Here is a 41,924-nt window from a genome sequence, read left to right as displayed (position 1 = left end):
CCTCGTTGCACATGCCGGCGGGCGGGGGCCGCGATTGCGCGGACGGTTCCGAGCCTTCATCCGCCTCTGGAGACCCGCTCAATGGGCCACGGCCGCATTCGCCTGACACCGCCGCATCAGCCATCGTGACTTCTTGGACCGGACTCATGTTTATTCGCTCCTGGCGCGGACTTGGCGGCACGGGTGTGTGCGGCGTTCCACACGGCTGCGCGTCCGCAACCGGAGACATCTTCAAGCGTCGCCATAACCGCGGGCCGATGCGGGCTGCCGCGTCTGCGTTGGAGCAGTCGGAAGGTAGGTTCCTTGGCCCTGTCGTTTGCCGCGGCGGCTAGTCGGTGCCCGGCGCCGCGGCCGAGTCCGGGCGCGCGGGCGGTGGCGCGGGGCGAAACGCTTCGATGGGATCGCCGGTCCAGTTCAGCAGCCCGGGCGAGGCGTACCGCATCTCCCCATTCTCGCGCGTGACGAGTGCGTAGCTGATCACGGCACGCCCCGGCGGATAGTGCCGCGCCATGTATCCCGCCAGATCCACCCACACGGTATCCCCTGCCACCCGCGCCAGGTCGCCCAGCGGATTGCTTACGTAGCTGCGGCCCGACGCGTCCGCCGTGATGGCGAACAGCTCCAGACCATCCGGCACGGGCCCGTGCGCGCGGAACGCGATGCGGCCGGCCACGGCGCCGTCCGGCGTAAGCGGCTCCAGCGTGGGACGGTAGTGCCGGCCGGCAAGGACGTACTCGCGAAAGAGCGCGGGCTTCACGCCCGCCATGATCAGCATCCGCGGCAGCAGCGGCGACCGGCCGTCCCAGTAGCCGGGATTCACCGTGTGCAGGTAGCGGTAGCCGCCGGCCAGCGCCTCGGCGATGTAGTCCGTGTAGTGGCCAAAGGGAAAGGCGAAATCGTACTTCGCGGTCGGCTGGGCGCGCTCGCCCAACGTCGTGGGGGAGCGCGCGAGCGATGCGGCCACCTCGGTGCCGGAGCCGGGGAGGCTGCGATGCTGCCATCCGTGCGCCGCCACCCGGTGGCCGGCACGCGCCAGCCGCTCCAGGTCATCCGCGCCAAGAAAGCCGTCGTTGCTGCCCGTGCGGGTAGGGATGACGAAGAAGATGCCGCGGAAGCCGTGGCGCTCCAGAATCTCCGCGGCGCGCATCTGTCCCGCGGTGCCGTCGTCAAAGGTGAGGATCACCTGCCGCGCGCTCGCATCCGCCCCCGCCCGCACCTCCTCCGGAAACGCCGAGCGGAAGCCGTTCTCGCGCAAAAACACGATCATCTCCTCGAACGCGGCGTACGACTCCGTGAGCGAGCCGGGACGGGTGCCGGCCGAGTCCGCGAAGCCGTGCCACGCCAGCACCGGAACGCCGCCCGCCGCGCCGCCGGTAGGCCGCGTGGCGGACGGACCGGCCAGCGCGCAGCCTGCGAGGGCAAGAAGGGGGATGAGGACGAACGCGTGCGATCGGAAGTACTTCAAGAGCATCGTGCAGCGGATTCAGGAGTTCCGTGATCGGCGTGAGGGCCGCTTTCCGCATCCTACCCAATCGTCCCCGCCGTCCGCCAGTCACGCAACGGATTCGCCCGATTCCGACTCCGTAAAACAGCAGGTGTCACGCGGAGACGCGGAGGTTGCGGAGGCGCGGAAACCCTCTCTCCCTGTCTCCGCGCCTCCGCGCTCTCCGCGTCTCCGCGTGAGAGCTGTTCTTTTTCGAATCTGGTTCGAGGCAGCAGATTTGCTTGATGATCACGGAGCCGGATCAACCAGAAACGGAGTGGTGATCGATGTCACGTGCATTCGTGAAGGAGGATTCGGGGTTCGTGCCGCCGGGGCTGTTCGGGCTGCCCGACCGGGACGACCCCAGGTTCGACGCCGCGGCGGCGCGGGCGCTGATCGAGGCGGCGCGCGACGCCAACACCGCCAGCGCCGAGGCCGCCACCGGCTACCGCTGGGGCGAGCCGCGCCTGCACCGCCACGTGCGCAAGCTGCTGCAGGCCGCCGAAGGGCTGCCGGAGGAGGAGCAGGACCGCCGCTACATCCGCGTGGCGAAGCGCTTTCTCGGCACGTAGGACGCCTCTCCGGCGCCCTCCACGTGACATTTTGATTGACAGCGGAGGTCCGCATCTGCTACTGGGGCACGCGCATCTCACCTGCACCATCCCCGCCTCACCTTCACCCACCGCCGGACTGTACCCATCAGCGTGTAAATCCATATCTCGAATCAGGATAGGTGGATTTGCGCGCCATCCCCGCACAGCGGCGCGGGCTATGCCCCGGGGCGGGCCACCCTCTGGAGCGCGGGTCTTCGCGCTTCGCACGTTCCGGCCGCGCCGCGCCCCGCATCCCAGGTACGGACCCCACCCGCGGCGGCGCACCCGTGGCCCCACTCCTCTCCGGGAGATCACGCCACATGTCCAGGACCAAGAGCATTCCCAAGGCAACCACCGCCGGCGCGCAGCAGGTGCAGGTGCAGTCCATCTTTTCCGCGGGCACCGCCGCGGCCGAGGAGCTGGTGACGGGGCTGGGCGGCGCCATCGGCAGCGACTACCGCGCGGCCGGGCACCAGCTGGTGTTCGTGGAGTTCAGCGGCAAGCTGTCGCGGCTCAACCTGATCCCCTCGGCGAGCATCGTTTCGCAGGGCACCATCACCATCCCCGGCACCTGGCTGTTCGACTTTGACACCGGCACCATCACCGACGCCGGCGCGGAGGTGTGGTGGCGGCAGATGACCAGCACCGAACGCGCGCTCACCCCGCAGGGCGGCGCGCAGCTCGCCCGGCTGGGGGCGGTGAACTACAACGCCATCTCGTATCCCGAGCTGCTGGGGCTGGCCTACTCCGCTGCGCCGATCGACGGCGGCGTGGGCGCGGGGAACCAGCTGACCAACGGAACGGTGTTCGCCGTGCGCACCGCGGCCGGCAACGTGGCCAAGGCGCAGGTGCTCAGCTACGGCTACGACCTGCAGATCCGCTGGACCACGTACCAGCTGGCGCCCATGTACCAGGTGCTGGGCACCGGCTACGACCAGCCGGAAGACGTAAAGGTGACGGCCGGCGAAACGCACGCGTACATCACCGAGCGCTCCGGCAGCCTGCTGCGCGTGGCGCTGAACACCCCGGTTGCCCCCAACCGCGCCAACGCCACCGTCGTCTCGTCGGGGATGACGGCGCCGCACCAGCTGGTGCTGGACGAGGCCACCCACCAGGCGTACGTGGTGGAGTACGCGCCGCTGGGCCGCCTGCTGCGCATCGACCTGGCCAGCGGCGCGCAGACGGTGCTTTCGGCCGCGCTGCAGAACGCCATTGGCCTGCTGCTTACGCAGGACCGGCAGTTTGCGTACGTGGCCGAGCAGGCGGGGACGGGCCGTGTGGTGCGCGTGCGGCTGGACAACGGGCACCGCGAGGAGGTGATCGGCGGGCTGACGTCACCGTTCATGATGACGTGGACGGACGCGGGCGAAACGGGGATCCTGATCGCCGAGCGCGACCCGGGCAACCGCGTGACCCGCATCAACCTGGCGAACGCGCCGGCCACGAAGACCGTCATCGCCACCACGCCGTTCCGCCCGTCCAGCGTGGCGGTGGTGTCGCCCACGCGGCTGCTGGTGTGCTGCGACCAGACCATCGCGCAGCTGGACCTTACCTCGTCCATCTACACGCCGGCGGGGACCATGCTGCTGGGGATCGGCCACGTGCCGGCGGACCGCATCAGCCGCTCCACGCCGCTGAATCCGGCCACGGACGGCTACGCCGACACCACGGCGGATCCCGGCTACTTTTTCCAGGTGAAGGACGCGCCCTTTGGCGGCACGCTGCCGGTGATGTTCAACCACGAGCGCGCGTACGCCGAGGGCGCCCGCTACTACAAGCTGGAGGTGGACGGCGTGGAGCCGCGGCAGAGCTTTACGGACTACCGCTGGAGCACGTCCACCAACCGCTTCCAGGCGCAGGCGGTGAACCCCTCGGCGACCGGCTACTACCGGGTGCGCGCGCCCAGCGAGCTGTGGTACAACCACTGGCTGGGCTACCTGCTGAACACCGCCGGGCTGACGAACGGGCTGCACCAGATCACCCTCCGCATCTTCACCGGCACCAGCGAGGCCACGGAGATCGGCGGCGGCGCCGACGCGGGGCGCAGCGTGGTGGTGCAGATCGACAACACGGCGCCGCTGGTGGCGATCGAAAAGATCTTTCACGACGGCGGCGAGGTGGGCACCTGCGGGCTGGTGACCAGCGGCAGCGACCAGTTCACCTTCGGCATTACCGCGCAGGACCCCGAGCAGCACATGGGGAGCTGGAGCCTGATCGCGCTGTGGGGCGACAACAAGTCCAAGCCGGTGGCCAGCGACTCGTACGCGGCGCACGTGTCGCCCACGCGCAAATGGGCGGGCCCGGCCGGGGCGGTGGTGCCATCGCCCGTGTGGGAGGCCACCGTGGCGGGCGACGATTCGTCGCGGCGGTGCGCGCACACGTTCCGGCTGGCGGCCTCGTCGCGCGTCATCGACGGATGGAACGCGCTACACCACCCGGTCGTCTACAAGTCCATCACCCTGCTGCTGCCGCCGCTCCCCTGAGCGCCGCGCCTCCGGCGACCTTCCGGGCCCACCCCGCCGCGCGGGGTGGGCTCCGTCGTTCGCGGGCGTGCCGGGTGGAGGATGGATCATTGTCGCACAGCTTGGAGAGGATGGAGGAAGCCACATAACGAGAGATCCTTCGTCCTACACCAATTTGCCCGAAGGTAGCGTGACCCTATCTTGCGATCCCATACTGCTCCCTGGCAGGCGCCCCGGTCGCTTCGGACGGCCCCGTCCTCCACTGCCCAACGACTTGAAACTGGCTCGAGAATGCATCCTGCAGCCCCAAGCCGGAGAACGTTTCTGTGGTTGGCGCTGGTCCTGACTGCCTGCGACCTGCCGAATCCGGCGGGCTCCGTACACGTGTCCCCGACCGCGGAATCGCGAGCCGAAAGTGCCGTATTGCTGGGCGCTTATGCCGCCCCCAATCGCATGCCGGTGCCGGGAGAGAGCCCAACCAGTGAAGTGCGGCTGGAGCCAACCAGCATCCCGCCGCTGCAGCCGAACAGCTACGTGCTTCTTCGCATCAGCGGCACTCTGGAGGCGGTACGCAATCCGTACCTGGGAGGCAGCGCCGGGCAAGGTCACATCGAAAGGTCGTATTCGCCGGTTGAATCAACGGAGAGCACCGGCCGGGGTGCAACGAATGTATGGCTGCGTCTTTCCCCCTCAAACCTCACCAGGATATCGTACTTCTTCCGTCCGGCGGCGAACGGAAGCGACCTCGTGCTGATGGTGCGCACAGGCGCACAGCCGACCGAGGTGTGGGCCGAGCGCGAGCGGATGCCAGGGGCAGAGGTATTCTACTACTACTGCCGAGCCGGTAAACCGTACTGCACCCCAGATGGACCGGATTGGATCAAGCCAGATACGAGCTACCGTCCGCTGGTGAAGACGTGGCTGGAAGATCACTGGGTCGTGTCGTCGCACGTGGTGACCGCAACGGCCATCGCGGAGCCGCTGATCATGGACGGTCCCACTTCAGTTGCCCTTGGAGAAACAGCGGTCTTCACAGCCCGTCCGTGGGGAGACTTGCGCCTGCGCTACCCCCACGGACAACCTGGGGATGTTCAGTGGATGTGGTACCCAACCGACACGACCGGCACTGCTTCCCCCTTGTCCCGGGCTGAACAAGTCTGCTCCGGCCGACCCGTTTGCGAGTTCGAGCCCAAAGTAAGCGGCCGTCTCCACGTGTCCTCGTACGTCGAAGGTGCACCAGTGGAAACGGACAGGATCGTGCGAGTACAGAAGCACCCCGATCGCGAGTTGAGGCTGGAGTGTAATGGTGCACGGGGCAGCGGCGTCGTGGTTCGGCGGGGAGGGACGATTGCATGTGCCGTGGCGAGTGATCCGCTGGGAGGTAAGATAGAAGTTGAGAAGTGGTGGTTTTCTGGGGTCGACAGCCGGGGCCAACCTTATCAGTTCCCTACGGAGGAAGACAGCCCTGAGATGGGGCTGTCCTGGAGCGGACAACTGGCGATCAGCGGAACGATCCATGTTCTGGCGAGCATCGACGGTGCTCCTGCTGTCGAGCAGTCGGTTTCGGTTCAGGTAGAAGCTCGCGACTGGTCAGATGAGCCCATCAAGTACGAGATCCGGCGGGGAACGCTTCAGGAGTACAATGCCGTCGCATCCGTTGGTGAAATCGTGGGCGCGCAGCCACTGGCAGACCACGATCTCGGCCGGATGGCAGCAGGGGGAAGCGTCTACGTTACGAGCGACGTCGTCGACTACATTGACGATTATGGTCCGAACCATCGGCTCGCATTCTTGAAGGCAGTGCCAATCGAACTCGAACTCCTGGTCATGGTGCACCCGGAGATGGAAAACCGCGGGGCGTTCTACCGGCGGCAAGCAGTAACTCCTCCCGCGTTTGGAGCCCCTTGTCTGCAAAGAGGGTTTTCACGCTATGTAGAACAGATCCTCGCGCACGAAGGTTTCCCGGTGAATCCAAATGCTCATACGGGAGTATACCTGCGAGAGTATCGCTCCCGCGCAGGAAGAGCCGTTGAAGATCTCGTTGCTCCTAATGACGCGCTTCCTGCCCTTGGGCAACTGGCGCTGAGCCGGCTCAACCCTGTTGGAGTGCACGCCGACGCCGTCAGTGATTACGAAGTGGACACGAATCACCCGGTGCGGTTCGGCTGCACGTTCAGGTGGAGATAGAGATGAACAAGATACTGCTTTGCCTTACTGCCGGACTCATCGTGGCGCCGCCTGCCCTCACGGCGCAAGAAGAGCAGCGCGACGTTCACGTCCGGAACGATTGTCGGCTTGCCGCTCAGATCATCCGGACTGGTGAACCTGCCCCACACCGCGAGTGGGCGTACGGTGCGATCAGGGCGTGCGACCAAACAGGCGGCCCCGCGCTGGCTGCAGCATGGACACAAACGCTTCCTTCCGATCGAGACAGGCTCGCGAAGCTTGCCGGCGCAAGCCGGCATTTTCCCACGCGAGAGCTGTTCAACGCCGTTCGCGCCGTGGCGGAGGATCCCGGCGCAGGCACAACCGTTCGCGTGTATGCCCTTGGCCTCCTGGCCAGCTTTGCGCAGCCTGGCATCTACCTGGACATGCGCGATCTCCTGGAGCCGCGTCCGGGCAGACTTGCGCGGACGTGGACGATGTCGGGTGACGCAGCCTTGAACGAGCGTGGCGAACTCGTGAACGTCCTTCCGGAAGTGCGGGCTCTGCTGGACGAGCTACGTTCGGCGGACGACGCCGTCGTAGCGAACGCGGCACGTTCGTTTATCAGCATCCTGCCGTAGGTTCCGACTACAAAGGCGATCGGATCAGTCTCGACGCTGTCCAAAACAACTCCGCTCAGGGAGGAATCGGGCGGCGGAACTACGGTTCTCAACCGGCGCTGGCGGAGCATCTGGTCATCGACCACAGATGCCGAGCAAAGAAATTCTCTGCACCATCAAGTGAACGACATAGAACGCCGCCGGCACCCTTGAACCGTGCCTATCTCGGACGGTTATGGGGAAACGGCAATTTTGTGCCTCATCAGCGTTCCGCGCGGCGCGGCCCGAGTGGTCCGGCGGTTGCGCAGGGGTGGCAGGCTCTGCGGCGAGACGGAGCACGGCGCACGCGCGACACAACGGAGGATGGATGGCGCAGGAACAGGGCGGGATTACCGACAACAAGCAGCAGAGCCGCTACGAGCTGGCGGTGGAAGGCGGCACGGCCGTGCTGCAGTACATGGAGCGCGACGGGGCGCTGTACCTTACCCACACCGAGGTGCCGCCGGAGCTGGAGGGCCAGGGGATCGGCGGGCGCATCGTAAAGCACGCGCTGGACGACGCGAAGGGCCGGGGGATGAAGGTGGCGCCGTGGTGCCCCTTCGTCCGCGCCTACGTCGAGCGGCACCCGGAGTACCAGCCGCTCGTCATCGAAGGCGAGTAGGCGCCCGACGGCCCTCCATCCGCAGGTCTGGGGACAATTCCCGGGGATGGGCGAGGAGTTCATTGACCGATGGAAGGTAGAGGCTTTCTATTCCTCGTCTTCCATCCACTCCCCGCCCGTCCCGAGGCCCCCGATGTCAGACCCGACGCCCGCAGCCGTCCCATCGACCGACCTTCCGTCCGCATCCCCTCCGGTAGCCGCCATCGCGAGCAGCCCCACCGAGGCGCCGTTCGATCCGCTGCGCCCGCTGGGGAATCTGGCGCTCTCGCTGTCCGGCGGCGGGTACCGCGCGGCGGCGTACCACCTGGGCACCCTGCGGCTGATGGACCGCGTGGGCCTGCTTCCCAGCGTGGTGGGCCTGTCCACCGTTTCCGGCGGCACCATCTGCGGGATGGCGTGGGTGGTGAGCCTTATCGAGGGCAGGACGTTCGATCAGTTCTACGACCAGTTTTCCAAGTACCTGATCAGCAACAACGTGATCGCCCAGGCCATGGAAGGGCTCACCGGCAACCGCGACCATTCCAGCCATAGCTGGGCCAGCCTGATTGGCGCGGCGGCGGACGTGTACGCGCGGCCCAACCTGTTCGGAGACCGCAGGTTCGGCGACGTGCTGGGGGCCAGGGGGCTGCAGCTGGAGGAGGCCATCTTCAACTCCACCGAGTTCCACACCGGGCTGGACTTTCGCTTCCGCAAGAGCAACCGGCCGCGGACCATCCTGGGCAACCGCAACTATCCCCTGCCCCGCGCCGTGGCGCAGCACGTCCGCGTGGCCGACATCGTGGCCGCGTCGTCGTGCTTTCCCGGCGGGTTCGAACCGCTGGTGTTTCCGCAGCAGTTCCACTGGCCGGCGCAGTACCCGCTGGACGCGGCGCTCAACGAGCTGGGGCCGGACTTCGACAGCGGGCTGCCGCTGATGGACGGCGGCGTGTACGACAACCAGGGGGTGGAAAGCCTGCTGCTGGCGTTCGGCGAATCCACGGCCACCACGCTGATCATCTCCGACGTGAGCGCGCGCAACACCGAGATGTACTCCGTGCCGGCCAATCCCACACGGCGCGGATGGCTCACGCTGAACGGGGTGTTCTGGATCGGGCGGCTGCTCTTTGTGCTGGCGCTGGCGTCGGCGGTGGTGCTGACGGTGCACGGAATCCGCGCGATCCGCGAGGGCAGATGGGAGGCGGAGAACGTGCTGCTGTACGGCGTGCCGGGGCTGCTGGCGGCGGGCGTCGCGGGCGGGCTGTGGTGGGGGCACCGGCGGCTGAAGGACGTGGACCGGCTGCTGGAGAACACGGTGGAGGTGGAGGCGTGGAAGAGCATGAAGAAGCTCACCACGCCGGAGTTCATTCAGATGATGGTGCTGCGGGTGACGTCGCTGCTGGCGCTTACCTCCAGCATCTTCATGGCGCGCATTCGCCGGCTGGTGTTCGGAAGGGTGTTCGATGACCGGGACTTCGAGGGGCGGCGCATCTCGAACCTCATCTATTCCATGGCGCGCAACCACCCCACGCTCTTCGAGAACCACCCCTGGCTGCGTCCCACCCCCGACCTGGTGACGCTCGCCCAGGCGGCGGAGCGCATGCCGACGACGCTCTGGTTCACGGCGCCCTCGCAGTTCAAGACCGTGTCCCTGGCGGGCGAGGCGACCTGCTGCTTTGTGCTACTGCGCCACCTGGTGGAGGACCACGAGGGCAAGTACGAGAACCCCGGCACGCCGCTGCACGACCTGTACACCAGGCTGCGCGCCGAGTGGGAGGCGTTCAACGGCGCCGCCGCGGCCGTGAACGCCGCGCCGCCAGTGCCGCAGGCGGGGCCGAGCATCTGGGGGGCGACGTGAGGAGGTGAACGGGTGAAGGGGTGAACGGGTGAACGGGTGAAGGGGGCGGCGCGACCCTCGGAGGCCCTCTCCCCCGCCAGGCCTTTCGCTCGTTCCTCGCGACGGCTGGCGACCCCTCCCCCAACTTCGGGGGAGGGGTGGGGCGAGGGGCAGAGGGCAGTGCGTTGCGGCTGGCGCGGCGCGGGACGTGGAAGGGGCCCGCGGACACAGTTCGATGTGTGCCGCGGCGACGGGCCGTTGCCCGATCCTGCTTGCTCCGCCTACCTTTCCTGTGCCTGCCTCATGCCGTTCGTCTGAATCCCCTGCCCTGCCGTGTGGCTTCTTCCGTTCTTTCCGAAGTTCTCCAAGCTCGTCACCACCACGTTCTACCGCCTGGGGATGGCGGGGGGAAAGGTGCCGGCGCGGGGGCCGGTGCTGCTGGTGGCCAACCACCCCAACTCGCTGATGGACCCGGCGCTGGTGGCGGCGGTGGCGGAGCGGCCCGTGCGGTTCCTGGCCAAGGCGCCGCTCTTTACCGACCCCCTGGTCGGCTGGCTGGTGCGCGGGTCGGGCGCCATCCCCGTCTACCGCCGCGCGGACGACGAGGCGGAGGTGGCGAAGAACGAGGACAGCTTTCGCACCGTGTACTCCGTGCTGGCCGAGGGCGCGGCGGTGGCCATCTTTCCCGAGGGGATCAGCCACAGCCAGCCGTCGCTGGCGCCGCTCAAGACGGGAGCGGCGCGCATTGCGCTGGGCGCCTCGGCGCTGCTGGGGCGGCCCATCCCCATCGTCCCCGTGGGGCTCACCTTTCGCCGCAAGGACACCTTTCGCAGCGAGGCGCTGGCGGTGGTGGGCGAGCCGGTGGAGTGGGAGGGGCTGCAGGGGCGCGGGGCCGATGACCACGAGGCCGTCCGCCGGCTGACGGCGCGCATCGACGCGGCGCTGCAGGCGGTGACGGTGAACCTGGAGCGGTGGGAAGATGCGCCGCTGGTGGAGATGGCCGAAGCCGTCTACGCGGCCGAGTTCCCCACGAACCCCTCGCCCGCGGCGCGGGTGGGGCGCACCCGCAACACCACGGCGGCACTGGCCCTCCTGCGCGCCGAGCGCCCCGGCGAATGGGAGGATCTCGCCCGCGCGGTGCACCAGCACGTGCGCACGCTGCGGGTGCTCCGGATGACGCCGGTGGAGGTAAAGGCCTCCGCCAGCGCGGCCGAGGCGGCCAGGTGGACCTTTCGCCAGCTCACGGTGCTGCGGACGCTGCTCCCCATCGCGATGGTGGGGCTGGCGCTGTTCTACATCCCCTACCGCCTCACCGGCTTTCTGGCGGACCGCGCAAAGCCGCCGCGGGACATCCGCGCCACCTACAAGGCGCTCATCGGCATCGTGCTGCACCTGGTGTGGACGGTGCTGCTGGCGGGCGCGGCGTGGTGGAGGTGGGGATGGAAGATCGGCCTTCCCGCGCTGATCCTGCTGCCGATCGTCGCCATCCTGACGGTGATCGTGATCGACATGTGGCGGCGCGCCAGCGGCGAGGCACGGCGCTTCTTCATCCGGGCGCGACGCGGGCAGGCGCTGCTGGAGTTGCGCGAGCGCCAGCGCAGCCTGGCACAGCGCCTGGCGGATACGTGGGAGACGCTGCGGGTGTGAGGGTGTGAGGGTGTGAGGGTGTGAACGGGTGACGGGGTGAACGGGTGAATCGATGACGGACCCGCGGCATCGATGGTCCGCCCCGCCTGCACCACGGGTTGAAACCCGCGGCTATGACGGCCATAAGCCCCGCCCTGGTCTCGCAGAGCTCGCCCGGCGGGGCTTCACCTGCTCGTGATACGAGGTCCCGCGGCGTTGGGGAGGGCTTTGCGCCCGTGGTGAGGCGAGGGTGAGGTAGGAAGCCTGGCCACGATCGGCCGTGCATCATCCCCCGAACAGCATCCGCCGCAGTGAGAAGCGCGGGTATGCGGGGTTGGCGCGGGCGGCTTCGCGGACGGAGTACTCTTCATCCTTTCCCAGACGCTTGAGCGCTTCCGGGGAAAGGTCCGTCCGCCTGGCGACGGCTTCGCGAACGCTCCACTCGGCGTCCGCGGCCAGGCGCTCCAAGACCGGGGGCGCGGTGCGCGGATGCGCGGCGACGGCTTCGCGGACGGAGTCGCCGCCGCTGCCGGCCAGCTCGGCGAGCAGTTCAGCGGGCGCGTTGGGGTGGCGGGCCAGCACCTCGCCGTAGTCGCCCGGATCGTCGCGCCGGGCGTTCAGGCTCCACACCTGCGTCAGAATCTCCGCGGAGGTGGCGGGGTTTTCTGCCAGCCGCTCCAGCACGTCGCCCATGTCGGAATCATCGAAGAAATCCTCGTCGCCCCGCCAGTCGCCGGCGAGGCGCGCGGCCACCTGCTGGACGACGGTGCGCAGCGCGTCGGGCGGAGCGTCGGCCGCGCGCGCGATCCGCTCCAGCAGCCAGGGGCGGCTCCCCGCCGCCAACTCTGGCCACGCCTCGCGCGGAAACGACGGGTTCTCCAGCGCCGCGCCGGCCAGCACGTCGTCGTCGGCCAGGCGGCGCAGGGTGGCGGTGGGCGTGCGGGGGTTGGCGGCAACCGCTTCGCGCACCTCCTGGTCAAGATGGTGCGATAGCTCCTCCAGCCGCTCCGGCTCCGTCGCCGCGTCCTTCGCGACGCGGCGGTGCGCCTTGCGCACCTGCGGCTCGTTGAGCAGGTACCACCGCCGCGTAACCGGCACCGGATGAAAGACGTGCCACAGGCCGTCCGGCAGGTACGCCGAACCCGCGCAGTACCCGCACTTCACCACGCGCGCCGTCCCATCCACCTGCAGCACGCCGCCGCAGGTCGGGCAGTTGAACGCCACCGGAGACGAAGCCCCGATCGGAACTGGCACCGTAGCGCCGGCGGCGGGAAGCTGCAGCGCATCCTCCCCCACCAGCAGCGGAAAGCCGGAGACCACCCACGGCCGCTCGGGAACGCGTACCAGCGCACGCACCCCGCACGCCGGGCAGGCGACGCCGCCCGCGTCCGCGGCGGCCATCACGCTATCGGCGGGGATGCCCGCGCCGCACGCCGCGCACGCGGGGTCGTCGACAAGGTCCGCCTCCAGCGCCACCTCGCGCCCCTGCAGGAGGATCGTCGCGCTGCCCAGGTCCTCGTCGCCCAGCACGTGGGTCCAGAAGTCGCCGCCCAGGTCGTTGGCGGTGCTGCAGGCGGGGCAGGCCAGCCGCGGCGTCATGGCGTTCAGCGGCAGCGGGCTTCCACAGGCGCTGCACGCGGTGCGGATCTGGACGGCGATGGTTCGCATGCGAGTGCGAAAGTGCGGAAGTGCGAGAGTGCGAGGGTGAGGGGAGGACGACGATGGAGGGTACGTGGCGGGGGGCGGCGAGGCAAGGCGGGCTGTCGGCGGAGGTGTGCGTGTTGTAACGTGTGCGGAAGGCGCCGTCGGCTCCGCGCGTTTACTTTCGCACCCTCGCACTTTCGCACTCGCATGCCGCAAGACAGCCCCGACCTGCACGGAAACGCGCCCGACGACTGCCCGGTCGCGCTGCTGGTGATCGACATGATCAACGACCTGGAGTGGCCGGGGGGCGAAAACGTGGTGCAGCCGGCGCAGGCCGCCGCGGAGCGCATCGCGGCGCTCAAAAAGGAGGCGCGGGCGCGCGGCATTCCCGTGATCTACGCCAACGACAACTTTGGCAAGTGGCGCTCGGACTTTCGCGAGGTGGTAAAGCACTGCCTGGAAGACGGCGTGCGCGGCCAGAAGGTGGTGGAGCTGCTGCGGCCGGAGCGCGAAGACTACTTTGTGCTCAAGCCCAAGCACTCGGCGTTCTTTGAAAGCACGCTGGCCACGCTGCTGGAGCACCTGCAGACGCGCCACGTGATCCTGACGGGGCTGACCGCCGACATTTGCGTGATGATGACGGCAAGCGACGCCTACATGCGCGGCTACAAGGTGCACGTCCCCGCCGACTGCGTGGCCTCCATCGAACCGATCGACACCAAGCAGGCACTTCGCTACATGCAGCGCGTGCTCGACGCCGACCTCACGCCCTCCGCCGAGCTGGACCTGGACGCCATGTCCCGCGAGCCGGAAGGCACCGTGGCGCAGTAAAAGGCGATTTTCACGCGGAGACGCGGAGTAAACGACGAGCCGCGGAGATGTGTTCTCCGCGGCTCGTATTTCATTCCTTCGCGGCTCAGCGCGATTCCGTTCGGCTCATCCCGAACATCCTCGACTCATCCGGAAAACCGTCGTCTCATCCGGAAAACCGTCGACTCATCCGGGAAACCACTGTCATCCTGAGGGAGCGCACACCCATAACTCACACAACCACAAAAGCTTGCGCGTGACCGAAGGATCTCTGTCGGAAACGGGCGGGGTCTCGCCCCGAAACCAGCCGTAGCCGACCGGGTGGTGCGCCCATCCGGCAGATTCTTCGGTCGGCACACGGGCTCTGGTGCATGCCGACAGGATCGTGGGCGCGCCTTCCTCCGAATGACAGCGATCCGCCGGGTTTTTGCGTGGTTTTCTGCGGATGGAGTATCAGCGGAGGCGCAGGGTGCAGCCGCCGCTCTCGTGATAGCCCGTGCGCGTAACGGAGACGCGGCACTCCGGGCGGCGCGGATCGCGGCTCCGCTTGATGTGGTGGATGACGGCCACCGTGTCGGCGCCCCACACCACGCGCGCTTGCACCTCGTACGAGGCCACGTTCCAGCGGTTCTCGCGCAGTTCCGGATCGTATCCCGTGACCTCCCATCGCCCCGCAAGCGAATCGGGTGTGCTGGCGTTCACCACCAGCGTTCCTCCCGCCAGGTCGATCGCCATATCGCCGGGCAAGCGGAGGGCCGCGGCGTACTCGTATCGACCGGTGCCGATGGGGCGTTCCTCCGGCGGCACGTGGGATTTGACGCACGCGGAAGCCGCCAGCAGCAACGCGGCGGCGGCGGTGGATGGACGATTCGGCACGATCAGCAGGCGGAGGTGATGGTGGTTCGGGGCGGCGCGGCGCCGGAGGCAATCACGCGCTGCAGCCAGGCGTCCGTACGCGTTTGCGCGCCGGTGAGCGTGTGCGGACGGTGGCCGCCGCCGGGGTAGCGGTTCATCTCCCACAACGGCGCCGGGCGGCCGATGCGCGTAAAGGCATCCATCAACCGCTGGCTGTGGACGATGGGCACCTCGTCGTCGCGGGTGCCGTGGTGGATCTGCGTGGGCGGCAGGCGGTGCGCAAAGTAGACGGGCGAGCGCCGCAGCAGCTCCGACCGCGCGCGCTGTACGGTCGTGCGGCCGTCGCGCAGGGCAAAGAGCACGCTGTCCGCCAGGTAGCCCGCGCCGGGGAGCCTGGGGATGCGGCTGCGCAGCGCGCGGTCGGCAAGGCTGCGCACCTCGGGAAGGTAGAAGTCGGTGGGGCCGAAGAAATCCACCACGCCCTTGACTCGCGGGTCGCGGATGGCCATCAGCAGCGCCACGCCGCCGCCCCGGCTGCGGCCGAGAACGGCGACGCGGGCGCTGTCAGCCTCCGGCACCTGCTGCAGCGTGGTGCTCAGCAGCGCCATCGCGTCGTCCACGTCGCGGTCCCACGGGCTGGGGCGCCCTTCCGACCGGTATCGGCGCAACGGCCGCACCGCCAGCCGCTCCGACCGGTACGACGGCAGCACCTGGATCCACCCCTCCGCGATGGGCCCGCCGCGGACAAAGTTGTAGCCCGACGTTCCCTTGTCGCCGCCGTGCGCGATGACCAGCACGGGCAGCCGCCGCCCCTGGGCGCCCGCCGGGATGCGCACGGCCCCGTACTGCCGCAACCCATCCACGGTGTGCGACAGCACCAGCGTCCGCCCGCGGCGCCCTTCCCCGCTCCACTCCACCCGCGCATCGTACGACCGCGTGTCCCGCCGCGCCCACTCCGCCTCTACCGCGCACATCTCCGCCCGCGTGGGCGGCGCGAACAGCACGTCGCCCAGCGCTCGCGCGTCCGCCGGCGCCAGCCGCGCCGCGCACGCCGAAACCGCCGGCAACAGCACGGCCGCCGCACAGCCGCGCATGACTTTCCAGCGCGAACGCCGAGCGCGCGAAGCCGACTCTCGTGAGGCCGCAGCTGGATGCAGGTCCTGGATCATGCCGAGTTCGCCACGCAGGTCACGCGCCCGCGCGAAAGACGAAGGGCAGGAGCCGCGCGGCCCCTGCCCCGAATCTCATCTGTTCCCCAGAGGCGCACTGTCATCCTGAGGGAAGCGCACACCCAGACCTTTCATAACCACCAAACGTGCGCGCGACCGAAGGATCTCTGTCGGATCGCGCCGAGACCCAGCCACCGGGAGCCGTTCGAGCCCCCATATCAGGCAGACAAGGTCTTCGGTCGGCGCCAACCCCTTACGTGAAAGGAGTCTGTGGTGCGGCGCTCCATCAGGAGGTCAACGCTCTGCTGACGGTTTGGAAACACCTCTCTCAGCCGACCGCCTCGCCCGGAGCGGCAGGCGAGGGTGGATCGGGATCCTCCTTCTCCGGGGTCCCGGGTTCCACCGGGGGAACGACCGTGATGTCCGCATCCACCTCGCCCGTGGAGACGACGGTGATCTCCGTGACGGAGGTCTCGGTTCCCTCACCGGCGGGATCGACTACCGTATCCTCAAGCACCACGTCGGTTACCGGCTTCACCGGCGCCCCACCGCCTCCGCCGTTTCCACCACCGCCGCCGCCCCCTCCTCCACCTCCCACGGGCCCGCCGCCGAGTGCGTCATCGCCGCCGCCCTCTTTCTCGGCGCCGGGGACGGTGACGGCGCGGATCTGGGCGACCAGCTGGCCCCACTGGCCCTGCTCGCGGCGAAACACCTCTTCCACCCGCGGAATGTAGTCGCCGATGGTGCGGATGGCGGCCTCGGGGCAGTTCTCGCACTCCACCGGCGAGTCGGCGAGAACGGCGGCCAGGGAGTTGTCGGCGTCGCGGTACAGGCGCGAGTTCTCCTGGAATCCGTACAGCGAGCGGTAGGCGGCGATCGCGGTGCCCGCAGCCGTCAACACGGCCGCGATGACAGGCCAGTACAGAGTCACGCCTGGCCAGATCGTCGGCCGTTCCCACGCCACGGAGAGAATGGACGCGGCAGAGGAGAGAAACAGAACCAGCGTGGTGAGCGTCACGCTCTGCCGATGCGCGCGCTCGTACGTCTCAAATCGGTTGCGGTACCACTTGCTCTGGGCGCCCCGCCGGTACGTCTCGTAGAACTCCAGAAACTGCTTCTGCTGCGGGGTCAGCTTCTCCGCGCTCATGCGGCACCTCCGCTGCGGATCTCCGCCACGCGGCGCATAAGGTTGCGGTTGCGGCACCCCTCCACGTCGTACGGCTTGGCGCGGCCCAGGTAGAGAAAGTACTCTCCGCGCAGCAGCTCGGCCTTCAGGCGGCTGGTGCGCCACCGCTCCTGCGAGGCCAGGTCGCGGGAGCGCGAGGCCCACGCCGCCAGGGCAGCCGCCGCAAGGGCCGCGACCACGCGCACCGTATCCCCCGATTCGCCCGGCACCGCACCCGGCAGCGCCGCCAGCCCCGTCGCGATCACCCCGCCGATGATGAGGATCACCTGGTCGCGGCGAAACTCGTTCTGGCTGCGCGTGGCCTCGCCGTCTTCATACACGTACTGCGGAAGCAGGTGCTTGCCCAGCACGTCCAGGTCCGCGGTGTAGTCGTGCACCAGGTCGGGCGGAAACGGGGCGTACAGAATGGGATCGAACTTCCGCGGGTCCACCGTGTCCACCGGCTCCGGCTGGGGCCAGCGGAATCTGGGAAAATGGACCAGGAGTGCCGGGCGGCGGGATTTTGCCATGGAACGTTCACCGGAGGGTCGGGATGCGGATCCGTGCCCGGGAGGCGGGGCGGGCGCCGCGGAAGAAATCGTTCGGATCGGCCGCGAGGGGAAGGCGGATATCAGGCGGAAATACTATCGGCCAGCCAGACGGCCGCGTCAAGAATCCTCTGCTTTCGAGTGAATAGATGGGCGCGCCAGCGGGCCTTCGCATCCGCGCGCCGCCGGCCGATGGCGGCTGGATCCGGGCCGATCGCGCGCGTTCAGGCCGGGGCGGGGTCTGGGCCGCGCAGCAGCTCGCGCGTGGCGGGATGCGTGGGGCGATCCAGCACCTCGCGCGACGGGCCGTACTCCACCAGGGCGCCCTGGGCAAGCACGGCCACGCGGTCGGCAACGTCACGGGCGAAATCGACGTCGTGCGTGGCCACCAGCAGCGCGCGGCCTTGGCGGGCCAGGCCGCGCAGCGTGTCGCCCAGCGCCCCGCGGCGCGCGGGATCCAGCGCCGAGGTGGGCTCGTCCATCAGCAGCACCATGGGGCCGGGGGCCAGCGCCCGCGCGATCGCCACGCGCTGCGCCTCGCCGCCGGAAAGCTCGCGCGGATACGCGCCGGCGCGAGCCCCCACCCCCAGCGCCGCCAGCAGCTCCGCAGCCTCCTGCTCCGCCCTGGCCCGCGTCCATCCCAGCGCGTGAACCGGCGCCAGCGTCACGTTCTGCAGCGCCGTAAGGTGCTCGAACAGCGAGTGCGCCTGAAACACCATCCCCACCTTGCTCCGCAGCCCCCGCAGCCGCGACTCGCGCGGAAGCGGACCCGGGCGCAGCTCGAACCCCGCGGCGGCGATGCCGCCCGCGGTGAACGGCTCCAGCGCCGCCACCGCCCGCAGCACCGTCGACTTGCCGGCCCCCGACACGCCCATCAGCGCGCACACCTCGCCCGCCGCCACCTCCAGGTTCACCCCGCGCAGCACGGGCCTGCCGCCGCGTTCCGCGTGCAGGCCGCGGATGGAAAGCGCGCCGCTCATGCGTGGCTCCAGCGCCGCTCCAGCCGGCGGGCAAAGCGGGAAAGCGGCAGCGAGAGCGCCAGATAGAAGAGCGCGCAGACGATGCCCGGCACCAGCCAGCTTCCCACGTTGGTGGCCCAGATCGCCGTCTGCTTGGTCAGCTCCACCACGGTGATCACGGAAACGAGCGACGAATCCTTGAGCAGCGCCACAAAGTCGTTGGTCATGGGTGCCAGTGCCAGCCGCAGCGCCTGCGGGCCGCGCACCAGGCGCAGCACCTGCCCCTCGGACAATCCCAGGGTGCGCGCCGCCTCCAGCTGCGAGCGGGGGATGGCCATCAGCGCGGCGCGGTAGATCTCCGACTCGTACGCCGCGTAGTTCAGCCCCAGCCCGATGACCGCCGCCGCAAAGGCGGGGAGGCGCACAAAGCCGGAAAGCCCGTAGTAGATCACGAACAGCTGCAGCAGCACCGGCGTCCCCCGCACCACCTCTACGTACACGGTCAGGGCGGCGCGGACCACCGGCGGCCCGTACACCCGTCCCGCCGCTACCGCCGCGCCAACGCTCACCGCCAGCGCCATCGCCAGCAGCGAGAGCAGCAGCGTAACCCCGGCGGCGCGCAGCAGCGACGGAAGATACGCGCGAAGCATGCGGTCGCTGGTTGCCGCCTCCGCGTCCGCGGCCGGCGCCTGGGCAAGGACGCGGCGAAAGTACTCCCCCTGCGCGTCGCTCCACACGCCCCAGCGGCGAAAGGTCTGCTCCAGCGACCCGTCCTGCATCCGTGCCCGCAGTACCACGTCCGCCGAGTCGCGCAGCGCGGCGTCGCCGCGGGCAAAGAGCGCCACGTAGTGCCCCGTCGCCACGGGCTGCGGCTGGATGATGAAGCCGCCCGTGCGCCGCAGCGACCGCTCGGCGATGACGTTGTCCAGCAGGACGGCGTCCACGCGCCCCGCGACCAGGTCCTGGTAGGGGTGGATGTCGTCGTCGTACGAGACGGGGACCAGGCCGGTGCGCGCGCGCTCCTTGAGGAGGATGTCGTACGCCATCGTCGCGCCGAGCGTCGCCACCCGCCGGCCGGCCAGATCCGCCAGGGTGCGAAAGCGGTCGCGATCGGCCGGGCGCACGGCCAGGACTTCCTGGAACTCGAAGTACGGGAGCGAGACGGCGTAGCGGGCGCGCAGCGCGGGGCTGTCCTCGATCCCCGACATGCCCACCTCCACGTCGCCCCGCTCCACCGACTGCGGGATGGATCCCCACCCCACCTGCACAAAGCGCGGGTCGCGCCCCAGCCCGCGCGCCATCATCTCCGCGATTTCCACGTCAAAGCCGCTTACCTTCGCGGGGTCCGCCAGGTCTGCCTCCACGAACGGCGCGCCGCCCTCCGCGTCCCCGCCCCAGCGGAACGGCGGCTTCGCGGCGTCCTCCGTCCCGCCCCGCCCGCAGGAGGCAAGAACGAGCGTCGCGGCCAGCGGAGCGGCAACGCGGCGCGCGAAGCCCCGCAGGCGCGTCGTCATCCACCGCACCGCCGCACGAATGTGGCGCGGGAGTGCTGCGGGATGTGGAGGCGGTGGATGCACGGAAGCAGGCAGGGTGGGTCGGATACGATCGGGATGGGCGCGAGCAACCTACGTGGCGCATGCACGCCGCTCAAGGTCGTCGTGATGGCTTAAGCGGCGGACGATCCAGCCACGCACATCTGTCATTTCGAAGGAGCGCCGCGCAGAACGCGGCCGATCCTCCATCCCGGCACGCGACTGAGAAATCTACCATCAGAAATCTCGTGGCCGGTCGTCGCGCTCCGGCCGCGCGGCTACAGTCCACGAAGGTGGACTTTGCGATTTTGCAGCGGCGAATTCATTCGCTCATGCGGGCGGGCGGCACTTACTGGTTAAGACTCTCAATGGGCATCATTCGATGCCGGTGCAGACACGTCGGCCCTGCGACGTACGGCGTCCAGGCGTCGCCGCAGCCTGCATTGTCGGAGAATCTCGATCAACGCCGAGATGGCCAGAAGCACCATCCCCGCCGATCCCGCGGCCAGGCCGGTGAGGAGCGACCGCCGGGTATCCCGCAGCACGCGTCCGCGCCACGGCCGCGACTCCTGCCCCGCAAAGACGCAGAAGCGAAAGAGGGAGTCCGCTCCACGGTCCCAGCCGCGATAGCGGACACCGGCGTGGCGCAGGATGCGCTGAGCCGCCGCGCCATACACCATCACCACGCATCCGCCGAAGAGAATCAGCACGAGGGCGACTACCCGCAGGGCCGTCAGCACGCCGTCTCCGTCCGCATCATCATTACCCGTTCACCCGTTCACCCTCCCTGATCGTCCGCCGGGACAAGGCGCACGGCCGCCTCCGCCTCTCGCGCGGCGCGCTCGCCGGCCACGGGGTCGACGAACAGCAGCAGCGTTCCGCCCACGATGAAGAAGCCGATCACCGACAGGATGCCGTGCCGTCCCGAGCCCGTCTGGCCGATCATGAAGGCGAACAGCAGCGGGCCAAAGATCCCCGCGAACTTGGAAAAGACGCTGTAGAAGCCGAAGAACTCGCCCGACTTGTGGCGCGGGATCATGGTGGAGAACAGCGAGCGGCTGAGCGCCTGCGTGCCGCCCTGCACCGTCCCCACCATCAGCGCCAGGATGATGAACGCCCGCGCCCGCTCACCCTGCGGCAGCGAGCCGATGAAGAACCCGAAGATGCTGATCCCCGCGTACAGCGCGAGCCCCAGCAGGATGGAGCGCTTGGCCCCGATCCGCCCCGCCAGCGCGCCGAACGCGAACGCGAAGGGAATCCCCACGAACTGCACCAGCAGGATGGCGCCGATGGTCACCGCTTGGGGGATGCCCAGCTCCGTCGCGTAGGGAGCGGCCATTTTCTGGATGGTGGCGATCCCGTCGTTGTACAGCAGGAACGCCACGAGAAAGAGAAAGGCGTTCTTGTATCCCCGAAGCTCCCGGAACGTCTCTCCCAGGCGTACGAACGCCATGCGCGCGGGGCTGGCGGTGGCGGTCTCGTCGGCCTCGATTCCCCGCGCGGGCTCGCGCACGCCGCGAAAGAGCGGGATGGAGAAGAGAAGCCACCAGATGGCGACGGAGACAAAGGACAGCCGCGCGGGAAAGGTACCGGCGGGCATGCCGAACAGGTTCGGCTTCTGGATCCAGGCCAGGTTCACCGCCAGCAGCACGCCCCCGCCCACGTAGCCAAAAGCGTAGCCGGCGGTGGAGACGCGGTCCACCTCCTCCTCGCTGGCGATGTGCGGAAGGAGAGACTCGTAGAACACAAAGCTGGCCGACGCCGCGATGGAGGCCACCAGGTACAGCGCCGCCGCCAGCAGCAGGTCGCCCTGGTGGATGAACCACATCCCGGCCACCGCGGCGATGCCGATGCCGGTAAAGACGCCCAGAAACCGCTTCTTTCCCCCCGAATAGTCGGCGATGGCGCCCAGGACGGGCGACATGAGCGCGACGATGGCGATGCTGAGCGAGTTGGCGTACCCCCACCACTGGCTGGCCCCCGCCGCGTCGCCGCTCCCCGCCACGCTGATGAAGTAGATGGGAAACACGGCCACCATGATGGTGGTCTGAAACGCCGAGGCCGCCCAGTCGTACATGGCCCAGGCGCGCAGCTCCGGGCGGTGCAGGCCCAGCGCGTTCAGCATGCCGCGGCGCTTGGGGGCCGCGGCGGGTGCGGGGGATGCCATCAGATCCGGGGTCCTGGGCGGGTGGAGAGACGGGGCGCGGGATGGACTGCGGGATTGCTGGCCGCCAATATGCTCCACGGCCGGGCGTACGGCCAGTGGCGGAAAGAAGAGATCAGGCAACAAGGATCAAGTGCCGGGTACCGGCCCGCCAACGCCGCAGTGGCCAGCACGCACTTTCGTACTTTCGTACTTTCGTACTTTCGTACTTTCGTACTTTCGTACTTTCGTACTCTCGCACTCACGCACTGTCTCATGGCGGACTGGAAGACCTCGCTCCAGAAGTTCGTCCACCGGGTGGAGGAAAAGGTGGACGTGCAGCGGCAGAAGTACGCGCCCGGCAGCGGCAAGGCGCGCATCGACGCCTACCGCGGCTACGGCTGCCCGGACCGCGCGTACCTCAAGGGGCGCGTGCTGCGCGGCAACCCCGTCCCGGCGTCGGACCCGGAGCACGGGGTGCTGATGAACGTCGCCAACATGGTGCAGCGCTTTGAAAGCGACGAGGTGCCCGGGGCGCGCGTGCGCGTCTACGTCCCCGGCGGCCAGCCGGTCACGGTGACGACGGACGGGGAAGGCTTTTTCGAGGCGTGGGTGCATCCTCGCCCGGAGTTCGCCCCCAACGCGCTGTGGCACAGCCTGGTGCTGGAGCTGGAGCACCCCGCCAGCGATCCGCCGCACCGCGTGGAGGCGCAGGTGCTGGTGCCACCTGCGGAAAGCGCGTTCGGCGTGATCAGCGACCTGGACGACACGGTGGTCAAGACGGGGGCGACGTCGCTGCTGCGGATGGCGCGGACCACGTTTCTCTCCAACGCCCGCACCCGCGTCCCTTTCCCCGGCGTGGCGGCGTTCTACCGCGCGCTGCAGAAGGGCGCGGGCGAGTCGCCGTTCAACCCCATCTGGTACGTCAGCAGCAGCCCCTGGAACCTGCACGACCTGCTGACGGAGTTCCTGCAGATCCAGAAGATCCCCCTGGGCCCGCTGATGCTGCGCGACTGGGGGATGAACGCGGGCGAAACGCTGGCCACGCGGCACGCGGGCCACAAGCTGGCGGCCATCAAGCGCATCATGGACCTGTTCCCCTCCCTGCCCTTCATCCTGATCGGCGACAGCGGGCAGGAGGATCCGGAGATCTACCACCGCGTGGTGCACGACTACCCGGACCGCATCCAGGCCGTGTACATCCGCAACGTCACCCCGCGTCCGGACCGGCTGGGATCGATCAAAAAGCTGGCGGACGAGGTAGAAAAGGCGGGGAGCACGCTGCTGCTGACGGACGACACGCTGGCCGCCGCCCGCCACGCCGCCTCCAAGGGGTGGATCACGGAAGCCGCGCTGGCCGAGGTGGCCGCCGACGCGGTGGAGGAGCATCGCCGCACGCCCAGCGGCACGGGCACGGTGAACCGCGAGCTCAGCACCGAAACGCCTCCGCCTGGTGCGAACCCGAAGCCCTGAACGGCATTTCACGCGGAGCCGTGGAGGAAAAGGGAGAGGCGCGGAGAACGGCGGAGCGATCCTGTCCGTCCTCCGCGCCTCACCGTTTCAACTCCGCGGCGCCGCGTTGCAGGCGGCCGGTCCTGTTTTCATCTCGGACAACCTTAGGCATACCTTGTGCACCCGCCCTCCGCCCCGCCGGGTGATTGTCCGGCGGCGGGAGAAATCAACGGAAGGGAAAGCAGTCATGCACGAGGGACAGGATTTTCTGAGGGCGCAGGTGAGCAACTGCGTGATGCAGCACAAGACCCTGATCGAGAGCCTGGAAGACCACGAGAAGCAGGCGGAGGATGCGCAGTTCCGGGCGCTCTGCACGCGCTATCTGCCGGGCGCCCGCGCGCACCAGCAGGCGCTGGAAGAGTACCGCGCCACGCTGGGCGAGGTCTCGGGTGCGGGGTTCAAGGGCGCGCTGGGCTTCGTGCTGGGCAAGGCCAAGGACGCCGCCGACGCCCTTCGCTCGGATGATTTTCTGCGGGTGGTGGAGGACATCGTGATGATCCGCCAGGCGCAGGACACCTTTGCCACCTTCGCCACCGCCGGCGAGCGCATTGGTGAGCCGCGCCTGGCCGAGCTGGGCCGCCAGGGCCAGGAGGCGGCCGACACCATGCAGCGCGACTTCAACGCGCTGGTCGCCGAGATGTTCGTGCGGCAGGCGTCCAGCCGGTAAGGGCTGGATCGGGCGATCAGGATGCCGGGACCGCTGCGCATCCTGATCGCCCCCCGCCGCCGCGCCCTCTCTGGCACCACACCCCCGTCACGCTAGATTGTCCCTCCGCCGGCCGCGCCGCTTCCATCCCATTCCACCGCCTGATGCCCGACAGCACCGATCCCGCCGGACGGCCCCGTCGCTCGCGCGCCGCGGAGCGCATTCTTCGCGAGGCCATGCGGCTGTTCGCGGAGCGCGGCTACGAGCGCACCAGCATCGCCGACATCCAGGCGGCGGCGGGGCTGGCACCGGGCTCAGGGGCGCTGTACAAGCACTTTCGGAGCAAGGAGGCGGTGCTGGCGGCGGGAATGGAGGATTTCGTGGCGGGCGCGGAGCGGGCGCGCGAACTCATCCGCACCGTTCCCGGGCCGGCGGAGGACGCGCTGGGCGTGCTGGCGCGCGCCGCGATGCAGATGCTGCAGGATGATCAGGACGTGATGCGGATCGTCTGGCGGGAGCTGGAGCAGTTTCCGGAGCTGCTGGCGCGCGTCCGCGAGCGGCGGATGCAGACGACGTACGCCGCGCTCGCCGACTGGCTGCGCGACCGGGCGGACCGCGGCGAACTGCGCGTGGAGGATCCCGAGGCGACCGCCGCCGTGCTGCTGGGCGGCCTGACCTCGTTCAAGGTCTTTCACACGCTCCTGGGCGAGCCCCCCGCCCGCCTGGACGACGATCGCTTCGTGCAGGCCTGGCTTCGGGTGATGCTGCGCGGCCTGCTTCCGGATACTCGTCCAGGCTCGTAACCGATTGGGCCTCACGCAGAGTTACCAGAGTAACCAGAGTTTTCTCGTGCCGTTTCCTCGCGCATTCGTGCGGGGAACACCACGTAGAACTCTGCTAACTCTGGTCACTCTGCGTGAGGCCAATCTTTTTCTGTTCAGCCGCGCATCTCGGCCAGCAGCGCGGGCCAGCCTTCGCGCACGCTGCGGTAGCGGGGAGCCCAGCCGCTGGCCTCGCGGAACTTGCGGTTGGACATCCGCAGCGAGCGCGACAGAAGCTCGCCCAGCGAGCCCATCATCCGCCCCATCCACACGGGCTGCGGGCGCGGCGCCGGGACGCCCAGGCCGGCCGCGATCACCGCAAAGAAGTCGCGGCGCCGCAGCGGCTCGTCATCCGACACGTTGTAGATCCCGCCGTCCACCCCCAGCGCCGCCACCGCCGCCGACGCCGCGTCGTCGTGCGAGATGGACGAGAAGTAGGCCTCCGGCTTGCCGGGCAGCGCCATCATCCCGCGCTTGGTAAAGCGGATCAGGTCGGGGATGTGCGACGCGTCGGGGCCGTAGAACCCGGCGTACCGAAGCACCACCGCCGTGCCTCCCGCGTGCCCGAAGCGCGCGGCCGAGCGCTCCGCGTCCAGCGTGCTGCGGTTGTAGCGCGCGGGGTTGGGCGGCACGTCCTCGTCGATCCACTCGTCGCGCATGTCCGGGTACATGGGCGCGAACGACTCCTGCACAAAGCGCGTGGCGCCCGCCGCCAGCGCCGCATCCACCAGCACCGCGGAGCCTTCGCGGCGGATGCGGTCGTTTTCGCGCCAGGCCCACGGCAGCATCATCGCCGTGGTGGAGTGGGGGATGTGCGTGGCCAGGTTCACCACCGCTTCGTGCCCCGCCACCGCGCGCCGCACCCCGTCCGCATCGAACAGGTCCACGCGCACCGCCCGCGCGCCGGACCGCTCCATCGCCGCCGCCTTATCCGGCGTCCGCGCCACCGCCGTCACCTCGTGCCCCGCCTGCACCATCAGCGGCACCGCCCGCCGCCCCACCACCCCCGTAGCCCCCGTCACGAAGATCTTCATGACCACACCTCCAGGTCAGTGGATGCACCGACATCAACCACACAGGTGAGAGAGTAATCACTTACTGACGCCGCTGCAACCGTCGCCCTCATCCTATCCTCCAACTTCCCGTACTCCCGTACTCCCGTACTCCCGTACTCCCGTACTCTCGTACTCTCGTACTCTCGCACTTTCGCACTCTCGCACTACATTACCGCGTCCGCATCCACACAAACCCGATCCGAAAGCCGACGCATGGCCAACATGCTTTACTACGCCCACTCCGGGCTGCGCTTCCTGGTGCTGCTGTCCGCGGTGATCGCCATCGCGGTGCTGTTGTGGGGGTGGAGTTCGCGCCGCGAGTTCGGCGGGCAGTCGCGTGCCGTCACGGCGGTGTTCAACGGCGCCCTGGGGCTGCAGTTTCTGCTGGGCATCGGCACCGTTCTCACCCGCCCCTGGTACGGCGCGCTGATCGGCCACCTGATCATGATGGTGGCGGCGATCGGCGCGGCGCACGGCATCACCGGCTACGCCAAGAAGCAGCCGGACCCGCGCCGGGCGCACATGATCTCGCTGATCGGCGTGGCGCTGTCGCTGCTGCTGATCGTGGGCGGCATCATGGCCATCGGCAGAACCCCGTTGCAGATGACGGCCGGCCCGGGCACCGCCACGACAACCGACCGCTGACGACGGGTGCCAGCATCCACTGCCCAGGATCAAGGAAGTGATTCGATGAGTGAAGCAGCGGGTTTTGACGCGCCGGGTGCGGTGGAGGGCGGCGGCGGGATTCTGGTGATCCGCGGCAGCGGCACGCACCGCGCGTGGAACGGCATCCGCTACAAGACGGGGATGTCGGCGGCCAACGTGGGCGCGAAGAAGCTGTCGATGAACGTGGCGACCATCCCGCCCGGCGCGGTGGCGCACGCGCACGTGCACATGGACTTCGAGGTGATGCTGTACATCCTGGAAGGCCGCGTGCGCCACGAGTACGGCCCGCACCTGCGCCAGAGCGTGGAGAACGGCCCCGGCGACTTCATCTTCATCGAGCCCGGCGTGCCGCACGAGGTGTTCAACCTCAGCGACACCGACCCCGTGGTCGCCGTGGTCGCCCGCTCCGACTCCGGCGAGTGGGAGAACATCGTGGTCTACGACCGCGAAACGGGCGAGCTGGGCACGACGAACGAGCCGGTTCCGCGTTCGTGAGACGCAGTGCTACGGGTGTCTCCATCCCTGCGCACCCGTTGATTTCCTGAGGGAGGCGCCGCGCTGCATCCTGTTTGTACGACGCACTCTGACGCCGACCGAAGGATCTTGTTTGCCTGACCGGGGGACGTGAACGGCTCCCGATGCTGGGTCTCGCGCGACCCGACAAAGATCCTTCGGTCGCGCGCAGGCTTCTGTGGTTATGAAAGTTACGGGCGTGCGCTCCCTCAGGATGACACCGCGCTTCCGTTGGGACGACATCCCGTCCAATCAACGCTCGATCGTACTACATCAAGGATCAAGGATGCTGCAATACGAGCAGGTGGTGCCGCCGGAGGCACGGGACGGGGCGCCGCTGGTGGTGCTGCTGCACGGGCGCGGGGCGGACCGCTTCGACCTGCTGAGCCTGGCGCCGCACCTGGCGCCCGGCGCCGTCGTCGTGACGCCGCAGGCGCCGCACAGCGGCACACCGTGGGGGTACGGCCCCGGCTGGGCGTGGTACCGCTACCTGGGCGGCAACACCCCCGAGCCGCAGAGCTTCGAGCAGTCGCAGCAGGCGCTTGCGGAGTTCCTGACGGCGTTGCCGGGCACGCTGCCGATCCGCACCGGCCCGGTCGTACTCGGCGGATTCTCCCAGGGCGGCACGATGTCCGTTGGCTACGCGCTGCGGAACCCCGGCGCCGTGCCGCTGGCGCTGTGCCTGAGCGGATTCCTGGCCGATCATCCCACGGTCCGCGCCACGCCGGAATCCGTGCGCGGCACCCGCTTTTTCTGGGGCCACGGGACGATGGATCCCTCCATCCCCTTCTCCATGGGCGAGGAAGGACGCGCGGCGCTGCGGGCGGCGGGAGCGGAACTGGAGACGCGCGACTACCCCATGGGCCACGGGATCAGCCCCGATGAAGCGCGCGACATCCGCGACTGGATCGCGCGGACGCTTCCGGCAGCGGACGCGGCGTGATCTGGGACACCGCCGCGCTGGGCGGACGCGAGCGGTACCAGCTGCTCACCTCGCTGGTGGTCCCCCGCCCCATCGCGTGGGTGTCGACGAGATCGCCGGAGCGGCGGCGCAACCTGGCGCCGTTCAGCTACTTCGCCGCCGTCGCCTCCACGCCGTTCCTGGTTTCCGTTTCCATCGGCAGCCGCGGCGGCGTGGAAAAGGACACGCTGCGCAACATCCGCCAGACCGGCGCCTTCTGCGTGAACCTGGCCACCGAGCCGCAGCTGGTGCCGATGAACGAGAGCGCCGGCGAGTACGGCCCCGACGTGGACGAGTTCGAGCGCGCCGGCCTGGCCTCGGCGAACGCGGAGTCCGTGGACGCGCCGTACGTGGCCGACTGCCCCGCCGTGCTGGAGTGCCGCCTGTTCAAGGTCGTGGAGCTGGAAGGCGGGCCCAACACGCTGGTGATCGGCGAGGTGCTGCGCGTTCGCCTTGCCGACGACATCCCGCTCATCCCCGGCACCCTCTACGCCGACACCACCGCCCTGCGCCCCGTCGGCCGCCTGTGGGGCGACCTCTACGCCACCATCGGCGACATGCCCGCCCTCAAGCGCCCCAGCGTCTGATTCCCCGCGGGACGACCTCCCTCACCCCGTCCAGCGTCCCCGGCACGGCACGGGACTGGCTTCCGTGCGCGCTTCGTTCCGCCGGGATGCGTTCACCTGGATGAGGGAGATGACGATGAAAAAGCTTCGCCTGGACGTCGATCGGTTGCGGATCGAGTCGTTCCCCACCGGCCCCGCCGCCGAGACGCGCGGCACCGTACGCGCGAACGATGCGACACCCACGTGCACCGGCCAGACCTACGACGACACCCTCTGCGGCGTCTCCCAGGCCTGCACCCGGATCCCCGGCCTCTGCTGAGGCGGAGTTCCGCGGGCACCGATCCTGGGGTAACGCCCGCCGGCGCACGACGCCCCGGCGGGCGTTTCTACACAGAAAGAGCCCGGCGGGAGCGCTCCCCGCCGGGCTCTTTCTTGCGCGTTGGCTACCTTACGCCATCGGGGTGCACGAGGTGGTGCACTGCTCGATGCAGCTCTTCCGCGAGATCCCCTCCACCACGAATCCTGCCTGCATCCGGTCCATGTCCGGCGCCGTCGCGAACGTCTCCACGCCCAGCGACTCCAGGTCCAGCGTCAGCTTCTTCATTGCTCGCCTCTCCAGTAGAAGGATCGGAGCACCACGCTCCCGTTCCGCGCGCCCGGTCGCCGAACGCACGAAGCCTGTCCGGAGAAGCATGGGTGGCGCGCGGAAAATCGGCAAGACATTCGCCCCGAAAACGACACTAATCCCGCTGCTCCTGCGGCGCGCCGTAGCCGCTCAGGCCGAGGTGCCGACCAGCTCGTCCACCCGCTTCGCGCTGAATCCGGCCGTGGCGCGGTCGCCGCGGACGATGACGGGGCGGGTAACGAAGGTGTACTCCTCCGTCATCAGCCGGAGCAGGTCATCTTCCGAAAGCTGCTGCTCATGCAGCCCCATCTGCCGGTATTTCATGGCGCGCCGGGAGAACAGCTTGTCCGCGCTCCCCACCTTGCGAGCCAGCTCTTCCACCTCCGCGCGGGTCAGCGGCTGCGTTTTCACGTCCCGGAACTCCTGGATCGCCACGCCGCGTTCCTGCAGGTACTGCATCGCACGCTGGCACGTCGTGCAGTACGGAAGCCCGTATACCTCAACCTTCACGCTACTGGCCATCACGACCTTCTCCTGGAGGAATTGCCACGGCACCCTGGGACGATCCGCCGTCTGTATCAAGAGAACCGGGGAGGATGGCTTTCGGCAACCTCCCGTCCAGCGCGTCGCTCGCCGGGCCGTGGAGGCTGGGGGCGAGAAGCCCGGCGCGGAGCGCGGGGTGAAGCGCGGTTTACGACTTGCGAGGCGCGGTTCCGGGACGCACGAAGTGGATTGCCGGTCCGTGGCGGACGGTCCCGGATCCGGCCTGGAACCTCACGAGGAGACGAGTGGACGATGATGGAAAAGCTGCGGCTTAGCGACGACGAGTGGCGCAGGAGGCTATCGCCCGAGGAGTACGCGGTGCTGCGGGAGCACGGCACCGAGGCGCCGTGGGACGGGTGCTTTCTGGAAACCCACGAGCCGGGCACCTACGTCTGCGCGGGCTGCGGAAACCCCCTCTTCCGGTCCGGCGAAAAGTTCGAGTCCGGATCGGGCTGGCCGTCGTTCACCCACCCGGTATCCGCCAACGCGATCAGCAACCACGAAGACCACGCCTACGGCGTGATTCGCACCGAAGTGCGTTGCGCGCGCTGCGAGGGCCACCTGGGCCACGTCTTTCCGGACGGACCCCCGCCCACGGGGCTGCGGTACTGCATCAACTCCGTCAGCATGAAGCACGTACCGGAGGGAGCACCGATCCCGCTCGTCGTGGAATAGGCGCACCGCGCCTCGTACCGGCCCGTCCGCGCGCTCACCCGCCTGCTCGCGTGGCGGGTGTCGCCGGCTGCGCCCGGACGGGATCTCACAACCCGATCACCTCTCCAATCGGGAACCGAAGGCCGCAGGGCGCGGCTGCAAACCAGCATCAAACCCCTGGTCGCACCGCGCGTGGTGCGACCAGGGAAGTCCGGCGCTTCCCCGCGCCGGTGAGCATGCCGTGCCAGAGGCACGCTGACCGATCTGTTCGTTACACCGTCTCCGCCAGGGGCGCGGTGGCGGAGGCCATGTGCACGCTGTGGGCGCGGCAAAGGGCGTGCACCTCGTCATCCGTAAAGGTGTGGTCGCAGGTCTTGGCGGCCTCGAACACGTAGCTGCACAGCCCCTCGTCGGTCTCGTCGTAGCCGTGCGAGCGCAGCCAGTAGCGCACGTTGCTGATGCCGCTCATCGGCGAGATCTCGATCACCTGGCGCAGGCCGAACCACCCGGCGGGAACGCCGGAGTAGATGCGGTCCGCCAGCCACGCGTCGCCCTTGCTCTCGGCCTTGATGATGGCGGCCGCGTGCACGCCCGTCCCGGTGCGGAACGCGTCGTGGCCAAAGACGGGCCAGTTGTACGCCAGGGGCACGTGGCACGCCTGCGAGGCCAGCTCCACGTACTCGTTGAGCCGCGACACGTCCCAGTCGTGCAGCCCCAGCAGCTTGAGGTTGACGAGCAGCAGGTCCATCTCGGCGTTGCCGCAGCGCTCGCCGATGCCCAGCGCGGTGCCGTGGATGCGGTGCGCGCCCGCTTCGATGGCCGCCAGGCAGTTGGGGATGGCCAGGCCACGGTCGCGGTGGCCGTGCCAGTCCACCTTCACGTCCTCGCCTGAAGGTTTGACCACCTCGTCCAGGACGAAGCGGATCAGCTGGCGGACGCCGTGCGGGGTGGCGTGGCCCACGGTGTCGCAGACGCAGATGCGCCGCGCGCCGCACTCGATCGCCGTCCGGTACAGCGCCTTGACCACCTCGGGCGCCGCGCGGGTGGTGTCTTCGGTCACGTACATCACCGGCAGATCGTTCTCTACCGCAAAGCCCACGGTGTCCTCGGTGGCGCGCAGCATCCGGTCCAGCGTCCAGTCCTCGGCGTACTGGCGGATGGGGGACGAGCCGATGAACGAGGCGACCTCGATGCCGATCCCCACCTTTTGCGAGATGTCGACGATGGGCTGCACGTCGGCACGCACGGTGCGGGCGGCGCAGTTGGGCTGGATGGCCAGCCGGCCGTCCACGATCTCGCGCGCCAGGGCCTCCACGTCGTGCACGGCGCGCGGGCCGGCGCCGGGAAGGCCGATGTCGGCGGAGGCGATACCCAGCTCGTCCATCAGGTGCAGCAGGCGGATCTTGTCCTCGACGGCCGGATCGTGCACGGACGGGGACTGCAGGCCGTCGCGCAGCGTCTCGTCGTTCAGCTGCACGCCGTGGCGGGTGGAGTAGTCGAACGACCCTTCCAGGGTGTTCCAGTCGTAGATCAGCTCGCTCTCCTGCATCGTCTGCGGCCCTTGCGGCATGGTCTGGAAGTTGGGATGCGGCGCACGTTGCCGGCGGAGGGCCGGTTCGCACATTTTGTACAGAGTCTGAACCTAACTCACTGCCCCGACGCAAGAAAAGTCCCGCAAATCCGACGGGCGGGTTTGACAGCGAGCCCCGGCGGCGGCACAATCCGCGCTCCCGTGGCCCCTATTACTCTGTACCGGATGGCGACCCTGCGCGACGTTACGGCCTTTTCGGCGCTCCGCCCGCTGCGGCAGCGCGTACACCAGACGGATGACGACACGCTGGCCGAGCAGATTGCGCTGGTGCGCATTCCCGCGCCCTCGTTTGCCGAGCAGGCACGCGGCGATTACGTGTTCGCCCGCTTTCGCGAGATTGGCCTGGCGGACGTGCGCCGCGACGCCGTGGGGAACGTGCTGGGCGAGTGGCGTCCGGACGGGGCAAAGGGCGCGCCGGTGGTGGTGGCCGCGCACCTGGACACGGTTTTTTCCGCGGAAACCGACGTGGAGCCGCGCCGCAAAGGCAAGCGCATCCACGCGCCGGGAATCACGGACAACTGCCGCGGGCTGGCGGGGATGCTGGCCGTCGCCGGGGCGGTGGCGGGGTCAGGCGTCGCGGCGGAGCACCCCGTCCTGTTTGCCGCGACTGTGGGCGAAGAAGGGATCGGCGACCTGCGCGGCGTGAAGCACCTTTTCCGGGAGGACGGCGGATTTCGGGAGGCCGCGGCGTGCGTGGCGCTGGACGGATCGGGGATGCGGCGCATCGTCCATCGCGCCATCGGGTCGCGGCGGCTGCGGATCGAGGCGGAGGGGCCGGGCGGCCACTCGTGGTCCGACCGCGGCGTGCCGAACCCGGTCCTGGCGCTCGCCGGGACCGCGGGTGGCCTCCGGGCGATGCCCCTTCCCCACCCCGACCGCACGTCGCTGACGGTGGCGCGCATCGGTGGAGGGAGCAGCATCAACTCCATCCCGGCGGATGCGTGGATGGAGCTGGACATGCGCAGCGAGGCCACCGGGGTGCTGGGGCCGATGGAGGAGAGCGTCCGCGGCGTGCTTCGGGACGCGGTGGAGCTGGAGAACGCGTCGCGCCGCGCGGGGACGCACCCGCTGCACGCCCGCGTACATCTGATCGGCGACCGCCCGTCCGGCGAAACGGCGGCGGATCACCCGCTGGTGCGTGCCGCGGCCGCCGTCACCGCGTCGCTGGGCGCGCGCGCGGAGCTGGTGGGCTCGTCCACGGACGCCAACGTGCCGATGGCGCTGGGCATCCCCTCCATCGCCATCGGCGTGGGCGGCGACAGCGGCGGCATCCACACGCTGGACGAGTGGTACGCGAACGACGGCGGTGCGCTGGGGGTGGAGCGGGCGCTGCTGGTGGTGCTGGCGGCGGCTGCGGTGAGCGGGTGAACGGGTGAACGGGTGAACGGGTGTGAGGGTGTGAGGGTGTGAGGGTGCAATTGCTCCTTGGAATACGAGGAAAGCCGCAGCGTCATTCACGCCGAAACATGGAACTTGCTCCGCACATAAATAGACACAATATTGCGATCGCCCTCATCGCTCGACCCTCAATCGCGGGCGGCATTTCACCCTCCCATGAGAAGCGAACCATGCGCAAGGTAAAGCTGGATCTCGATACGCTGGACGTGGAGTCGTTCACAACAAGTGGTGCGGAAAAGGATAGCGGCACCGTGCTGGGGCACGCGTCGCTGGCGTGCACAGGCGAGAACGGCAACACGTGCGGCGGTGGAAATAGCTGCCACGGCGGGTATACCTGCGACGGCGCCGCCACGTGCAACTACCGCACATGCGACACGGTTTGCGGCACCTACTACTGCGTCACGGCCGACTCGTGCCAGTTCAGCTGCGTGTACACCTGCGCCGTCGCCTGCAGCGGAGGGCACACGTACTCCTGCGTCCCGGGCACCAACTGCCCCTAAACGGGGGTGTCGAACGACGGCGGCCCCTCCCCGAGACTTCGGGGAGGGGCCGCCTCTGCTTCCGCACTACCGCTCACGCCCCGCCGATCGTCACCACTGAGTGGTCGCCCAGGTCCACCTGGCCGCGCACGCCGCTCACCTTCACATCGCGCCCGATCAGCGAGTTGTCGAGGTCCGAGTTCTCGATGCTCGACTTTTCGCCCACGATGGTGTGGCGCAGCTTGCTGCCCCGCACGACCACACCGGCGGAAAGGGTGACGTTGGGGCCGATCTCGCTGCCCTCCAGCGTCACGCCGTCCGCGATGTGCACCGGCTCCACGATGGTTACACCGTCCGCGACCGACTCCGGCCGGCGGCCGCGGGTGGTGCCCAGGACGTGCGCGTTGGTTTCCAGCAGCGTCTCGGGCTTGCCTGCATCGTACCAGCCGTGCACGGGCTCCACCTTGAGTTTGGCGCCCTGGTCCACCATGTACTGGAACGCGTCGGTCAGGTAGTACTCGCCGGCGCCGCCGGGTGGGCTGTTCATCACATGGCGAATGCCTTCGAACAGCAGCTTCCAGTCGCGGATATAGTACAGGCCGATGTTGGCCAGCTTGCTCACGGGCTCGCTCGGCTTCTCGATGATCTTCTGCATGAAGCCGTTCTCGTCCGTCACGATCACGCCGAAGCGCTGGTAATCCTCCACCTCCATCGCCCAGATGACCCCGGCCACGTCCTCCGGCAGCCGCTTGACCAGCGAAAGGTCCGCGTCGAACAGCGTGTCGACGAAGATGATCAGCATCTCTTCCTGGACGAACGGCTCGGCCAGGCGGATGGCGTCGGCGGTGCCCAGCTGCTCCACCTGCTCGGTGTAGTCGGCCTTGAAGTCCGGGTACTCTTCCTTCATGAACGCTTCCACCTTCTCCTTCAGGTGGCCCGTGATGAGCACGGCTTCGTTCACGCCCAGCTCGCGCAGGTCGTCCAGAATGTAGCTGAGCACCGGCTTGTCGCCGACCTTGAGGAGCGGCTTGGGGACCAGGTGGGTGTGGGGACGCAGTCGGGTGCCCTTCCCCGCCACCGGCATGACGACTTTCACTCGAAATTCCTCCGGCTCTGGTATCTGCAGGTAACCTGCGCGCGATTTTACGTAGCTGCTGGGCCCGAGCGCGTCGGCTGTCATCTCGCCGAGCGCCCCCTACTCGCCTGGGCTCGCACCTCCCCCAAAAAACCCTGGGGGAGGTGGACTTCGATCCCGCCACGGCGGATATCCTGCCGGCCGCTGGGGGGCCCCTTTACTCGCCTAGGCTCGCACCTCCCCCAAAAACCCCTGGGGGAGGTGGACTTCGATCCCGCCGCGGCGGAGATCCTGCCGGCCGCGGGGGCCCCCTCACTCGCTTAGGCTCGCACTTCCCCCAAAAAACCCTGGGGGAGGTGGACTTCGATCCCGCTGCGGCGGATATCCTGCCGGCCGCTGGGGGCCCCCTTACTCGCTTAGGCTCGCACCTCCCCCAAAAAACCCTGGGGGAGGTGGACTTCGGTCCCGCTGCGGCGGATATCCTGCCGGCCGCTGGCGCTCCCGAACTCGCCTAGGCACCCACCTCCTCCAAAAAACCCTGGGGGAGGTGGACTTCGGTCCCGCTGCGGCGGAGATCCTGCCGGCCGCTAAGCGCCCCCTTACTCGCTTAGGCTCGCACCTCCCCCAAAAACCCCTGGGGGAGGTGGACTTCGATCCCGCTGCGGCTGGCGGATGCGGGAAGGCCTGCTACGCGCACAGGACTCGCCTCACATCAACCTTCCCCCAGGGTTTATTGGGGGATGGTGCCCGCCCGGATGGGGGCGCGCCAGGGCTCACCATCCACTGCGGCACCCGCCAGCCGCCGCCCCGCCCGGGCAGTTTCCATACCGTAGCCCTGACCCGCGGCAACATACCTGTGAGAGGCGAACGCGGTCAAACCGAAATCACATCACACCCGTTCACCCGTTCACCCGCTCACCCTCACACCCGCTCACCCTCACACCCTCACACGCCCCTTCTCCCCTCCACGCCTTCTGCAACGTAGATTCGGCCCAGCGACGCGCCGGAGAGCGGCGGCGCGGCATCATCTACATCCACGCGATCCATGAGCCTGCTGCAAGCGCTCACCACCAACCGCGCCTTTACCGACGCCGAGGCCGACGATCCGCGGCTGCGGGAGCGCGCCTACTCCATCCCGTTTGCCCAGGTATGGGCGGCGGCGCTGGAGATCGCGGAGCAGACGCGCGGGTGGATCGTCGTCAGCAGTGACCCGGTGGGGGGCGAGATCGTCGCGGAGGCAACCACGCGGCTGTGGAAGTTCACCGACGACGTGTGGGTCCGCATCTCGCTGGACGACGAGGGGCAGACCCGCGTGGAAATGGCCTCAGCGTCGCGAAAGGGGGCCGCCGACCTGGGGACCAACGCGCGGCGAATTGCCCGGTTCTTGCGGACGCTGGACGGCCGCCTTTTCGGAAGCAAACGCACAAACCGTTAGACCGAAAGCAGTTGGATGCCACTCACCAGCGCAACCAAAGCCTCGTACCAGCTCGCCGAGCGGGTGCCGGTGCTCCCCATCCGCAGCACCGTGGTGTACCCCTCCGGCGCCACGGCGCTCCAGATCGGCTACGCCCCCAACGTCGAGGCGCTGAACGCGCACCCGGAGCCGGAGCTGATCGTCGCCATCGTCTCCACGCTCGATGACGGGCAGGACATCCCGCCCCGCTCGCTGGAAAAAGTAGCGACGGCCGTGCGCGTGCTGGACCGGCTGAACCTGCCCGGCGGAACCATCCAGACCACGCTGCAGGGGCTCAGGCGCATTCACCTGGACGACGTGCGCTTCGAGGACGGCTTCTACACCGCCCGCGTGCGCACCGTCGAGGAGCAGACGCTCTCCCCCGACGCGGCCGAGCCGGTGGTGGAGCGCATCCTCACCACCGTCGCCGGGCTTGCCGCCAAGGTGGACCGGGTGCCCGACGAGGTACCCCGCATTCTGCGCATGAACCTGGGCGACCCCGGCCGCTTTGCCGACCTGGCCGCCACCCTATGCAACCTGAAGCTGCCCGACCGCGACGCCGTGCTGCAGGAGCTGGACGTGGCAAAGCGGCTGGACCTGGTGCTGGAGTCGCTGGAGCAGGCGTGGGAGCGGGCGCGCGAGGTAGAGGCGGTCGCGGGCGAGGAGGGCGCCGCGGCGACGGCGGAGAGCCAGCCGCGCACCGGCCGCGACCGCACGTCCGAGATCCGCCGCCGCATCCAGTCGCTGCAGGCGGAGCTGGGCGAGCTGGACCCGCTGGAGCGCGAGGCGGACGAGATGCTGCGCAAGCTGGAGATGGCGCGGCTTCCCCAGCGCGTGGCCGCCGCCGGCCGCCGCGAGGCGGAGCGGCTGCGCTCCAGCACCACGACGGCGCAGGAAGCCACCGAGATCCGCGCCTACCTGGACGCGCTGATCGCCGTGCCCTGGACCCGGCGCGCCGGGGACGGGACCATCGACCTGGACGCGGTGGAAAAGGCGTTCGGCGAAGAGCACCTGGGGATGGACGAAAGCAAGGAGCGGCTGCTGGAGGTGCTGGCCGTGGCCAACCTGCGCAACGACCTGCGCGGGCCGATCCCCTGCATCGTCGGGCCGCCGGGCGTGGGCAAGCGGACGCTGGCGACGGCGGTGGCGCGCGGACTGGGCCGGCCCGTGGTGCGGCTGGAGCTGGGCGGGCGCGACGAGGCGCAGCTGGTGGGGACGCGGCGCACGCGGACCGGCGCGCAGATGGGCAAGGTGATGGAGCTGATCGCCGGCGCGGGGGTCAAGAACCCCGTCTTCATCCTGGAAGAGCTGGACGAGCTGGGGCTGGGAAGCGTGGAGGGAGACCCGGTCGAGGCCATGGAGGAGGTGCTGGACCCGGAAAACCGCGAGGAGTTCACCGACCGCTACCTGGACCTGCCGTTCGACCTGTCCGAGGTGCTGTTCGTGGGCGCCGCGGGCGACTTCTACCGTATTCCGCGCGACCTGCGCGACCAGCTGATCGAGATCCGCATTGCCGGCTACACGCCGGAGGAAAAGATCGTCATCGCCCGCGACTGGCTGTTCCCGCGCATCGTAAAGGAGCACGGGCTTACCGCGGAGGAGGTGAAGATCGAGGACGAGACGCTCCTGTTCCTGACCCGCGGCTATGCGCGCGACGCCGGCGTGGGCAACCTGCGCCGGTCGCTGGCGGCGGTGATGCGCTACCTGGCCCGCGAAAAGGCGGAGGGCAAGGGCCGGGGATGGACGATCACACAGGAGATGATCGAGGAGATCCTGGGCTTTCAGCGCTATTCAACGACGCCCGCGGAGATCCGGCCGGAGGTGGGCGTGGTGACGGGGCTGGCGTGGACGGCCTCCGGCGGCGAGCTGATGTTCATTGAGGCGCTCAAGATGCCGGGGACGGGGCGGCTGGTGATCACCGGCATGCTGGGCGACATCATGCGCGAGTCGGTGAACGCCGCGTACAGCTACGTCCGCTCCCGCGCCGACGAGTTGGGGATTGACCGCGAGGTGTTTGGCGACAACGACATCCACGTGCACTTTCCCGTGGGCGCCACGCCCAAGGACGGCCCCTCCGCGGGCGCGGCGGTCACGCTGGCGCTGGCCTCGTCGCTGGCCGAGCGCCCCGTGCGCCACGACATGGCCATGACGGGCGAGGTGACGCTGCGGGGAAAGATCATGGAGATCGGCGGGGTCAAGGAAAAGGTGCTGGCGGCGTACCGGGCGGGGATCACGAACGTGGTGCTTCCCACGGGCAACAAGCGCGACCTGCGCGACGTGCCCACGGACGTGCGCGAGGGGATGGAGTTTCACTACGTGGAGCGGATGGACCAGATCTTCGACCTGGCGCTGCTGGGTGAGGGGCGCGTGGTTCCCGCCTACGGCGACGGCGAAGCCGCCCCCGTGAGCCGCGAGTCCGAGCGCCAGGCCGCGCGTGGAGAAGCGTCCGAAGGGCACTGACCCCCGCGGACGCACGGCGGGAAATGGATACCATCTCCCGGATTCCGATGTGCAGTGAGGGGGAACGATTTTCACGCGGAGGCGCGGAGAAAACAGAAGAGGCGCGGAGGGAACGCCCCAAACGCCTCCGCGCCTCATCCGTTCCTCCGCGCCTCCGCGTGATGCTTTTCCGTCGTTCCTCTGATTGCACAACGGACTGCGAGATATGGTATGACATCGAAGGGAGCCGGCGGAGTCGTTCTCCGCCGGCTCCCTTCGGCTTCGTGCGGTACTTTCGCGTCTTCAGGCGTGAATGGATAGGGCGATGACGAGCCGCAAACGAGAATGCCAGCTCACGGGTCCCTCTCAACAAGGAGGGGCGGCCACCGCCGCGGTGACCGCCCCCTGTTGATTGTCGTCTGACGTGCGGATCAGGTACCGGAGCCGATGGTCCCTCCCCCACGCTTGGTGGTATCGTTCTCGATGGTGGTGGTGTCCGGCGGCGGGGGGTTGCCGTCGTGCGCGGCGGCCGCGGCGTCCGTGTGGGCGGGCTCGGTGGCGGCGGGGCCGCACGCGGCGGCCGCGAGAAGGAAGGCACCGGCGAGGATGGACTTGCGAAGCATGGTTCCCGTCTCCTGAGGGAGGGTTGGCTGCGGGACGTCGGCGGGGGTGCCTAGCGTCCGCGGAACACAGCCTAATCGGCCTCCCGCACCCCGTTCGCACCGCCTCCGCACGGCATTCGCACATCCGGGGGCATCGGTGCGCACCTTCTCCGCACGGGGGTGAACAGCAATCGCACACCCGCCTGTGCGCCCCTGTGCCATTGCGGGGGGGCGTGCCGAACGGGATAATTTGCGGGCTGCAAAGTACCCACTTTGCTCCCTAACCGGCGCATACGGATCGTGTACCTCAGGACTCTCGGACATCCCGTTCTCGTAAGCTCCGACGGCGGGACCGTCGGCTCGCTGCGCACCAAGGACCTTGCGCTCCTCGTCTACCTGTGCGTGGAGGGGGCAGAGGTGCAGGCGCGCGGCCGGCTGGCCACCCTGCTGTGGGGCGAAAACACCGAGGAAGCGGCGCGACACTCCCTTACCCAGGCGCTGCGCCGCATCCGCGCGGTGCTTCCGGGGTCGCTGCGCAGCGGCAACCAGGTGGTGCACTGGGCGGCGGCGCTTCCCTGCGACGCCGTGGAACTGCTGCGGGGGGACGTGGATCCCGCCCGGGTGGACGAGAGCTTTCCGCTCTACGGGGGCGAGTTCCTGGCCGGCTTCGACGCGGGCTCCGGGGCGGAGGGCTTCGCGGAGTGGGCGGAGGGGCGCAGGCCGGTCATCCGCCAGGCGGCCCTGCGCCGGCTGGAGGCGGCGTGGACGGACGCCGCGGCCCGGCGCGACTGGCCGCGCGCGCTGCGGCTGGCGGAGCGCGCGGTGGAGATCGACCCCATCGCCGAAACGGCGCGGCGCGGGGTGATGAGCGCGCTTGCCGGGTCGGGCGAGCGCAACCGGGCGCTGCGGTACTACGAGACGTTCACCGAGTGGCTGGACCGCGAGATGGTCGCGGAGCCGGACCCGGACACCCGCGCCCTGGCCGAGCAGCTGCGCGCCGAGGCCGCCGATCCCCCGCCCGCTCCGCCCCCACGGACGATCCGCGCGAGTCCCGCGCCGCCGGCGGCCCCCCCGCCTCCGCCCGCCGATCCGCCGCGGGAGGCGGACGGCGGGCCGATCGCCTCCACGCAGCTCGGCGCGGGGCTGGATCCACCCGATGCACCCGCTCAGGCGGCTCCCGTGCAGCCGTCGAAGGCGGCGCCGCGGCTGAACCGGCTGGTGAGCGCCCCCACCCCCGGCGGGGACCGCAAGCGGCGCCCGGGGATGGTCTCGGGCGCGGTGCTGATGGCGGCGCTGGTGGGGCTGGGGATCTGGATGTCGGACGGCCAGCGTCTCCCGGCGGAGGCCGTCCAGCACGCCGAGCAGCTGGGCCATGGGGAGACGGTGCGCGTCGCGGGCGAGGACCGGCTGTACCTGGCTTTTGGCGAGATGCTGTACGCCTACCCGGATTCCGCGACGCTGCTGGCGTGCACCGGGCACCAGCCCCACGCCGTGCGCGAGCTTTCACGGCTGCCGGACTGGCCGCGGGCCACGCTTCCGTCGGTCCGGCAGCACCCGTGGCTCCGGGGTCCGGGCCCCATCGTCACGGACCACCCCGAGAACAAGCCGGCGTTCGTCGTCATCGGCTGCATCCTGTCCCCCGTGCCCGATCCGGCCACGCTGGACTCCATCTTTGGCGCCGGGGCGCTGGAGCGCATGACGGAGGTGCCGGATTCGGTGCTGCTGCGGATGCCGCGCGTGTTCGCGGCGCGGGGACACCCCGTCCGCCCGCCGGGCACCCTGATCCGCTCGCCCGGGGGAGGGATCCAGTGGATCACCTACCACGGCGGCGCCCTGGCGGTGCCGGACTCCACCGTGCTCGCCACCTACTGCCGCGCGCCCAGCCACGCCGTCCCGGTGAGCGACGGCGAGTTCCGCTACTACCACCCGTTCGGCAACCTGCACCCGGCGAGGACGGAGTGCCGGGGAGCGGGGTAGGTGTGAGGGTGTGAGGGTGTGAGGGTGTGAGGGTGTGAGGGTGTGAGGGTGTGAGGGTGTGAGGGTGTGAGGGTGTGAGGGTGTGAGGGTGTGAGGGTGTGAGGGTGTGAGGGTGTGAGG

38 protein-coding genes are annotated in these 41,924 nt (G+C 69.1%); 22 read left to right on the top strand and 16 right to left on the bottom strand.

Features of this window, described 5'->3' with window-relative positions:
* Nucleotides 1-328: 328 nt before the first annotated feature.
* Nucleotides 329-1,465, bottom strand: coding sequence for a polysaccharide deacetylase family protein (locus ACOJUJ_RS22185; RefSeq protein WP_420129102.1), 1,137 nt, complete (start codon nt 1,463-1,465; stop codon nt 329-331).
* A 305-nt stretch (nt 1,466-1,770) separates the two neighbouring features.
* On the opposite strand from ACOJUJ_RS22185, the gene ACOJUJ_RS22180 reads away from it, so the two are divergent.
* From ACOJUJ_RS22180 to ACOJUJ_RS22150, 7 genes are all read left to right on the top strand, one after another.
* Nucleotides 1,771-2,055, top strand: a complete 285-nt coding sequence (locus tag ACOJUJ_RS22180; protein ID WP_420129101.1) for a hypothetical protein — start codon at nt 1,771-1,773, stop codon at nt 2,053-2,055.
* 341 nt (nt 2,056-2,396) lie between these two features.
* Entirely contained in the window at nt 2,397-4,559 is a 2,163-nt protein-coding gene (locus tag ACOJUJ_RS22175; RefSeq protein WP_420129100.1) for a hypothetical protein, read from the top strand.
* Between the two features lie 309 nt (nt 4,560-4,868).
* Nucleotides 4,869-6,725 carry a hypothetical protein gene (locus ACOJUJ_RS22170; RefSeq protein ID WP_420129099.1) on the top strand — a complete coding sequence of 619 codons (1,857 nt, stop codon included), beginning with the start codon at nt 4,869-4,871 and terminating at the stop codon, nt 6,723-6,725.
* A gap of 2 nt (nt 6,726-6,727) precedes the next feature.
* Nucleotides 6,728-7,324, top strand: a complete 597-nt coding sequence (locus ACOJUJ_RS22165) for a hypothetical protein (RefSeq protein ID WP_420129098.1) — start codon at nt 6,728-6,730, stop codon at nt 7,322-7,324.
* 346 nt (nt 7,325-7,670) lie between these two features.
* Entirely contained in the window at nt 7,671-7,964 is a 294-nt protein-coding gene (locus ACOJUJ_RS22160; RefSeq protein ID WP_420129097.1) for a GNAT family N-acetyltransferase, read from the top strand.
* A gap of 133 nt (nt 7,965-8,097) precedes the next feature.
* A complete protein-coding gene (locus ACOJUJ_RS22155) occupies nt 8,098-9,798 on the top strand; it encodes a patatin-like phospholipase family protein (RefSeq protein WP_420129096.1) in 1,701 nt (566 codons plus the stop codon).
* 312 nt (nt 9,799-10,110) lie between these two features.
* Nucleotides 10,111-11,424, top strand: a complete 1,314-nt coding sequence (locus ACOJUJ_RS22150; protein WP_420129095.1) for a lysophospholipid acyltransferase family protein — start codon at nt 10,111-10,113, stop codon at nt 11,422-11,424.
* Nucleotides 11,425-11,688: 264 nt separating this feature from the next.
* Here the strand turns inward: ACOJUJ_RS22150 and ACOJUJ_RS22145 are convergent, their stop codons facing one another.
* Nucleotides 11,689-13,071 carry a hypothetical protein gene (locus ACOJUJ_RS22145; RefSeq protein WP_420129094.1) on the bottom strand — a complete coding sequence of 461 codons (1,383 nt, stop codon included), beginning with the start codon at nt 13,069-13,071 and terminating at the stop codon, nt 11,689-11,691.
* 183 nt (nt 13,072-13,254) lie between these two features.
* On the opposite strand from ACOJUJ_RS22145, the gene ACOJUJ_RS22140 reads away from it, so the two are divergent.
* Nucleotides 13,255-13,878: a cysteine hydrolase family protein gene (locus ACOJUJ_RS22140; RefSeq protein ID WP_420129093.1), complete on the top strand. Its 624-nt coding sequence runs from the start codon at nt 13,255-13,257 to the stop codon at nt 13,876-13,878.
* Between the two features lie 432 nt (nt 13,879-14,310).
* On the opposite strand, the gene ACOJUJ_RS22135 is transcribed toward ACOJUJ_RS22140, so the two are convergent.
* From ACOJUJ_RS22135 to ACOJUJ_RS22100, 8 genes are all read right to left on the bottom strand, one after another.
* The gene (locus tag ACOJUJ_RS22135; protein ID WP_420129092.1) at nt 14,311-14,733 is read right to left on the bottom strand and encodes a hypothetical protein; all 423 of its coding nucleotides are present in this window, start codon (nt 14,731-14,733) and stop codon (nt 14,311-14,313) included.
* A 2-nt stretch (nt 14,734-14,735) separates the two neighbouring features.
* Nucleotides 14,736-15,806 (bottom strand): alpha/beta hydrolase family protein, encoded by a 1,071-nt coding sequence (locus tag ACOJUJ_RS22130; protein WP_420129091.1) that lies wholly within the window; start codon nt 15,804-15,806, stop codon nt 14,736-14,738.
* Nucleotides 15,807-16,209: 403 nt separating this feature from the next.
* The gene (locus ACOJUJ_RS22125) at nt 16,210-17,028 is read right to left on the bottom strand and encodes an SLATT domain-containing protein (protein WP_420129090.1); all 819 of its coding nucleotides are present in this window, start codon (nt 17,026-17,028) and stop codon (nt 16,210-16,212) included.
* Nucleotides 17,025-17,576, bottom strand: coding sequence for a DUF4231 domain-containing protein (locus ACOJUJ_RS22120; protein WP_420129089.1), 552 nt, complete (start codon nt 17,574-17,576; stop codon nt 17,025-17,027). The genes ACOJUJ_RS22125 and ACOJUJ_RS22120 overlap by 4 nt, the downstream gene beginning before the upstream one ends.
* Before the next feature lie 242 nt (nt 17,577-17,818).
* Nucleotides 17,819-18,574 (bottom strand): amino acid ABC transporter ATP-binding protein, encoded by a 756-nt coding sequence (locus ACOJUJ_RS22115; protein WP_420129088.1) that lies wholly within the window; start codon nt 18,572-18,574, stop codon nt 17,819-17,821.
* Nucleotides 18,571-20,067 (bottom strand): ABC transporter permease subunit, encoded by a 1,497-nt coding sequence (locus tag ACOJUJ_RS22110; RefSeq protein ID WP_420129087.1) that lies wholly within the window; start codon nt 20,065-20,067, stop codon nt 18,571-18,573. The genes ACOJUJ_RS22115 and ACOJUJ_RS22110 overlap by 4 nt, the downstream gene beginning before the upstream one ends.
* A 383-nt stretch (nt 20,068-20,450) precedes the next feature.
* The gene (locus ACOJUJ_RS22105) at nt 20,451-20,825 is read right to left on the bottom strand and encodes a hypothetical protein (protein WP_420129086.1); all 375 of its coding nucleotides are present in this window, start codon (nt 20,823-20,825) and stop codon (nt 20,451-20,453) included.
* 38 nt (nt 20,826-20,863) lie between these two features.
* Nucleotides 20,864-22,252, bottom strand: a complete 1,389-nt coding sequence (locus tag ACOJUJ_RS22100; protein ID WP_420129085.1) for an MFS transporter — start codon at nt 22,250-22,252, stop codon at nt 20,864-20,866.
* Between the two features lie 252 nt (nt 22,253-22,504).
* On the opposite strand from ACOJUJ_RS22100, the gene ACOJUJ_RS22095 reads away from it, so the two are divergent.
* From ACOJUJ_RS22095 to ACOJUJ_RS22085, 3 genes are all read left to right on the top strand, one after another.
* Nucleotides 22,505-23,701 (top strand): App1 family protein, encoded by a 1,197-nt coding sequence (locus ACOJUJ_RS22095; RefSeq protein ID WP_420129084.1) that lies wholly within the window; start codon nt 22,505-22,507, stop codon nt 23,699-23,701.
* A 226-nt stretch (nt 23,702-23,927) separates the two neighbouring features.
* Nucleotides 23,928-24,407: a hypothetical protein gene (locus ACOJUJ_RS22090; RefSeq protein WP_420129083.1), complete on the top strand. Its 480-nt coding sequence runs from the start codon at nt 23,928-23,930 to the stop codon at nt 24,405-24,407.
* 143 nt (nt 24,408-24,550) lie between these two features.
* Nucleotides 24,551-25,189, top strand: coding sequence for a TetR/AcrR family transcriptional regulator (locus ACOJUJ_RS22085; protein WP_420129082.1), 639 nt, complete (start codon nt 24,551-24,553; stop codon nt 25,187-25,189).
* A 134-nt stretch (nt 25,190-25,323) separates the two neighbouring features.
* Here ACOJUJ_RS22085 and ACOJUJ_RS22080 read toward each other — a convergent pair whose 3' ends face one another.
* The gene (locus tag ACOJUJ_RS22080; RefSeq protein WP_420129081.1) at nt 25,324-26,241 is read right to left on the bottom strand and encodes an NAD-dependent epimerase/dehydratase family protein; all 918 of its coding nucleotides are present in this window, start codon (nt 26,239-26,241) and stop codon (nt 25,324-25,326) included.
* Between the two features lie 234 nt (nt 26,242-26,475).
* Between ACOJUJ_RS22080 and ACOJUJ_RS22075 the strand changes: the two genes are divergently transcribed.
* The 5 genes from ACOJUJ_RS22075 to ACOJUJ_RS22055 all read left to right on the top strand — a co-directional run bounded on the left by ACOJUJ_RS22075 (nt 26,476) and on the right by ACOJUJ_RS22055 (nt 29,287).
* On the top strand, nt 26,476-26,907 hold the full coding sequence (locus ACOJUJ_RS22075) for a hypothetical protein (RefSeq protein WP_420129080.1): 432 nt from the start codon (nt 26,476-26,478) through the stop codon (nt 26,905-26,907).
* A gap of 45 nt (nt 26,908-26,952) precedes the next feature.
* On the top strand, nt 26,953-27,423 hold the full coding sequence (locus ACOJUJ_RS22070) for a cupin domain-containing protein (RefSeq protein ID WP_420129079.1): 471 nt from the start codon (nt 26,953-26,955) through the stop codon (nt 27,421-27,423).
* A 304-nt stretch (nt 27,424-27,727) separates the two neighbouring features.
* Nucleotides 27,728-28,384: an alpha/beta hydrolase gene (locus ACOJUJ_RS22065; RefSeq protein WP_420129078.1), complete on the top strand. Its 657-nt coding sequence runs from the start codon at nt 27,728-27,730 to the stop codon at nt 28,382-28,384.
* Entirely contained in the window at nt 28,381-28,989 is a 609-nt protein-coding gene (locus tag ACOJUJ_RS22060; RefSeq protein ID WP_420129077.1) for a flavin reductase family protein, read from the top strand. Before ACOJUJ_RS22065 ends, ACOJUJ_RS22060 begins: the two co-directional genes overlap by 4 nt.
* 115 nt (nt 28,990-29,104) lie before the next feature.
* Nucleotides 29,105-29,287 carry a hypothetical protein gene (locus ACOJUJ_RS22055; protein ID WP_420129076.1) on the top strand — a complete coding sequence of 61 codons (183 nt, stop codon included), beginning with the start codon at nt 29,105-29,107 and terminating at the stop codon, nt 29,285-29,287.
* 129 nt (nt 29,288-29,416) lie between these two features.
* Here ACOJUJ_RS22055 and ACOJUJ_RS22050 read toward each other — a convergent pair whose 3' ends face one another.
* Nucleotides 29,417-29,572, bottom strand: coding sequence for a hypothetical protein (locus ACOJUJ_RS22050; protein ID WP_420129075.1), 156 nt, complete (start codon nt 29,570-29,572; stop codon nt 29,417-29,419).
* 171 nt (nt 29,573-29,743) lie between these two features.
* Nucleotides 29,744-30,115, bottom strand: coding sequence for an arsenate reductase family protein (locus tag ACOJUJ_RS22045; protein WP_420129074.1), 372 nt, complete (start codon nt 30,113-30,115; stop codon nt 29,744-29,746).
* Nucleotides 30,116-30,388: 273 nt separating this feature from the next.
* On the opposite strand from ACOJUJ_RS22045, the gene msrB reads away from it, so the two are divergent.
* Nucleotides 30,389-30,811, top strand: a complete 423-nt coding sequence (gene msrB, locus ACOJUJ_RS22040) for a peptide-methionine (R)-S-oxide reductase MsrB (RefSeq protein ID WP_420129073.1) — start codon at nt 30,389-30,391, stop codon at nt 30,809-30,811.
* A gap of 250 nt (nt 30,812-31,061) precedes the next feature.
* Here msrB and ACOJUJ_RS22035 read toward each other — a convergent pair whose 3' ends face one another.
* Entirely contained in the window at nt 31,062-32,360 is a 1,299-nt protein-coding gene (locus tag ACOJUJ_RS22035) for a LeuA family protein (RefSeq protein WP_420129072.1), read from the bottom strand.
* A 162-nt stretch (nt 32,361-32,522) separates the two neighbouring features.
* Here ACOJUJ_RS22035 and ACOJUJ_RS22030 point away from each other — a divergent pair, with 162 nt between their 5' ends.
* Nucleotides 32,523-33,749 (top strand): M20/M25/M40 family metallo-hydrolase, encoded by a 1,227-nt coding sequence (locus ACOJUJ_RS22030; protein ID WP_420129071.1) that lies wholly within the window; start codon nt 32,523-32,525, stop codon nt 33,747-33,749.
* Between the two features lie 200 nt (nt 33,750-33,949).
* Nucleotides 33,950-34,279 (top strand): hypothetical protein, encoded by a 330-nt coding sequence (locus ACOJUJ_RS22025; protein ID WP_420129070.1) that lies wholly within the window; start codon nt 33,950-33,952, stop codon nt 34,277-34,279.
* A 73-nt stretch (nt 34,280-34,352) separates the two neighbouring features.
* On the opposite strand, the gene ACOJUJ_RS22020 is transcribed toward ACOJUJ_RS22025, so the two are convergent.
* A complete protein-coding gene (locus ACOJUJ_RS22020) occupies nt 34,353-35,354 on the bottom strand; it encodes a sugar phosphate nucleotidyltransferase (protein WP_420129069.1) in 1,002 nt (333 codons plus the stop codon).
* A 1,024-nt stretch (nt 35,355-36,378) separates the two neighbouring features.
* Between ACOJUJ_RS22020 and ACOJUJ_RS22015 the strand changes: the two genes are divergently transcribed.
* Nucleotides 36,379-36,768, top strand: coding sequence for a DUF1499 domain-containing protein (locus ACOJUJ_RS22015; RefSeq protein ID WP_420129068.1), 390 nt, complete (start codon nt 36,379-36,381; stop codon nt 36,766-36,768).
* 15 nt (nt 36,769-36,783) lie between these two features.
* Nucleotides 36,784-39,246, top strand: coding sequence for an endopeptidase La (lon, locus tag ACOJUJ_RS22010; protein WP_420129067.1), 2,463 nt, complete (start codon nt 36,784-36,786; stop codon nt 39,244-39,246).
* A gap of 410 nt (nt 39,247-39,656) precedes the next feature.
* Here lon and ACOJUJ_RS22005 read toward each other — a convergent pair whose 3' ends face one another.
* Nucleotides 39,657-39,848, bottom strand: a complete 192-nt coding sequence (locus ACOJUJ_RS22005) for a hypothetical protein (protein WP_420129066.1) — start codon at nt 39,846-39,848, stop codon at nt 39,657-39,659.
* A gap of 279 nt (nt 39,849-40,127) precedes the next feature.
* Between ACOJUJ_RS22005 and ACOJUJ_RS22000 the strand changes: the two genes are divergently transcribed.
* Nucleotides 40,128-41,804 (top strand): AfsR/SARP family transcriptional regulator, encoded by a 1,677-nt coding sequence (locus ACOJUJ_RS22000; RefSeq protein ID WP_420129065.1) that lies wholly within the window; start codon nt 40,128-40,130, stop codon nt 41,802-41,804.
* Nucleotides 41,805-41,924 lie beyond the last annotated feature (120 nt).

Source organism: Longimicrobium sp., from assembly GCF_048594345.1.
Lineage (GTDB): Bacteria > Gemmatimonadota > Gemmatimonadetes > Longimicrobiales > Longimicrobiaceae > Longimicrobium.
This window is presented reverse-complemented; position numbering and strand designations above follow the sequence as displayed.

Bases quoted from the DNA above. Each gene is read 5' to 3' on its own strand.
- ACOJUJ_RS22180 (WP_420129101.1), top strand. From the start codon at position 1,771: ATGTCACGTGCATTCGTGAAGGAGGATTCGGGGTTCGTGCCGCCGGGG.
- ACOJUJ_RS22175 (WP_420129100.1), top strand. From the start codon at position 2,397: ATGTCCAGGACCAAGAGCATTCCCAAGGCAACCACCGCCGGCGCGCAG.
- ACOJUJ_RS22165 (WP_420129098.1), top strand. From the start codon at position 6,728: ATGAACAAGATACTGCTTTGCCTTACTGCCGGACTCATCGTGGCGCCG.
- ACOJUJ_RS22160 (WP_420129097.1), top strand. From the start codon at position 7,671: ATGGCGCAGGAACAGGGCGGGATTACCGACAACAAGCAGCAGAGCCGC.
- ACOJUJ_RS22155 (WP_420129096.1), top strand. From the start codon at position 8,098: ATGTCAGACCCGACGCCCGCAGCCGTCCCATCGACCGACCTTCCGTCC.
- ACOJUJ_RS22145 (WP_420129094.1), bottom strand. From the start codon at position 13,071: ATGCGAACCATCGCCGTCCAGATCCGCACCGCGTGCAGCGCCTGTGGA.
- ACOJUJ_RS22140 (WP_420129093.1), top strand. From the start codon at position 13,255: ATGCCGCAAGACAGCCCCGACCTGCACGGAAACGCGCCCGACGACTGC.
- ACOJUJ_RS22130 (WP_420129091.1), bottom strand. From the start codon at position 15,806: ATGCGCGGCTGTGCGGCGGCCGTGCTGTTGCCGGCGGTTTCGGCGTGC.
- ACOJUJ_RS22125 (WP_420129090.1), bottom strand. From the start codon at position 17,028: ATGAGCGCGGAGAAGCTGACCCCGCAGCAGAAGCAGTTTCTGGAGTTC.
- ACOJUJ_RS22120 (WP_420129089.1), bottom strand. From the start codon at position 17,576: ATGGCAAAATCCCGCCGCCCGGCACTCCTGGTCCATTTTCCCAGATTC.
- ACOJUJ_RS22115 (WP_420129088.1), bottom strand. From the start codon at position 18,574: ATGAGCGGCGCGCTTTCCATCCGCGGCCTGCACGCGGAACGCGGCGGC.
- ACOJUJ_RS22110 (WP_420129087.1), bottom strand. From the start codon at position 20,067: ATGACGACGCGCCTGCGGGGCTTCGCGCGCCGCGTTGCCGCTCCGCTG.
- ACOJUJ_RS22100 (WP_420129085.1), bottom strand. From the start codon at position 22,252: ATGGCATCCCCCGCACCCGCCGCGGCCCCCAAGCGCCGCGGCATGCTG.
- ACOJUJ_RS22095 (WP_420129084.1), top strand. From the start codon at position 22,505: ATGGCGGACTGGAAGACCTCGCTCCAGAAGTTCGTCCACCGGGTGGAG.
- ACOJUJ_RS22090 (WP_420129083.1), top strand. From the start codon at position 23,928: ATGCACGAGGGACAGGATTTTCTGAGGGCGCAGGTGAGCAACTGCGTG.
- ACOJUJ_RS22085 (WP_420129082.1), top strand. From the start codon at position 24,551: ATGCCCGACAGCACCGATCCCGCCGGACGGCCCCGTCGCTCGCGCGCC.
- ACOJUJ_RS22080 (WP_420129081.1), bottom strand. From the start codon at position 26,241: ATGAAGATCTTCGTGACGGGGGCTACGGGGGTGGTGGGGCGGCGGGCG.
- ACOJUJ_RS22075 (WP_420129080.1), top strand. From the start codon at position 26,476: ATGGCCAACATGCTTTACTACGCCCACTCCGGGCTGCGCTTCCTGGTG.
- ACOJUJ_RS22070 (WP_420129079.1), top strand. From the start codon at position 26,953: ATGAGTGAAGCAGCGGGTTTTGACGCGCCGGGTGCGGTGGAGGGCGGC.
- ACOJUJ_RS22065 (WP_420129078.1), top strand. From the start codon at position 27,728: ATGCTGCAATACGAGCAGGTGGTGCCGCCGGAGGCACGGGACGGGGCG.
- ACOJUJ_RS22055 (WP_420129076.1), top strand. From the start codon at position 29,105: ATGAAAAAGCTTCGCCTGGACGTCGATCGGTTGCGGATCGAGTCGTTC.
- ACOJUJ_RS22050 (WP_420129075.1), bottom strand. From the start codon at position 29,572: ATGAAGAAGCTGACGCTGGACCTGGAGTCGCTGGGCGTGGAGACGTTC.
- ACOJUJ_RS22045 (WP_420129074.1), bottom strand. From the start codon at position 30,115: ATGGCCAGTAGCGTGAAGGTTGAGGTATACGGGCTTCCGTACTGCACG.
- msrB (WP_420129073.1), top strand. From the start codon at position 30,389: ATGATGGAAAAGCTGCGGCTTAGCGACGACGAGTGGCGCAGGAGGCTA.
- ACOJUJ_RS22035 (WP_420129072.1), bottom strand. From the start codon at position 32,360: ATGCCGCAAGGGCCGCAGACGATGCAGGAGAGCGAGCTGATCTACGAC.
- ACOJUJ_RS22025 (WP_420129070.1), top strand. From the start codon at position 33,950: ATGCGCAAGGTAAAGCTGGATCTCGATACGCTGGACGTGGAGTCGTTC.
- ACOJUJ_RS22015 (WP_420129068.1), top strand. From the start codon at position 36,379: ATGAGCCTGCTGCAAGCGCTCACCACCAACCGCGCCTTTACCGACGCC.
- lon (WP_420129067.1), top strand. From the start codon at position 36,784: ATGCCACTCACCAGCGCAACCAAAGCCTCGTACCAGCTCGCCGAGCGG.
- ACOJUJ_RS22005 (WP_420129066.1), bottom strand. From the start codon at position 39,848: ATGCTTCGCAAGTCCATCCTCGCCGGTGCCTTCCTTCTCGCGGCCGCC.